This window comes from Clostridium sp. BSD9I1, assembly GCF_900185645.1.
Taxonomy (GTDB): domain Bacteria; phylum Bacillota; class Clostridia; order Clostridiales; family Clostridiaceae; genus Clostridium_AK.
Window position 1 is genome coordinate 171,586 of the sequence record NZ_FYAM01000027.1, and the last position, 57,671, is coordinate 229,256.

A 57,671-nucleotide genomic window follows, 5' to 3' on the forward strand; every position below is an offset into this window, starting at 1 on the left:
TTAGGTATTGATCTTGGAAATAGTAAACTTAAAGATACCGCAGAAAAGTTTTACTTCAACAAAGATATACCAGCAGATGGAGTTGTAATTGAAAATAGTAAATTTCCATCCTTTAAAAGTTATGAAAAAGGTAATATAGCTCAAAGTGCTATAGGACAGTCTACAGTACTTTCAACTCCTATGGAAATGGCGTTAGTAGCAAGTACCATAGCAAATGATGGAACTATGATGAAGCCTCACATAGTAAAAGGGGTTATGGATAGTAAAAACAGCTTAGTAAGTGAAGTGAAACCACAGAAGATAGATGATGTTACAACAAAGGAAAATGCACAGATAATAAAAAATTATATGAGAGAAGTTGTGGCTCAAGGTACAGGAGGAAATGCATCTGTATACGGAATAAAGGTAGCAGGTAAAACCGGTACTGCAGACCATAAAGAAGAAGGAAGTGGAGCAAAGCCTCATTCATGGTTTATAGGATTTGCTCCATATGAGAATCCTGAAATAGCCTTGGCAGTTATAGTTGAAGATGGTGGTCAAGGAGGAGTTTTAGCAGCAAGCATAGCTTCAGGAGTTATAAAAGAAGCTTTATCCGATGACTAACTGCCGTAAGCTTCCGCTTCTATCAAGCTGGGAGGCAACGGCAGCTACGTCCATGGATAACGAGTTCTTAGCTTCAGCTGGAGTAAAAACTCCGTCTGAAGCTAAGAACTCTGTTTATCAAAATAAGTATTATGGAAAGGGGAATTTTGGTGAAGATAAAGGAAATAGGAGAGCTTAAAAATGGGGAACAGGTGGATTTTAATGCCTTAGTTAGTGATAAAAGAACTGGTTATAAAAAAGATGGGACCCCCTACTTATTACTTATAATGCAAGATAACACAGGAAGTATAGCCTTCCCTGTATGGACCAACTATGATAAATTAAATACCATAGTAGAGGTAAATACGTTAATAAATGTAACAGGTATCGTAGCTAGATTTAATGGAAATGTTCAAGTAAGAAATCCAATGATAAACTCCGTTTCTATGGAAGGAGTAAATTATGAGGATTTTGTACCACAATACGATATACCAGAAGAATTAATAGATTATTTTAATTATATGGTGTTAGATATGGAAGAAAAATATCAAAAGATAGCCACTGCAGCCACTGGAGCCATGGGTTATAATGATGAGAGATGGGATGCCTTTATAAATTGTGTGGCAGCCGAAAAGTTTCATGGCAACAAAAGAGGAGGATTGTTCCTTCATACAGTGGGAGTTATGAAAGCTGTAGAGAACGTAGTGAAGGATTATATAACAAATCCCTTCTATATGAGTGCAGCTAAGGTAATTAATAAAGATAGACTCATGCTTAAGGCGATTATTCACGATATAATGAAAACTAAGGAATATGATTATAAGGGAATAATAAGAAGAAAAGACATAAAGTTAGATCACTTAGTACTTGGAGCAGGATATGTAAGAGAAATAAATGTAGAAGTAGGCAATGTTCTTTCAGAGGAAGAGTTAGATGATATATGTTACTCAATACTTTCTCATCATGGTCAATTTGGTAACTTTGAACCAAAGGGAATAGAGGATATACTTTTAAATATGGCAGATATTATAGATAGTCAAGTTGTAAATGCCATTGAGAATAAGATATAGGGGAATTGCTTTGCAATTTCCCTATATTTTTATTTTAATAAACTTAGATTTCCCAATTTGAATGGTGAAGCTATTATGTGGATTTACCATTATAAATTCATTAAACTTTTCTCCATCTATTTTCAGGGCATTCTGGGTAATAAGTCGTTTGGCTTCACTATTACTCTTAGCAAGCCCATTTATAACCATGATTTTTACAAGATCAATTTGGCCATGGCTTATAAGACAATCAGAGGATAAATTGAATTCAGCTATATCATCTGGTATTAGATTTTTTTGAAAAACAGTTTTAAAGTGATCCTCAGCAATTTCTGCTTCATTTGATCCGCAATACAAGGCTGTTATTTCTTTTGCAAGTCTCATTTTAACATCACGAGGATTAGTATTTGAATTATTAAGCTCTATCTTAATTAACTCAATTTCATCTGGATGAATATCTGTTGCAAGTTCAAAGTATTTAATAATAAGGCTATCTGGAATAGTCATAGTCTTTTGGTAAATATCAACCGCATTTTCATGTATACCAATGTAGTTGCCAAGACTTTTGCTCATTTTTTCAATTCCATCTGTACCTTCAAGCAAAGGCATAAATAATGCAATTTGACTATCCTGACCATAATCTTTTTGCAGGGTTCGACCCATAAGGATGTTAAAAGTTTGATCTGTGCCGCCCATTTCGATATCTGCTTTTATTTCTACAGAGTCATATGCTTGCATTAATGGGTAGAAAAATTCGTGAAGTCCAATAGGCTCATTATTTTTATATCTTTTTTCAAAGTCATCTCTTTCAAGTATTCTAGCAACAGTAACTTTACCTGCAAGCTTTAGTATGTCTTCGAAATTTAGCTTTGATAACCATTCGCTGTTGAACCTAAGGTCAGTTTTTTTCTTATCCAGGATTTTAAAAATCTGATTCTTATAAGTCTTTGCATTTTCTAGTACTTGCTCAGTAGTCAACGGTTTACGTGTCTTGCTTTTGCCTGATGGATCGCCAATTCTGCCTGTAAAATCTCCAATTATAATTACTGCCCGATGGCCTAAGTCCTGCATTTGCTTAATTTTACGAAGTACAACAGCATGGCCTAAATGGATATCTGGAGCAGAAGGATCTAGACCAAGCTTAACTATAAGGGGGGTATTTGATGCAATGCTTTTTTCTAACTTTTGCATCAAATTTTCTTCGCTAACAACCTGATTTACTCCTTTCATAATAATTTTAAATTGTTCCTGTGCATTTTTCATTACGTTCATCCTCTCCAATAAATTGATATAAAATAAAAAACTCCCGTTCTCTGCATTATGCAGAGGACGGGAGTATTGCTCACGTGTTACCACCTCAATTTTATTTACACATCACTGTGTAAACCTCATCAGGTACGGCACAAAAGTGCTTATACCTTAGCGATGTAACGGTCGCACCCGGCAACAGCCTACTAAGATATAAAATCTTTTCAGTGTGCCACTCAGAGATGTATTCAAAATCTGTTTTCTGCACCTCTCATCACCCGGTAGCTTTCTGTTGAAAACGTATGATTTCTACTTCTTCTCGTCGCAGTTTTGTTGTATGGTTGGTAGTTTAGCACCAATATAATAAAATGTCAATATAGCATTTCAAGATATATGAAATGCTTATTAGTTATTAACTGTTGAATAGTAACTATTCAACATAAATCTTCTATGTTCGCTATTAATTATTAATAGGTTTATGTATAATAGGGTTAAAATAAGCAAAAAAATAAATAGTTCAAAGTCGTAGAAAATTAGAGAGGATAATTATGAAAGGAAAGACACATGCAGGTGTAGGTATAGTTACTTATTTGCTACTTTATAATAAATTACCTGATAAGGTGAGTTTGACTGGATTAGCTGTGGTAACATTTGCATCATTGCTTCCAGATATAGATCACCCTAAAAGCATAATTAATCAATATATACTGCCTTTTAAAAATAAGATGACTAAGGTTGTATTATATGCTTGCAGTGGTATTATATTTTTATGGTATAGTTTTTTATATGATAAAGAACCTTATATAAAGACTATAGGAATATTTTTGATTTTAATAGCTGTTTCATCTCATAGAAAAGGTCTTACTCATAGTCTTATGGGAATGATATTATTTGCATTTCAAATAGCATATATAGGAAATGCATATGAAATAAGAAATTTAATTTATTACTTTATGCTAGGTTATGGTCTTCACCTACTTTGTGACATGGCAACAAATAGGGGAGTACCTCTTTTATATCCTTTCAAGGAAAAAAACATTAAACTTCCAATTACATTTAAGACTAATTCCTTTATAGGAAATTTTATAGAAACTCTGATAATTGTAGCGGGGCTTTTATATGTTATATATAGCTTTCCGAGCATATTTAGCTAGGTATTAGGTTAAAGGTTATAGGTACAAGGGAAAAGTTTTTAAATTTTGCCTAGGTAAAATTTTTCCAAACCTAGTTCCTAGAACCTCTTACCTAAATACTAAAAGAGAGGTGATAATATGTTTGATTTTGAATATCATTTAAAAGTATTACCAGATAAACCTGGAGTTTACATAATGAAAAATGCTTTAGGCGAAGTTATTTATGTAGGAAAAGCCAAGGTGCTTAAAAATCGAGTAAGACAGTATTTTCAAAGTTCACGTAATCATTCAGAAAAAGTAAGGGCTATGGTTAAAAATATAGCGGAGTTCGAGTATATAGTTACCGATTCAGAAATGGAAGCACTTATATTAGAGTGTAACTTAATAAAAAAGCACAGACCTCGATACAATATATTACTTAAAGATGATAAAAGCTATCCATTTATCAAGGTAACAACTACAGAAGACTTTCCAAGGGTATTTGTAACAAGACATGTCATAAAGGATGGAGCAAAATATTTTGGTCCATATACTGATGTATCGGCGGTTTATGAAACATTGGAACTTATAAAAAAGATATTTCCTATAAGGACTTGTAAAAGAGTTATAAAAGAAGAAGATAAAGAAAGTATAAGACCTTGTTTGAATTATCATATAGGTCTCTGTAAAGGACCTTGTGCAAAGCTTATAAGTAAGGAAGAGTATAAAAGTATAATAAGTGATATTACAAGTCTTCTTTCTGGCAAGTCTGCAGATATTTTAAGAGATTTAGAAGCTAAAATGGAAAAGGCAGCAGAAAGTCTCCAGTTTGAAAAGGCAGCAGCTTTTAGGGATAAGATAAATGCAATAAAAAAAGTAACAGAAAAGCAAAAAATTATAACTTCTAACTTTGAAAATGAGGATTTTATAAGTCTTTACAAAGATGAAAAAGATGTGTGCGTTCAGGTGTTTTTCTTAAGAGAAGGAAAAATAGTTGGAAGAGAACACTTCATTATAGAGAATTCAGCGGATATGGAAGATAAAGAAATAATATCGGACTTTATAAAAAGTTTTTATGGAGCAGCAGCATTTATCCCTAAGTCCATATATGTAGAGGATATTGATGAACAAGAACTCTTAGAGCAGTGGCTTACTATGAAGCGTGGTTCTAAAGTTTGGATTAAAGTTCCTCAAAGGGGAGATAAAAGAGATACTTTAGATATGGTTCGAAGGAATGCAAAGATAACCTTAGAGCAATTTAAAATTAAAATACTTCAAGATAAAGAACTTTATGAAGTAGCTTTAAGAGAACTCAGTGAAATACTAAACTTAGAAGACATTCCAAAGAGGATAGAAGCTTATGATATTTCCAATATACAAGGCATGGATTCAGTTGGAAGTATGGTGGTTTTTGAAAACGGTAAATCCAAAAATAGTGATTATAGGAGATTTAAGATAAATAGTGTAGTTGGAGCAAATGATTATGGAAGTATGAGGGAAATTATTACAAGAAGGTTTCAGCATGGGTTAGATGAAATTAGGGCCATAAGTGAAAAGAATCTCCAGGTAAGCTCGGGAAAGTTTTGTGTTTTTCCTGATTTAATACTCATGGATGGTGGAAAAGGTCAGGTGAATATAGCTTTAGAAGTATTAAGAGGATTTAACATAGATATTCCTGTGTGTGGTATGGTAAAAGATGATAAGCACAATACAAGAGGGCTTATATATAATAATGAAGAACTTCCTATTAAAAAACATTCTAACATAATGAGACTCATTACCAGAATTCAAGATGAAGTTCATAGATTTGCAATAACCTATCATAGATCATTGAGAAATAAAACAACTTTTCATTCTATATTAGATGATATACCAGGAGTTGGAGAAAGAAGAAGAAAAGAACTGTTAAAGAAATTTGGCAGCATAGAAAGCATAAAAAAGGCAAGTTTTGAGGAAATTTTAGAAACTCCATCTATAGATAAAAAATCTGCACAAAATATAGTGGAATTTTTTAAAGATAATGCATAGTATAATTAATAGTTATAATTAATGGGTGGAAGCTACTGATTATTATTCTATAAAATTGGATAAAATTCAGATAATTTAGTTTCCACATTAATGACTTATTTCCACCTTATTCATTATTAATTGACTTTATAAATATTGATTAAGTGGTACTTATCCTTTATACTTATTTATGTATTAATTTTGATGTTAAGGAGAATATACTATGAGCTGTTATAAAGAATTTGCTATAAAATTGTACGATATTTTAGGTAAAGAAAATGTAAAAATAGATGAGCCAATGAAATCACATACATCTTTTAAAGTTGGGGGTCCAGCGGACATATTAGTAACTCCAAAGGATTATTCGCATATACAATACTTAATAAAACATTGTAATGAAAATCATATACCATATTTCATTATAGGAAATGGATCAAATCTTCTTGTAAGAGATGGCGGAATAAGAGGAATTGTTATCAAACTTACAAGACTTGATAACATAAGTATAAGTGAGAATAAGGTAACAGCAGGGGCTGGTGCATCACTTTCAAAGACTTCGAAGGCAGCGGCAGATGAATGCCTTACAGGATTTGAATTTGCAATTGGAATACCTGGAAGTATAGGTGGAGCACTTACTATGAATGCAGGAGCATATAATGGAGAAATATCCCAAATAATTAAAGAGGCACTTGTCATAGATAAGGATGGGGAAATAAAGAAGTTATCTAAGGAAGAATTACAACTTGGATACAGAATGAGTGCCATTATTAAATACGGATATACGGTACTTGAAGTAACCTTTGAGCTTCAAAATGGTGAGTGTGAAAAGATACATGAAAGAATAGATGACTTGACTAGAAGAAGAACAGAAAAGCAGCCACTAGAATATCCTTCTGCGGGAAGTACTTTTAAGAGACCTGAGGGTTACTTTGCGGCAAAGCTAATAGAAGACAGTGGGCTAAAAGGCATAAACATAGGGGATGCAGAAGTTTCATCAAAGCATTCAGGATTTATTATAAATAAGGGAAATGCAAATGCTCAGGATATTTTAGACTTGATTAAAAAGGTTCAAGAAACAGTAAAAGAAAATTTCAACGTTGATCTTCATACAGAAGTTATGATAGTAGGCGAAGAGAAATAATATTACATTTAAAGGTTAAGGATAAAGTACATATGTATATATCCTTAACTTTTATTTTTAGCAGATATTAATACATATTTATACCAATTAATAATACCTATTCCAGATAAAATTTCCATGCTAAATTCAAAGCTTAAAATTCATAATTGGTAATTGAAATATGTTATAATAAATAATAAAAGATTTTAATAAATTGCGAAGTTTAATGAAGGATTTCTATAAATGATGTAAGGAGGGTTAGAAATGAGATTTGTAATTGTAACAGGAATGTCCGGTGCAGGAAAAACTCAAGCTATTAGAAATTTAGAGGACCTAGGGTACTTTTGTATAGATAACTTGCCACCTACCCTCATACCTAAGTTTGCAGAAGTCTGCTATGAGGCGAGGGGAAAGATAGATAAAATTGCATTAGTAATTGATATAAGAGGTGGAGAGTTCTTCCACGATTTGTTTCACAGTTTAAGTTATTTAAAAAGTCAAAATTATAAGTATGAAATTTTATTTTTAGATGCTTCAGATGAGGTGTTAGTAAAAAGATTTAAAGAGTGCAGAAGAAAACACCCATTGGCACCAGAAGGCAGAATCTTAAACGGAATAGTAGAGGAAAGAAAAACACTCAGAGAGGTAAAGGATAACGCAGATAATATAATAGATACCTCTAACTTTACAAATATGGTATTAAGGGAAGAAATCACAAGGGTTTATGGGGAAGAAGGACAGTTGGAAACTCAACTTATGATTACAGTGCTTTCTTTTGGATTTAAATATGGAATTCCAGTAGACTCTGACTTAGTATTTGATGTTAGATTTTTGCCTAATCCATTTTATATCCCAGAGCTTAAGGAGTTTTCAGGAAATGATACTCCTGTGGTAGAGTACGTTATGGGATATAATGAAACTAAGGATTTTATTGAGAAGCTACAGGATATGTTAAACTTTTTAATACCAAATTATCAGAGGGAAGGAAAGAGACAGCTTATTGTATCAATAGGTTGCACTGGTGGTAGACATCGATCAGTTGCCATTGCAAATGCTATATATAAAAAGCTAAAAGAAGATGGACACAAGGCTAGTTTAGACCACAGAGATATAAATGAAGATATCAATAAGGGTGGTAAAAAGGTATGAAAATACTAGATTGGCTTAGGCCGGGAATCAAGGTGAAAAGATGGATATTACTTGGGGCCATGGGAATACTTTTTATTGCATTTGCTCTTTTAGAGTTTGTAAGACATAGATTATATAGCTTTTATTATATGGCTTTTTATGTGTTTTTAATTACACTAGGTCTATTTGTACTATATATGTCTGTAACTCAAGGAATGCGCTCGATTATTGCACTTATAAATAAAGGTTATCTAAATGTGTCTTTAGATTCAAAAAAGTTAGAAACACTAATATATGAAAAAAGATTACTAGTAAAGGGCCCCAAAATAGTTGCAATAGGAGGAGGAACAGGGCTTTCCACAATGCTTAGAGGACTAAAATATTACACCTCGAATATAACTGCAATAGTTACTGTTGCAGATGATGGAGGAGGTTCTGGAGACTTAAGAGAGGATCTTGGAATACTGCCTCCAGGGGATATAAGAAACTGTATTTTAGCGCTATCTGATACAGAACCTTTAATGGAGGAACTACTTCAATATAGATTTAAAGATGGAAGACTTAAAAATCAAAGTTTTGGGAATTTGTTTTTAGCTGCTATGGACGGAATATCAACTACCTTTGAAGAGGCAGTTCAAAAAATGAGCTCAGTTCTTGCGGTAACAGGGAAGGTTATCCCTGTTACTTTAGAGAATGTGGTATTAAAGGCTGAACTTGAGAATGGAAGCATAGTAGAAGGAGAGTCTATGATTCCTGAGGAAGCATTAAGGCAGAAAAGTCCAATAAACAGGGTTTTTATAGAACCTAAAGATGCTAGAGCACTTAAGGAAGCTGTAAATGCCATCAGAGAAGCTGATGCTATCATACTAGGCCCGGGAAGCCTATACACAAGTGTTATCCCTAACTTACTTATTAAAGATATAAGTTCTGCTCTTAAAAGAACTACTGCCATTAAAATATATGTGTCCAATATAATGACTCAGCCTGGAGAAACTGATAATTATACTGTAAGCGACCATATTAAATCTATTTTTAGACATGCAGGAGATGAAGTTATTGACTATGTAATAGTAAATAATGGAGGAGTAGAAGAAGGGCTTCAAGGAAAATATAAGGAAGAAGAGTCACATATGGTTAATGTAGATATAGATGTGATAAGTTCTATGAATATTAAAAGAATTGATGGAGATTTAATAAGTATTAAAAATGGTTTTATAAGACATAACTCTGAAAAGCTAGCATCTATGATTATAGAAACTATAATGGAAAAAGCATTGCTGTACGATAAAAAGAAGATTATAGAATACTTCTATTTATCTGAAAGATTAAAAGAAAAAAAGAATAGGGAGTAAAAAATATGTCATTTTCAGCTAAAGTAAAAAACGAAGTGTGTAGATATACAAAATTGTCAGAGGAAGAAGCTTTAGCAGAGCTATCGGCAATAATGAGAGCAAGTGGGACATTAACTTTTGGAAGTAACCGAAAGATAAGTTTTAAAATTACCACAGAAAATGCTGCTATTGCAAGAGTTGTTTTTAGATTACTTAAGGAGTACTTTAATATTCATGCAAAAATAATGATGAAGAGAAGTAATTCTTTTAAAAAAAATAACTTATACATTGTAGTTATAACAGAGGATTCAGATGTTAAAGGGATTTTAACTAAAACAGAAGTTTTAATAGAGGAAGAAGGAATGCTTTCTTTAAACTATGGTATTTCTGATGAAATGATACCAGATGATTCTACTAAAAGGGCTTATATAAGAGGAGCATTTTTAGGGGGAGGAAGTATAAGTAATCCTGAAAAAACCTATCATTTAGAATTTGTTACACATAATGAAGAATATGCAAAAAAACTAAGCGATATAATAAATTTTTACGGGCTAAATTCTAAAGTTATACAAAGAAAAAACAGCTATATAATTTACATAAAAGAAGGAGAACAGATAATAGATCTTCTTAATGTAATTGGAGCTCATACATCCCTTTTAGAATTAGAAAATGTACGTATTATGAAGGAAATGAGAAATAACGTAAATAGATTAGTTAACTGCGAAACTGCAAATTTAAGTAAAACTGTAAATGCAGCTGTAAGGCAAATAGAAAGTATAAAGCTTATACAAAGGGAAGTAGGTCTTCAAAGACTTGCAAAAAACCTACGTGAAATTGCAGAGGTAAGGTTAAAATATCCAGATGAATCTCTGAAAGAATTAGGGGAAATGTTAAATCCTCCTGTTGGCAAATCTGGTGTAAATCACAGACTTAGAAGAATTGAAAAGATTGCAGAAGAATTGAGAAAGGAAGGTAAGTAATATGTCTAAGCACAACAAAGTTATAAATTATATTACTTCCCTTCAAGTGGGAGCTAAGATTTCTGTAAGAACTATGGCATCTAATTTAAATATAAGTGAGGGAACTGCCTATAAGGGAATTAAGGAATGTGAGGCATTAGGACTTGTAACAACTATCCCAAGAATAGGTACCGTTAGAATAGAAAAGCTTGAAAGAAAAAGTGAACATATGCTGACTTTTGGAGAAGTTGTAAATATAATTAATGGGAATTTAGTTGCAGGTAAAGATGGAATTCATAAAACTCTAAATCAATTTGTAATAGGGGCAATGACTCCCGAAGCAATAAGCGAGTATATATATGAAGGATGTATCGTAATTGCAGGAAATAGAGAAATAGTTCATAGATTGGCTTTAGAAAAAGGTTGTGGTGTTATAATAACTGGAGGATTTAAGTGTAGTGAGGATATAAAAGACCTTGCGAATGAATTTAAGCTTCCAGTAATACTAACTCCTTACGATACCTTCACTATAGCTACTATGATAAATAAGGCCATGTCTGAAACCATGGTTAAGAAGGATATTGTATTGGTAAAGGATGTTATGGATATACAGTATCCTTTTTTAAAGACTGAAGATAAAATAACAAGGCTTAAAGAGCTTACATTAGAGGCTTCAGAAGCTTTATTTTCTGTAGTAAATGATGATATGAAGCTGGTGGGGGTTGTAGGACTTAAAAATCTTTCATCTAAAATAGGAGATGATGAAAAGATAGAGAGAATAATGGATAAGAATTTTTTATTCTTAGAAATTGGCGATACTGCAGCATATGCAGCGCATTTAATGGAAAGTCAAGCAATGGAGTTTTGTCCAGTAAATTATAATAAAAAACTAGTTGGTGTATTAAAAAGGGAAAATATAATAAGAGCTCTCAAGCGTGTGAGTAATCAGCTACAAGTGGGAGAAAACTTAGAGTCAATAATACTTAAAAAGTTTAATTGTGAAAAGAGAGAGGACAAAGTTTGTTTCTCAGGTAAGATTGTACCTGAAATGCTTGATCCCATAGGTACTGCATCCTGGGGGGCATTAAACATGCTATTAACTACTGTGGGAATGCTTGCAATTAAGGAAAGAGACACCATTAATTTAATTGTTGATAATGTATCTACATACTTTGTAAAGCCGATGCAAATGGATGAGAAGGTAGATATATATGCTGAAATAATGGATTATGGAAGAAATTCTTGTAAAATAGTTGGAAGAAGTTTTTATAAAGTAGAAGTGGAGATGAATAATGGCAAGGGTGATTTAATAGCAAAATGTATGATGCTGGCGAAGGCGATACGTAGTTAGTAACCAGTGACCAGTAACCAGGTGCTAGCCGCTGGCGACTTGAGATTTAACATAAAAGCTAAATTTTAAATTAAACTAAATATACTAAAGAAGGGAGAGATATTATGGAACAAGCGGTAAATCGGCCTCGGTGGGTAAGCTTGCATCAACATACAGGGTATTCCCTTTTAGATTCTTCAGCAAAAATCCCTGATCTTATAAAAAGAACTAAGGAATTAGGCATGGACAGCATTGCTATAACGGATCATGGAGTGATGTATGGATGCGTAGAATTTTATCAAGAAGCTAAGGAACAAGGCATAAAGCCTATAATAGGTTGTGAGATATATGTAGTACCAAAGTCTATGCATATAAAAGTAAATGACAAAGAAAATGACATATATCATTTGGTTCTTTTAGTGAAAAATGAAAAGGGCTATGAAAACTTGATGAAGATAGTGTCTAAGGCATCTATAGAGGGATTTTATTACAAACCAAGAGTGGATCATGAAGTTTTAAGAGAACATAGCGAAGGGCTTATTGCATTAAGTGCCTGCTTAGGTGGAGAAATACAAGCCTACATATTGCAGGATAATATACAAAAGGCAGAGAAAACAGCGTTGCTATATAAGGAAATATTTAAAGATGGATTTTACTTAGAACTTCAATATCATGGCATGAAAGAACAGCTTAAGGTAAATAAAGAGATAATCGAAATGTCCAAAAGGCTTAATATACCATTAGTTGCAACTAATGACGTTCATTATATTAAAAAAGAAGACTATAGATCCCATGATATACTTCTTTGCATACAAACAGCAAAAACTGTAGATGAAGAGGAGAGAATGAGATATCCTTCAGATGAGTTTTATTTGAAATCTCCTGAGGAAATGTATGAACTGTTTTCACACGTACCTGAGGCGCTGGAAAATACGGTTAAGATTGCAGAGCAGTGTAATTTTGATTATGAGTTTCATAAATCCAAGCTGCCCAGTTTTCCGCTGCCTGAAGGAACAGATCATTATGAGTATTTAAAGGATGTATGTTTAAAAGGCTTAGAGGAAAGATATGAAACTATAACTGAAGAGCTTATTCAAAGGCTTGAATATGAGCTTGGAGTTATAAATCAAATGGGGTATGTGGATTACTTCCTTATAGTTTGGGATTTTATAAGATTTGCAGTAGAAAGCGGTATACCAACTGGTCCTGGAAGGGGTAGTGCAGCGGGATCCTTAGTTGCATACACATTGGGGATAACTAAGATTGATCCTATTAAGTATAATTTGCTTTATGAGAGATTTTTAAATCCTGAAAGAATAAGTATGCCAGATTAAATATCAACTGTTTAAGCTTCTCTTTTAATAAGGAGATGATCTTTTGAAAAGATTCGAATTGGATAACTACAAAGTAGATATTATTAATCTCTATCAAAATCAAGGATTATCATGTGATAAAATTGCAAAAGCTTATGGAGCTAGTTTATGTGGAATATACGATGCGTTAAGAAGATGGAAGGTTCCGACAAGAAACTTAAGTAAAAGTCATAAAGTATATAAAATAAATGATAGCTTCTTTAAGAAAATTGATACTGAAGATAAAGCCTATTGGTTAGGATTTATTTATGCAGATGGATTTATTACTATGCCACATAGCTTTGGATTATCATTAGCTGCAAAAGATAAATCTCATTTAGTAAAGCTATTAAAATGTTTAGAAAGTAACTATCCTTTGCATGATTATGAAACAGATGGTAAGTACGGTAAACATCCATACTCCAGACTACTAATAAATAACGAAGAAATTTTCCGTGATTTACAGGATAAAAATGTAAGGCTTAGAAAAACATTAATAATAGAGTTTCCTAATGAGGAAGTGCTACCTAAAGAGCTATATAAGCACTTCATTAGAGGGTATTTTGATGGAGATGGTAGTTTGATTTTATCTGAAGGGTCTATTAACTTTAAGATATGTGGAACTAAAGAATTTTTATTTAAGTTTATACAAATATTTAACGAAGTGTCTAAATATGACTTTAAGTACAAACTATATAAAAGAAATAAGGATAACAAAAATAACTATTACTTAAGTTATGGTGGATTAAGAAAAGTATATTCTATTTTAAGTTATCTATATAAAGATTCCACAATTTTTTTGGATAGAAAGAAAGAAAAATATAAAAAATTAGAAGAGATTTTTTACAGTTGATATTAGTCGTGTACGGTAGAAATACTGTGCTTAAAGAGCCTCGAATTGCGGGAAAGTCCTGAGAGCCCTATAAACCAAAGCAAAAGATTGAGATTATATCTAAGTGTAATGGTGGTATAACCATAAAAATTATAGGGATTTGAATTGGTCAGGTTCTGCTGGATAACCCGCAGCCAAGCCTTGATGAGAGGAAGGTTCAACGACTAGTGCGAGGGCACGTAGGGATTTTTATATCTCGAAGCGGGGCAACCTAAACCGTTAAGGTCGGTAGGTGAAGATATAGTCTATACCCACTGCTTATAAGTAGTGTTAAAGTATCTTGAAAAAGAGGGTAGTTATAGATAGACTCTGACTTTTGTTATGAAAGAAGACAGGAAGTAATAGATTACGTAGTAGATAAGTATGGTAAAGAAAATGTATCTCAAATTGTAACCTTTGGAACTATGGCAGCAAGAGCATGCATTAGGGATGTAGGTAGAGCAATGAACTATCCTTATTCTGAAGTGGACAGAATAGCTAAGATGATTCCAACTATGCTGAATATAACCATAGATAAGGCGTTAGAGTTAAATCCAGAACTTAGTACAGCTTATGAAGAAGAGCCAAGAACTAAAGATCTCATAGATGTGGCAAGAGCTTTAGAGGGGCTGCCAAGACATACTTCTACTCATGCGGCAGGAGTTGTAATAGCTTCAAACCCGTTAGTAACCTATGTACCACTTCAAAGAAATGAAGGAAACATTGTAACTCAATTTACCATGGGAACTTTAGAAGAGCTTGGGCTTTTGAAGATGGATTTCTTGGGGCTTAGAACACTAACTGTTATGACAGATGCGGTAAACATGATAAAAGAAAATAAAGGAATAGAAATAGATTTAGACAGTATAAGCTTTGATGATAAAAATGTATATAAGATGCTTGGCGAAGGAAAAACTGTAGGAGCCTTTCAGCTAGAGTCCTCGGGGATGACATCCTTTATGAAGGATTTAAAACCGGATTCTTTTGAGGATATAATAGCTGGAATAAGTCTTTACAGACCAGGTCCTATGGCGGAAATACCAAGGTATGTTGAAAATAAAAGGCATCCAGAAAATGTTGAATATGAAACTCCTCAGCTTGAGCATATACTAAATGTCACCTATGGAGTAATGGTATATCAAGAACAGGTTATGCAAATAGTTAGAGATCTAGCAGGATACTCCATGGGGCGTGCAGACTTAGTTAGACGTGCTATGTCTAAGAAAAAGCACAAAGTTATGGAGGAAGAACGCAAAAACTTCATATATGGAATTATAGATGAAAATGGTAATGTAGAAGTACCAGGATGTTTAAGAAATGGTATTAGTGAGGCAGCTGCAAATAAAATATTTGATCAAATGATGGATTTCGCGAGTTATGCATTCGTATCTTAACCTATAAGAATATAAAAGAAGTGTAAGGAAATAATAAATATGGGTGATATTATGAAGATTCCTTACAATTATCTAACAGAGGATAACAAGAAAAATATAATAGAAACATTCTATGATAGTAAGAATTTATGTTTTAAGGAAATCTCTGAATTACTAGGTTTTTCTGAAAGGGCCATTTCAAGAGTATTAAAGGAAAATAACATAAATACCAAAAGAAAAAATAGATATACATTAAATGAAAACTACTTTAATAATATAGATACTCAAGATAAAGCGTATATATTAGGACTTTTGTATGCCGATGGTTTCGTTGGAGATGAACATTACAATAATGTGGTTTTAGGCATGAAGGATAAAGACATAATTGAGAAAGTAGCACAATGTATAGACTATAGTGGGGAAATTAGAAAAGGAAATAAGGGAGGATTTGAAAACTCTACTTATTTATGTATAATAAATATTTCTTCAAAAATAATGACTGATGATCTAAGAAGATATGGACTTTATCCAAACAAGTCATTGACAATGAAGAATTTTCCCTTAATACCCGAAGAGTTAGAAAGACATTTTATAAGAGGATATTTTGATGGGGATGGTAGTGTAGTTTTAAGTAAAAATAGTTCTTATTATAAAGGGCAAGGCTTCATAAAAAAATATGAATATCCTACAATACAGATAACCTTTTTAGGTACAGAGGCCTTTATTAGAAAATTAGCAGAGAAAATGAATTTAAATCATGTTCTTATTAGAAATACCAAAACATTGCTAATAAAAGAATTAAGAATATCTTCTAAAAAAGAATCTTCAAAGATATTCGGGTTTTTATATAAGGATGCAGATATTTTTCTTGAACGTAAGTATAAAAAATGGTTAAGTTTTGAGAGTGCCTATATGAAGAAATTTATATAGCAAACAGGGTGAATTGCGGGAAAAACCTTAGAGCCTTAAATACTAACTTGTGGTAGTAATATACATAAGGGCTATGAGTAATTTCATAGAGATAGTAAAAAGTTTAAGGATTGGTAAATCCGCAGCCAAGCAACCTAGTAATAGGCTGAAGGTTCAGAGACTAGGTTATGGAGTCCTAATCTAAAGATAGATGGATGGTAAAAGCCCACGAGTGCCCTGTATCCGGTTATTAGCCGGGTAATGAGATAGTCCGATACTCCGTAGAAATATGGAGAGATAGGGATAAAGAACCCTATTGGAAATAAATGTCAATAAATCTCATGCAGCAGCATATGCCGTAGTTGCATATCAAACAGCATATTTGATGAGATATTATACAACAGAATTTATTGCAGCAATGCTAAACAGTGTAATGGGAAGCAGTGAAAAAGTCGCTTTTTATATAAGATTTGCAAATGAAAGAGGAATAGAAATACTTCCTCCAGATATAAATGAAAGTTACACAAAGTTTACTGTTCAGGGAGAACAAATTAGATTTGGAATAGCAGCTATAAAAAATGTAGGTGTTAATGTTATTGAAAATATAGCAAAGGTTAGAAGTGAAAAGGGTAAATTTAAAGATTTACTAGATTTTTGCAACAAAGTGGACCTGGGTGTAATAAATAAAAGAGCAGTGGAAAGTTTAATAAAGGCAGGAGCTTTAGACTCCTTTGGAGTATATCGTTCAAGGCTTTTGGCTGTACATGAAAAGGTAATGGACGGAATAAATGGCGATAAGAAAAAGAACATACAAGGTCAAATAAACCTATTTTCAGATTTTGGAGATGAGCAAATAGATCCAATAGATATAAAATATCCTGAGATAAGAGAATTTGATAAAAAACATTTGCTGTTTATGGAAAAGGAAATGACAGGTTTATATCTTTCTGGACATCCTTTGGAAGAGCATAAGGAAGTTTTAAAGAACAAGACTAGTATTAATATTGGAGAAATAATTTCCTCAGGAACCTTAGAAGAAAGTAGTGAGGGAGTACTAGTGCAGGACAAGAAAGTAAAGGATGGACAAAAGGTAAAAATAGGCGGCATAATCACTTCTGTAAATAAAAAGCTTACTAAAAATAATGATATGATGGCTTTTGTTGAGTTAGAAGATTTATATGGAATTATTGAACTTGTGGTATTTCCTAAAGTCTTTAATAAAGTTCGACAGCTTATAAATGAAGATGCCATAATACTGGCTAGTGGAAGGGTATCCATTAGAGAAGATGAAGCGCCTAAAATATTATGTGAGGACATAAGTGAGCTTTTAGTCAGCAGCATTGAAAAAGTATATATTAGGATAGATACAGAAGAAGAACTTCAGCCTAGTTTAAGACAGTTAAAGATAATATGTCCAAGTTATAAAGGAAATGTTCCGATATATTTATATGTAAAAAGTATCAATAAAGCCTTTGTAATGAATAAAGAACTTTGGGTAAATGGAGAAAAAGAACTTCTTACATTTTTAAAAAATCAATTTGGCATAGAAAATATTAAGGTAGTATAAAGTCTAATAAGAATAAGCAAAATATTAGGAGATAATTATCTCATAATGTTTTGCTTATTTTTAATTATATTTATAGGAAAAGATTGCATAAAAGTCATAATTTTATTAAAATTAGTTATAGGCAGTATTAGATGTTTTTATTATAAAGATGGTGGGACGGAAAGTGTCCAAGCGGCTTAAAAAATGTTATTGTGGATATACTTTTAAATAGAAACAATAACAGTGAAAGAAATTTTTATTGAAAATTTGACTTCGGAGGGATTGTTATGAAAAAGATTGCTGTTTTAACCAGTGGTGGAGATGCACCTGGCATGAATGCTGCCATAAGGGCAGTGGTAAGAACAGGTTTAGATAAAGGTTTATCTGTAATGGGAATACAAAGGGGATTTAGTGGTCTTATAAATGGAGAAATTTTTGAAATGGACAGAAGAAGTGTGGCTGATATCATACATAGAGGTGGCACCATACTTAGAACTGCCAGATCAGAAGAATTCAGAACTGAAGCGGGACAAAAAAAGGGAGTTGCAATATTAAGTGCTTTTGGAATAGATGGATTAGTAGTTATAGGAGGAGATGGCTCTTTTCATGGAGGGCAAGCGTTATCAAAGTATGGAATAAAGATGGTGGGGATTCCAGGAACAATTGATAATGACCTTTCTTATACAGACTGTACTATAGGTTTTGATACTGCAGTAAATACAGTACTTGATGCTATAAATAAATTAAGAGATACCTCTACTTCTCATGAAAGAGTAAGCATAGTAGAAGTTATGGGAAGAAACTGCGGAGATATAGCACTTTATGCAGGACTTGCAGGTGGAGCAGAAAGTATAATAGTTCCTGAAAAAGGATATGACATAAATTCATTATGCAAAACTATTTTAGAAGGTAAGCTTCGTGGAAAAATGCACAATTTAATAATAGTTGCAGAAGGTGTTGGAGGAGCAAATGAAATAGCAAGTAAAATTGAAGAGGTTACAGGCATAGGAGCAAGAGCTACTATCCTTGGACATATACAAAGAGGTGGAAGTCCTACTGCAAGCGATAGAATACTGGCTTCACGCTTAGGATACAGAGCAGTAGAATTATTGCTTGAAGGAAAATCAGCAAGAGTAGTAGGTATAAAAGATGGAAAAACAATAGATGAAGACATAGATGAGGCTCTTGCTATAAAAAGAAGTTTTGATGAAAAGTTATATAGTATAGCAGAGGCGTTATCATATTAAGAAATATTAAATAATAGATTAATATAATTTGGGAATTTAAAAGATAAGATTATAAATTAAAACTGGAGGGGATTTTTATGCAAAAGACTAAAATGGTTTTTACAATAGGGCCTGCAAGTGATAATGAGCAAGTGTTATCAGAACTTATAAAAATTGGTATGAATGCTTCAAGACATAATTTTTCACATGGTACTCATGAAGAGCACAAGATAAGAATGGAAATGGTAAGAAGTATAAGTAAGAAATATAATAAAGAAGTTGCAATAATACTTGATACTAAGGGACCGGAAATAAGAACAGGGAATTTTGAAGGCGGTAAATTAGAGCTTAAAGAAGGAAATAAGTTTACTATATATTGCGGAGAGGAAGTACTAGGAGACGAAACTAAGTGCTCAATAAGTTATGATAAGCTTTGGGAAGATGTAAAGCCAGGCAACATGATTCTTATAGATGATGGTCTTGTAGGACTTGAGGTTGAATCTACAGAGGAAAATAAAATTCACTGTATAGTGAAAAATAGTGGAATGGTAGGAAATCATAAAGGTGTAAATGTCCCAGGAGTATGCACATCACTTCCTTCTCTTACTGAAAGGGATAAGGGAGATTTAAAATTTGGATGTGAAATGAACGTGGATATGGTTGCAGCTTCATTTATAAGAAGAGGATCTGACGTTTTAGCTATAAGAAAAGTACTTGAGGAAAATGGAGGAGGAGATATTCAAATATTCTCCAAGATAGAAAATCATCAAGGGGTAGAAAATATAGATGAAATAATAAGACTTTCTGATGGAATAATGGTTGCTAGAGGAGATATGGGAGTTGAAATTCCAATAGAGCAAGTACCATTAGTTCAAAAGATGATAATAGAAAAGTGTAATAAGGCAGGTAAGGCAGTTATAACAGCAACTCAGATGCTTGATTCTATGATAAGAAATCCAAGACCTACAAGAGCTGAGGCTTCAGATATTGCAAATGCAATATTTGATGGAACTGACGCTATAATGCTTAGTGGAGAAACTGCAAGTGGTAAATACCCTGTAGAAGCAGCTACAACTATGTCAAGAATAGCTCAAGCTACAGAATCACAACTTGATTATCAAGCAATATTAAATAAAAGAAAGGAGCTACATGTACTTAATGTAGCCAATGCTATAAGTGTGGCAACTTGTACTGCAGCCTTAGAGTTAAATGCTTCAGCTATAATTACAGCAACACAAAGTGGATATACGGCAAGAATGGTATCTAAATACAGACCATCTTGTCCTATAATTGCAGTAACACCAAGTGTAAGTGTAGCAAGAAAGCTTTCATTAAACTTTGGAGTATTTCCTATACTTACAAATCAAGTAGAATCTACTGATGAACTTATAGATGCATCTGTGGATATATCCGTAAAATCAGGCTATGTTAAAAGTGGCGATTTAGTAGTAATTGCAGCAGGAATACCAGTAAGTTTATCTGGAACCACAAATATGTTAAAGGTTCATGTAATAGGAGATATATTGGTTCAAGGAAGAGGAGCTGGAAATATACCTGGATTTGGTAATGTGAAAGTTGTAAAGAATCCAAGGGAAGCAGTTGAAGTAGCAGAAAAGGGAGATATTTTAGTAGTAAGGGATTCGGATATAGAATATATTTCTGTTTTAGATAGAATATCAGGAATTATAACTGAAAAGGGAGGATTAACTTCTCACTTGGCTATTCAATGTATAACAAATGAAGTTCCTATAATAACAGGAGCCGGTGGTGCAACAGAAATATTAAAAAATGGTGCATATATAACAATGGATGTAAAACGTGGAATAGTTTATAATGGAAAAGTAAATATAGTATAATAGAAGTTAGAATAAGGGTACTAAATACTAGGGAATGTGAGAATTTTACTAAGTAAGATTTCATAAAATCATTGCTGTATAAAATCAATGATTTAAAAACTCCTAGGCTTTAGTACCTATTGCCTTAAATCAATAAATAAAATTTATAGTTTTAAGGCAAAAAAGAGATTAAACTTAAAATTATAAACTTAATTACAATTAAACGGGGGTGTAAAGTTTGAAATACAAAGTTTTAGGAAGTACCGGGCTTAAGGTATCAGCAGTTGGATTTGGAGGAATACCAATTCAGAAGGTGGATGAAAAGGAAACTGCAAAGCTTTTGGAATACGCTGAGAGTAAGGGAATAAATTTTATAGATTCTGCAAGGGGATACACAATTTCAGAAGAGTTAATAGGTAATGCCCTTAAGGGAAGAAGAGAAAAATGGATTATAGCAACTAAATCTATGGCAAGAGATAGAGAGTCCATGCTTAAGGACGTGGAGATAAGCTTAAAAAACTTACAAACAAGTTATATTGATCTTTATCAATTTCATAATGTCAGAACCCAAGAACAGTTGGATCAGGTTTTAAGTGAAGATGGAGCTTATAGTGCCTTATTAGAATTAAAGCAAAAGGGTATTATAAAACATATAGGAATAACCTCACATAGTGCAGATATGCTTAAGGTAGCTATAGAAACAGGAAAATTTGAAACAATTATGTATCCATATAATATAGTGGAAACTCAAGGGGAAGAAGTCTTCAAAAGAGCTAAAGAATTAAATATTGGTGTAATAGCAATGAAACCTATGGCAGGGGGAGCTTTAACTAAGGGAGATCTAGCAATAAAATTTATACTTTCAAATGATAATATAACTACTGCAATTCCAGGAATGGCTTCTTTAAGTGAAGTAGATATAAACTGTAATGCAGGAAGCTCAGAATATACTTTAACTGAGGATGAAAAAGAAGAAATGAAAAAGATATCAGAGGAGCTTGGAACAGAGTTTTGCAGAAGATGCAGTTATTGTGCACCATGTACTGCAGGTATAGATATTCCAAGTATATTTGTACTTCAAGCATATAAGGAAAGATATGGACTTCCAGATTGGGCAAATGATAGATATCAAAGCACAGAGCGTAGAGCAAAGGACTGCATAGAATGCGGAATTTGTGAGGAAAGATGCCCTTATGACTTACCTATAAGGAATATGCTGAAAAAGGTAAGAAAGATTTTTAACGAATAAGGGTTTAGAAAATTAAATTATAAAGTGTATGGAGCAAATTATGAACTATGAACTTAATATTATAAAACATAAGACTAATATTATAAGAGGACTATTAAAAGATGAAGTAGTGTTTACCATTTCATTAATTTTTGCTGTAGTAACATCTTTAATATCAGTACCTAAGATGAAATATATAGATTTTAAGGTGCTTGGGATTTTATTTAATCTCATGGTGGTAATAGCAGCTTTTGAAAAGCTAAAGATACTAGATAAGATAGCGGTAAGTATATTAAGTAAATTTAATAAAGAAAGGCAAATATCTCTTGTCTTAATATTTTTGACTTTTATAAGTTCTATGTTTATAACAAATGATGTAGCGCTTATAACATTTGTGCCTTTAACTTTAATAATAGGTAAAAAGACAGGATGGCATCCAATACTTACAATAATATTTCAAACTTTAGCCGCGAACTTAGGAAGCAGTCTCACCCCTATGGGAAATCCTCAAAATTTATTTCTATATTCCTTTTACAATATTTCACCCATAGAATTTTTTAAAGTAACGCTGCCGATTATTTTAATAGGAATATTGTGGCTTGTGATAATAAATTACAGACTTAAGGAAAATGAAATAAATTTCAAATTAGAGGATATACACATAAAAAATAAAACTCAAGGCATTATATATATTGGACTTTTTATATTTGTAGTACTTTCTGTGTTTAGTATTGTAAACTATAAAATAGCCTTTTTAGTAACAATTTTTATAGCAATTTTTACAGATAAGAGTTTATTAAAACAAGTGGATTACATTTTATTAGCTACCTTTATATGCTTTTTCATAATTATAGGGAATCTTTCCCATATGCCTAGCTTTACTTCTAATATAACTAAATTTTTATCTAGTAGTAAAAATGTTTATTTTTCATCTATATTATTTAGTCAAGCTATAAGCAATGTTCCAAGTGCTATATTATTATCTGGTTTTACCTCACGATGGAAGGAAATAATTTTGGGGGTAAATATAGGGGGAATGGGAACACTAATAGCATCTTTAGCTAGCCTTATTTCCTATAAATTTTATATAAAGGAATATGGGCAAAGTAAGAAATACTTAATTCATTTTCATGGATACAGCATTATAAGCTTATTTATCTTCTCATTTATTATATATTTCTTAATTTAGGGTATAAAAATAAATAAACTATTGTATAATGAGTACATATATGGTTAAAATATATTGATAATAAAAGTAAAATTAGGACAACTGATTCTTTTTTGCACCTCGTTAGTAGGTGCGCTTTTTTTATATGTAAGTAATGGTATTGTATCAAGGTAGTTGGCATTTTTAATATTATTTTGAAGCTAGGGCTTTAATTTAATATCTCAATAAATTATAATTTTTATAAGATGTTAGGAGTTAGGTGCAAGGAACTAAGCAATATAGAAACTTTGCTATGCAAAGTTTTTTCTAATTCTAGTACCTGGTACCTTTGCTCTAGCACCTAAAAAGAAAGAGGGGGGCATATTTATGGAAATGCTTATAAGAAAATTAACAAAAGAGGACAATAAGAATATTGAAAAAATCATCAAGGAATGCCTAATTGAATTTGGGGCAAATAGAGAAGGCTTTGCTTGGGCGGATCCAGAACTAGGATATCTTTCTGAGGCTTATAAAGACGCAAATTCAGAATACTGGGTTGTAGAAAAGAATGGGGAAATCATAGGGGGATGTGGAATAGCACCTATGAAGGATCTTAATGGAGTATGCGAACTTCAAAAAATGTACTTTATAAAAGAAGCGAGAGGTACAGGCGCAGCAGGGAAAATTATAAAAGTTGCGTTAGATTTTGCAAGGGAAAGATATAATAAATGTTATCTTGAAACATTAAATAGCATGGAAGCAGCTAATAAGTTTTATCAAAAGAATGGATTTTATAAACTTGATAGACCTATCATAGAAACAGAACACTTTGGTTGTGATGCATGGTACTTAATGGATTTATGATTAACTGTTTGCTAAAAGGAATGGTGACCGACAAGTCTTTTAATAGTGATTAAAGATTAAAAAAGGGGGCTATAAAATGTTTGGGGTTATAGTAAATTCTTTGGCAGTAGCTGCTGGGGGATTAGTAGGAATGCTTATAGGTAAGGGGATTCCAGAGAAAATAAAGGAGACAGTATTTACTGGGTTAGCCCTTTGCGTGATGCTTATAGGAATTTCAGGAGCAATAAAGGGACAAGATACTATACTGATTATCATGAGTATAGTTATAGGAGCTATTGTTGGAGAAATTATAGATATTGATTTAAGACTTAGGAAATTAGGAGATAACATACAAAGTAAGTTTCAAGGAAAGCATGGTAAGTTTTCCGAAGGGTTTGTAGTATCTACTCTTCTTATGTGTATAGGAGCTATGGCTATAGTAGGACCTTTAGAAAGTGGACTTACAGGAAATAATAGTACTTTATTTGCTAAGTCTGTTATAGATGGATGTTCTGCAATAATATTATCTTCTACATATGGCATAGGTGTGGTATTTACAGGAGTATCATTATTTATATACCAAGGGTTAATAGCATTATCTGCTGCTTTTATAAAAGGAATATTAGTACAATCTGTAATAACAAATATTACGGCAGTAGGAAGTTTACTTATATTAGGACTAGGATTTAATATGTTAAATCTTACAAAGATTAAGGTAGCAAATTTACTTCCCGCAGTACTTGTACCATTTGTATATCAGCTTATTTTAGGATGGCTTTAGATATATTTATTCTTATATAGTTTGCAATACAACCCCTGTAGATAATTTGCATTTAAGTGTAAATATCTACAGGGGTTAATATAATGTAAAATCATATGTGGAGTTTTCTTAATTTGGGTTATAATATAAAAGAAATATCTTATAATTATTTAGAAAGAAATTAAGTGGGCTAATTTGTTGGTTTTGGTTAAGATAAATTAATTTTTAAATAAAATATTATTTTAAGGTGGTAAATATGAAAAGAGTTATACCAGTAGAAAAAAACAAAGATTACATAGTAGAAATAAAGGGTATGGGATATGAAGGTGAAGGAGTAGGAAAAATAGATGACTTTACTATATTTATTCCTGGAGCAATTAAGGGAGAAAAGGTAAATGCCAAGATAGTAAAGGTAAATAAAAATTTTGCCTTTGGAAAGCTTTTAGATGTGGTAGAAGAGTCTAGTTTCAGAACTGAGCCTATATGCAGCATATATAAAAGATGCGGAGGGTGCCAGCTTCAACATTTATCCTATGAAGGTCAGCTGGATTTTAAAGGACAAAGAGTTAAAGATGCAATAGAAAGAATAGGTAAGATAAATCCTGAGGTACTTCCTGTTATAGGTATGGAAAACCCTTATAATTACAGAAATAAGGTTCAACTTCCTGTAGGAGAGACAAATGGAGAAATAAACATAGGATTTTATGCACTACGTTCTCATGACATAATTAACATGGAAAAGTGTTACATACAAGATGAAATAAGCGAAAAAATAATGGGACTAGTAAAGCAGTGGATGATAGAATGTAATATAAAGGCCTATGATGAAGCCACTCACACAGGAGTTTTAAGACATCTTATGATAAGAAAAGGTTTTAAAACTTCAGAGGTAATGGTAGTACTTGTTACAAGAACTAATGAACTTCCACATAAAGATGAAATCATAAATCTTTTAACTAGTAATGTAAAAGAAGTGGTAAGCGTTATTCAAAATATAAATTCAGAAAAGACAAATGTTATACTAGGACTAAAATCAAATACCCTTTGGGGGAAAGATGTTATACAAGATTACATAGGGAAGTTTAAGTTTAACATATCACCATTATCCTTCTTTCAAGTAAACCCTGTGCAAACGGAAGTGCTTTATAATAAAGCGTTGGAATATGCAAATTTAACTGGAGATGAAATAGTTTTTGATGCCTACTGTGGAACTGGAACCATATCACTTTTCTTAGCGCAAAAGGCAAAAAAGGTATATGGAGTAGAGATAATTCCTGAAGCCATAGAAAACGCTTGGGAAAATGCTAAGTTAAATAGTGTGGACAATGTGGATTTCTTAGTAGGAAAGTCTGAACAAGTTATACCGGATCTAATAAATAAAGGTATAAAAGCAGATGTAGTAGTAGTAGATCCTCCAAGAAAGGGCTGCGAGAGAGTTCTTTTAGAAGCTATAGCTAAAATTAATCCTAAAAGAATTGTATATGTATCCTGTGATGCAGGAACCTTAGCTAGAGATTTAGCTATTTTAGATGAACTAAATTATAAGACTGAAAAGATACAGCCAGTGGATATGTTCCCGCATACGGCTCATGTGGAGACGGTAGTTTTATTATCCCACAAAAATGCAGACGAATATATCAATGTTAAGATGGACTATGAGGACAGCAGAGATGGAGTGCCAGAACGACAAACATACTCTAATATTTAAGAATATATAGAAAACAAGCACGGCTATAAAGTACACACGGCACATATTGCGGAGGTCAAACGCTCATTAGGCCTGCCGATGTACGAAGCACCAAACAAGGTTGAAGAACTGAAACATCCATATAAACCAGCACCAGCTCATAAGGTGGAAGCAATTAAGGATGCACTGAAACACTTTCAGGTTATATGACGTAGAGCAAGACACTTAATGATAAGCGATTGTGTACGCAGCCGCTTATTTTCATTGTTAGTCTGTCATACATAGTGCCTGTACACAGTAAAATAGCTGTAATCCCTGAACTTACTAGGGTTACAGCTATTTATATTATAGGTTTTATTGGTAGTGAGGTCTTTATACGTTTGTCTAGGCATAGTCTTATTCATATTTCCTGTATAAAAGGACTGAGGCAGGTGGCATAGAACTAAATATCTTGTTCAAGTAAAGACTAAAGGATACTGTTGAGCAAACAGTATCCTTTGTTACTTCTTGGGTATAATAATCCTATCTTAAACATAGAAAGGAGTTGATGCTTATGCAAACTACAGCAGATAGAGTACCTAATCGCTTGATAAAAGAGCTAAGTCCGTATCTCTTACAACACGCTTACAATCCAGTCGACTGGTGGCCGTGGTGTGAAGAAGCCTTTGCGAAAGCAAAAGCATAAGATAAACCAATATTCTTGTCGATTAGGTACTCCTGACGTGGGGGCAGTAAGCTGTTTGTCATTGGTGTCAATCAAGTTACTGCACCCAAAAAAGTAAGGTCTGGATTTATGTCTTATACCTTAAACAAAAATCAAATCTACAAATGAATTAATTAAGCCAGTTGGATCATCTAATCCTTTTTCAGGCTCTAGGTGTCCAGCAGAATTAAGTTCAAAAAGGCCAACAATAAATGCAGATGCCATTGCTGTTAATTGTTTCGGTGATTTACTAATAGTGTATTTTTCTTCATGAGCTTTTTCTAAACATTTATAGATGATCCCAAATACTTCAAAGGCTGAAATATGTAGGTTAGGGTATTGATCTTTGTCCCATTGTTTGTAGAACATTAATTGATAATGTTTTTGATTCTTTATCCAAAAATCATAAAAAGTATATAAAACTTCATAAACAAGTTTTCTAGGATCCTTTATTTCTCCAGTTAATTTGCAAAGGCGACTTTTTAGTGTTTCAAAATTTTCGGTGACAATAGCTGCAAGTAAATCGTCTTTATTTTTAAAATATACATAAACTGCACTTCTAGATAAATTCGTTTCTTTTCCAAGGTCACGCATACTAACAGAATCAACACCACTTTTATCAATCATTTGTCTTGTTACATCAATAAGCTTTTGTTTTGTATCATTACTTGTTTTCATATTACCCTCTTCTTTAAATATATTTATAATTAATTTTACAACACTATATTGACACTGTCAATGTCGGATGCTATAATAAGTTTGACTTGACGGTGTCAATAACAAAATATACTAAACTTATTATACAAGGAGTGTAATTATGTTAACAGAAATGAATTTAACTAAAAAAACCATTATTATAACTGGCGGCAACTCAGGATTAGGGTATGCAACTGCTAAACACATTGCTGAAGCTGATAAAAATACTTATGTTGTACTAGCTTGCCGAAATGCAGCTAAAGCAAGGGAAGCAGTAAGTTCCTTAATTAAAGCAACAAAAAATAACAACATAACTTCTTTGGAACTTGACCTTGCATCCTTAGAATCTATAAGAAATTTTGCAAACAAATTTTCGAATTCGGATTATCCGCCATTATATGCTATTGTTTGTAATGCAGGATTAGTTATGATTGATAAAACTCATTATACCAAAGATGGCTTTGAATTTACCTTTGGGGTTAATCACCTTGGGCATTTCCTACTCTCCAATCTGTTACTAGAAAAAATCATCGATTCAGGTAGAATAGTCTTTGTAAGCAGCGGAACTCATGATCCGTTACAAAAGACACCAGCGCCCGAGCCCATATATGAGAATGGCAAATTACTTGCCTATCCTAAGGAAATAGGTCAAAAAGAAAAAATGTTTACCGTTGGTACACGTCGATACTCTACTTCAAAATTATGCAATATTTACTGCACTTACGAGTTAGCCGAAAGAATTAGAGAGCAAACTAATAAAAATATTACAGTAAATGCCTTTGATCCTGGAGAGATGCCAGCCACAAATTTTGTGACCGGTGCTCCTCCTGTTTTGAAATTTTTTAAAACATATATTCTTCCTATTACTATTTTATTTCGCCCAAATGTAAATACTGCAAACAAGTCAGGTAAAGCCTTAGCATCGCTGGTAACTAATCCTGAACTTAAAGAAACTACAGGTAAATATTTTCAAGGCACAAGGGAAATAAAATCTTCAGAGCTTTCCTATAACAAAGAAAATAGGAAAGATTTATGGAGGGCAAGTGTTGAATTGACAAAATTAAGTGAGGCTGAAACAATATTAAACTTAGACTAAGAATAATTTAAAAGATAGTGAAAAGCGCATAATTTAATGATTATTTGTATGATGAAGATGTGAAGAGATGATATGTATTAGCTTGTGTAACTTTTTTATAAAATGTGCAAATTATTAGCCCAGTTTTTTGCATGAAAATATATATTAATGGTAATCCATGTATCCTCTTTAACCAAGGGGTACATCTTACTACTGCTTGTATTGCTGTATCATCATGAATATAACAATGTTCTATATTAGAGTAAGTTTTAAATTGATGAAAACAAGTATTTCCGATATACCATCTATAGTGAATTATCTTCCATATAGTTTTAGTAGAAAGATTTTTATCAGTGGTTCCAACATATATTTCTCTAAATTTAAACCGGTCCTCTTTTTTTACAGTAGATTCAGTGACTTCAACAAGTTTATAAACACGATTAGAGCAATTACTTGACATACTTTAATCTGAAAGGAGCCAAGTAATATGCTATGTACAAAGCAAAAAGAAAGCATTGAAATTCTAAGAAGAATTGGGTGGGGCTATAAGAAAATCGCAGCTCAAATAAATTCCAACCGAGATGAAGTGCGGTACTACTGTAAGACTCATGGTCTAATGGGAAAGATAAATGTACCTGAGGAAAATGAGATGTTTAATACTACCCATTGCCGCACCTGTAAGAAGGCAATATCACAAAATACAACTGGTAGAAAGAGACTTTATTGCTCTGAAGAATGCCGCAGGAAATGGAATAATTATATTCAGCTAACATACTATGAACATACTTGTGAGTATTGTGGGAAGAATTATAAGTCACGAAGTAAGGAACAGAAGTATTGCTCAAATGAGTGTTATATTAGAAATCGTTTCTGGAGAAAGGAAGATTCAATCATAATAGTGAATAAACTACTTTCAAATAAAATGGTTAATCCTCCGCAATGGATATTGGATTTATTACAGGGGGTTAAATAACTCTTAAAGGGGATAGTACATTGTATCCCCCTTGCACAAGGGGGTATAAAATTGTGGGAAACGGCATAAAAACTGGCGTTAGTCCCCTTTGCGTTAGGGGGCTAACTTTTGCGCATAAATAAACAAATTTGATTGTAATATTTTTAAAAGAGTTAAACACAATATTAAATAAACTACTTGCTCGTGACGTCGCGTAACGTAATATAATAAATCCATAGGAGGCGGGAGTATGGAAAACAGAAAAAATAAATTACTTACAGTAGGTGAACTTGCTAGAAAGTGTGGTGTAACAGTCCGTACTTTGCAATATTATGATGAAAAGGGACTCTTGGTCCCAAGTGAGCACAGCGAGGGAGGGAGACGAATGTACAGCGGACGAGATACTTTACGCCTGCAACAGATTGTTTTTTTAAAATCCATGGGATTTTCATTAGAGGAAATACGAGACAGAATGCTTCCTGTTGAATCGGCTGCAGAATTGGAGCAGATATTTATAAAGCAGAAAGAAATACTTCTCGAGCAGATATATCATATTCAAGAAACAGTAAATTATATGGATAAAATTATTGATGAAGTTAAACAGGGTAATGAAATTGATATTGATAGACTACTGATCATTGTAAGGGCGGTTCAGAAGGGGAATCCTTATTCATTTATGTTTCGCTACATTAGCAAAAATCAGATGGAATATTTCTTTAATTGTATTGAAAGTGAAGAAGATGCAGCTAAACTCAATAAAAGCTTACAAGCACTTTCAGCAGAGTTTATTGAATTATGCAGTCAGAATGAAAAGCCAGAAGGTCTAAAGGGACAGGAGCTTGCGGGTAGGTGGTGGAATTTGATGATGTCACTGACTAAGGGAGATACTTCTTTTATTCAAGATTTGGCCAAAACAGTTAAAAATCAGATAAATTGGATGCCTGATGTCAAGGAGTTAAATGAAGCCACCATGCTATTTTTAAGAAGAGCAATTATTGCTTATTTAAAAAATAATAATATTAAACTATCTCAAGAAGATTAGAATAAAAAGGAGAGAATTGAAATGAGCATTAATAACACAGGCATATTGTCCGTGCCTGGAGCCAGCCTTTACTATGAGGTGCGTGGCTCAGGTCCGGTACTTCTTATGATCCACGGAGGAAATGGTGATGCCGATGTTTACCATGGCATAGCCGAGCAACTTTCATACAAGTACACAGTTGTAACCTATGACCGCGGAGGTTATTCACGCAGCAAACTAACTAATGAGAATGAGGATTACAGTATAAAAGTGCATAGTGAAGATGCTTATCGCCTGTTAACTGAATTGAATGCAGAACTGGCTTACGTATTTGGCAGCAGTGCAGGTGCTGTTATTGGGCTGGATCTGGCTATTCGTCATCCAGAGAAAATAAGTATACTGATTGCACACGAACCACCATTAACCCATCTTCTGTCTGGCGAAGAGCAAATTAAAGCAAGACAAATACAAGAAAATCTAGAAAATACAGCATGTAGTGAGGGAGCGATTCCTGCTATGAAGCAATTTGCATCAGTTCTGGGCATAAAGAGCTCTAACAACTCAGCATATATACCGAGTGCTGAGCATATGAAGCGTATGATAGAAAATATGAAATCTTTTGTTATGTATGAGGCTCCAGCCATTAGAAGACATATACTTAATTTAGAAGATCTCAGATTCATAATGAATACTTCGTCTTTGCGAATTGTTACGGGTTACGGCGGCCTTTCGCAAGGGACATTTCCTAACCTTTGTGCAATTGCGCTGGCTGAACAATTGAGAGTGGAAAATATGGAGTTTCCAGGAAATCATTTAGGTTATGTAAGTCATAGCAAAGAGTTCGCCGAAAGATTACATGATGCCTTGGAAAATGAAATGCTAAAAATAGAAACATAACTTTAACAAAGGATGTGATTAAATGTCTCATGAAAAACAAATGTATCAATATAATCATGATATGTCAAAAAAATTAATTCCAAAACTTATTGTAAATTGGCTAGTTCCACTGCTCACATATATGCTGCTACGTAATATTTTTTCTAACGATACAACCGCTCTTGCAACTGCGGGAGCCATTCCGGCCGTTTGGACTATTGTTTTATGGCTGTGGCACCGCCAAGTTAATTGGATTGGTATAATTGCTATCTTAGGTCTCTCTATTGCAATTGCTGTATCTGCATTATACGGAGGAAGTTCTTTACCATTAAAGATTTATCACCCGATAATAGCTGGTGCTGTAGGACTTATTTTCCTTATTTCTGTAGTCATAAGAAAACCGTTGATGATAGTATTACTAAAGAAATTTAAGGTTGGCGATTCGAAACGGTTCAGCAATCCTATAATCTACAGAAAAGTTACCATTGTCACTTCAGTTTTTGGGGCCCTATTACTTCTTGATGCAGTGATCCACATTATTTTGGCCCTCACTATATCCACAGAAACATATCTTATTATTTCGCAAATAATTATGATTACCATGGCTGCTATACTGTTCTTTACTTCAAAGTGGGTTATGAGACACAGGTTTTAAAATATAATTGTGTATAGATATTAATTTGAGTTTCAAGCTGTCCCCTTGATTTTAAGGAGCTAATAAATTAAGAAAAAGTTTAGATCAAATTAGAAGATAAAGGTTAGTGTTTTAGTCAGAAGTGTTATAAGTTCAGGAGATTAGGGAATAGCTTATTTAACATTAACTACATCACAAAAAGACACTTATCTAATGACAAATGCCTTTATATTGACATAACAAAATAAAAGTGATAAACTTAGTTCATGTCACTTTTATCGGCGATATAATATAATCCTCTAATTATATTATATACTATGGTAAAAACAATGTCAATAGGATTTTGAAAAAATATCACTTAATTATTTGTTAAAAGGGAGGGGTATATTATGAGCAAAAAGGATCTTGAATGGAAGCTTGAAAATGGATGGTTGCAGGAAGTGCTTAAAGAGGCTCAAAAGCAGCTTGATGAAAAACAGGATTTAAAAGAAAGATTAAAAAAGGATTCTATTGAAACCCAAAGAGAACTGTGGGAGGATATAGGTTCTATTTCTGTAAACAATGGTCTAGAACAGGTTGTAGATTTTATGCAATTTATCAATACAATGAAAATACAGAAAAGAAGCTATGAATTTACCAGAAAACTTGAAGAAAAATATGAGAGAATGCTTTTATCGCCCTATTTTGGAAGAATTGATTTCATTGAAAATGGTGAAGAGAAAGCTGAAAGGTGTTATATTGGAATCTCAAATCTCACTAATGATAGTTATGAGTTTCTAATATATGACTGGAGGGCACCAATCTCTAGTATGTTTTATGATTACGAAATCGGAGAAGCAAGTTATAAATGCCCTGAAGGAATTGTTGATGGAAGGCTAATGCTAAAAAGGCAGTACAAAATTAGCAATGGTAAACTTGACTATATGTTTGATAGTAATCTTAAGATAGATGATGAAGTGCTGCAGGATATGTTGAGTAAAAGTACTGATAGTAAGATGAAGGCAATAGTAACAACTATTCAAATGGAGCAAAACAAAGTAATTCGAAATGAGGAATACAAAAATTTGATTGTCCAAGGTCCTGCTGGAAGCGGAAAAACTTCTGTTGCTCTTCATAGGATTGCTTATCTTTTATATAAGCATCGGGAAAAAATAACTCCTCAAAATATAGTTATATTTTCCCCAAATGATATTTTTAATGATTATATTTCTAATGTATTGCCGCAGCTTGGAGAGGACAATATGTGTCAGACCACATTTAAGGAATACATGCATAAGGCATTAGGTAATGAGCTTATGATGGAAAGCTATTGCGAGATGATGGAATATATCCTCGTATCTAAAAAACAAGATTCCTACCAAAAGAGAATCAATAATATAAAATTTAAGTCTTCCATGGAATTTGTAGATATATTAAAACAGTATGTATCTTATCTAGAAAACATGGATAGAAATTTTACAGATATCATTTTTAGGGGTCATTTAATAATTTCATCTAAGGATATAGAAGAACTATTTTTTAAAGATTATGTACAACTTCCACTTAAAAGGAGGCTTCAAAAGATAAGAGAAAGAATTTTGTTTCTTGTAGAGCCTTATGAAAAACAACAAATGAAAGAAGTAACTGGCGAACTTGCGAGCTCAGATTCTTATATAGATAAAGTAGAGGCTATTGAGCGAAGTGAAGCCATTGTGAAGGACGAAATAAAGGGTATACACTATCAAATTAATAAAATGACGGAGTTTGATTTAGTGGATATTTATAAAAATCTTTTTGAAAAATTAGAGCTTTTCTTAAGAAAATCAAATACCAAATATAATGAGAAAAACATTGATGAAATCAAAAGCTATACCCTTGAAAGCCTAAGGAGTCGAATGCTTAATTATGAGGATCAGCCGCCCCTTTTATATCTAAAAGGTGCACTGGGAGATCTTCCTAAAACTTCAGAAATTAAATATGTTGTTATCGATGAAGCTCAGGACTATACACCACTGCAGTATGAGATTTTTTATCAGCTTTTTAAGTCTGCGAGTATGACCATACTGGGTGATTTACAGCAATCCATTAATCCATTTATGAACGTAGGAGACTATAACAATATATCTAATATATTCTCCAAAGATAGTACCTGCATAATAAATTTAACTAAAAGCTACAGATCTACAATGGAAATTACTAAGTTTTCAAGAAGGTTGCTTAATAAGGAGCTTACAGATGAATGCGTAGAAAGAAGTGGAGAGGAACCTTTAGTTCTCGGTTTTCAAAATGAAGAAGACATAAAATATAGAGTTCTTAATGATATTAAAATATACAAAGAAAAAGGATGCAAATCAATTGGTATCATAACAAGGACTGTAAGGGAAGCCCAGGAGGTATACAGTTTCCTAAAAGACAAGGTTCATGTTAAAGCTATAATGAAGGAAGATGATGAATATGTGAGTGATACCTTGGTAATTCCAGCTTACCTTGCTAAAGGATTAGAATTTGATGTGGTGCTTATTTATAATGCAGGGGGTGGAAATTACTGTTGTGAGGAAGAAAGACTGTTGCTTTATACTGCTTGCACCAGAGCGCTTCATGCTTTATGTGTATACTATTCGGGTGAAGTTACACCATTGCTAAGAGGAAGTTATTAAATTTATTACACAAAATAAAGAACTAAATTGGAAATACTACTAAAGAAGTGCAAGAAGAAGCAGAAAAGGTCTCAAAGTGGAACGACGGACAGCTTGCGAAAACAATTGATAGTCTGAATATAAATAAATTACCAAAGGAGGGGAATATATGAATTCATATGTACTTAACTTTCAGGAAATTGATAAAACAAAGCTTTCTATGGTCGGGGGTAAAGGCGCCAACTTAGGAGAACTATCCAAGACCGAGGAGATCCTAGTACCGGAAGGTTTTTGTGTTACCACAGAAGCATATAAAAAGGTAACCGAAAATAATCAGGAACTTATCTGTTTATTGGATGAATTATCCCATCTTAGAGTAGAAGATAGGGAAAAAGTTTATGAAGTTAGCAAGAAAGTTCGCGCGGTCATCGAAAGTATATCTGTTTCTAAGGATATAGCAGAAGAGATCATGGGTTATCTAACAAAGTTTGGTGAAAAAGAGGCCTATGCCGTGCGTTCCAGTGCAACTGCAGAGGATCTACCGACAGCATCCTTTGCAGGCCAGCAGGATACCTATTTGAACATTATCGGAAAGGAGGCAATACTAAAGCATATCAGCAAGTGCTGGGCATCGTTATTTACCGAGAGGGCAGTAATTTACCGACTTCAAAACGGCTTCGACCATCGTAAAGTTCATCTGTCTGTGGTTGTTCAGAGGATGGTGTTCCCGCAGGTATCAGGGATTTTGTTTACTGCCGATCCCATAACTTCTAATAGGAAAGTACTATCCATTGATGCTAGCTTCGGACTTGGTGAGGCTTTGGTCTCCGGGTTGGTGAATGCCGATACCTATAAAGTGAGTAACGGCAAAGTTATCGATAAGAAGATATCCACCAAGAAGCTGGCTATTTATGCTTTAAAAGACGGCGGTACCAAAGAACAGGAGATTGAGCTTGAGAAGCAGAATAGTCAAGCGCTCACCGATGAGCAGATTTTACAGCTTGAGTATATGGGCAGAAAGGTCGAAGAGCATTTCGGGTGTCCTCAAGACATCGAATGGTGTTTGGTAGATGATACATTTTATGTTGTCCAGAGCCGACCAATCACTACTTTATATCCCATCCCTGAAGCAAATGATAAAGAAAATCATGTTTACTTATCTGTGGGTCATCAACAAATGATGACTGATCCTTTGAAACCATTGGGAATGTCTTTGTTCCAGTTAACATCTTTTGGGCACAGGTTCAAAGCTGGTGGAAGGTTGTTTGTTGATGCTACACCTATCCTAGCTTCACCTGACAGCAGAAAAGTGTTATTAGATAGTATGGGACAACACGACCCACTTATGAAGGATGCGCTCATGACCGTAATAGAGCGAGATTTCATAAAACTTTTACCAAATGATAAAGAGGAACAGAGTAACCGTAGAAGCAATAAAAGTGTGTCCTCTGCGGATTCAAAACCACAAGTGGAAAATGACCCTACAATTGTTTCTGATTTGATTAAGAGTACTCAAAGGTCCATAGAAGAGTTGAAACAAAACATCCAAAGGAAATCAGGATCAGATTTATTTGATTTTATTCTAGAAGATATAAAGGAGTTAAAAAAGATTTTATTTGATCCAAAAGGTACAGCTGTATTTATGACTGCTATAAATGCTTCATCATGGATCAATGAAAAAATGAACGAATGGTTAGGTGAAAAAAACGCAGCGGATACCTTTTCTCAATCTGTACCAAACAATATTACTTCGGAGATGGGCCTGGCACTACTTAATGTGGCAGATGTGATTCGTCCTTATCCAGAAGTAATTAATTATCTGAAGCATGTAAGAGATGATAATTTTGTGGATAAATTACCTAAATTCCATGGTGGAAAGGAAATCCAAGACGCAATATTGTCTTATCTTGACAAGTACGGAATGCGATGTCCAGGAGAAATCGATATTACTAGACCTCGTTGGAGCGAAAAACCAACTACTCTTATCCTCGTGATTTTAAATAACATCAAAAACTTTGAGCCTAATGCGGGTAAGCGGAAATTTGAGCAAGGGCGACAGGAGGCTTTGGAAAAAGAACAAGAGTTATTAGAGCGATTGAAGGAGTTTCCGGATGGTGAACAAAAGGCCAAAGAAACAAAAGAAAGAATCGACCTAATCCGGAATTTCATCGGTTATCGTGAATATCCAAAATACGGTATGGTTAGCCGCTACTTTGTTTATAAGCAGGCTTTACTAAAAGAAGCAGAGCAACTGGTGGAAAAGAGCGTTATTCATGAAAAAGAAGATATATATTACCTCACTTTTCAAGAATTTCACGATGTGGTACGCACAAATAAACTTGATTATCAGATTATAAGCATTCGAAAAAATGAGTACAAATTATATGAAAAACTAACACCACCACGTGTTATCACCTCTGATGGTGAAGCACTCTCCGGTAAGTACAAACGAGAAAATCTCCCAGATGGCGCTATTGCAGGGCTGTCTGTTTCTTCTGGAGTTACAGAGGGGCGGGCGCGTGTCATCTTAAACATGGAAGATGCTGATCTAGAAGATGGAGATATATTAGTCACATCCTTTACTGACCCTAGCTGGACACCATTGTTTGTATCGATAAAAGGCCTAGTCACCGAAGTTGGTGGACTGATGACCCATGGAGCAGTTATTGCACGTGAATATGGTTTGCCAGCAGTTGTGGGAGTAGAAAATGCTACTAAACTGATAAAAGATGGACAGCGAATTCGCGTGCATGGAACAGAAGGGTTTGTAGAAATCTTATAATGGGGAAGGTGTTGTTTTCCTCCTTGAGAGTTAAATAAAATATGAAAGCTCCGAAGGCGGCCCAATAAGGGTCGCTTTTTCAGATGGAAAAAGTAATTACATGAGACAAATTCATAATATTATCGGCAGTGATCTTGGACAAGTTGAAACAGCTATATTAACATTACTTTTTAATATAGCATAAAGTTATGCAAGCAATTTATGTGCAATAAGTTGTATAATGTAGTTAGTACTTATCAGTATTAAAGTGCGAATATTAGAATTAAGAATAATGAATAAAGGAGTAAAATCTCTTATGAGATTTTATAATTTAAGGTGCTGTGCATCTAATAATTTAAGTGTTATTAAGGAGAATAAATACATGGCTGTAGATAATAATAAAGAACGAAAAAAGAAAATATACAGGATAGTGACAAGATTTTGCATAGCCATTATGATTTTGGCTGTTTGTTATTTCGGTTATTACAAATACCAGCAAAGTAAGATTAAGTTTCAATCACCAGAAGGTTTCTCCGTTAAAGTTAATACAAAAGATCTTACTGTAGTTGGGACAAAGTGGCTTGAAGCATACACTGAGCAATACCGAGGAAAATACGTGCCTAGAAATCAAAAGATAACTGAGTATTCTATTGATGGTATTGAAGTTAAAGAACCCAATGTAATTCAAGTTGATTTTTCCATTGTTATAAAGAAATTAGATAAAGGAAGTGCCTATAATTGGAATGGGGTTGTAGAGGAAAATAAAATTAAAAGTCAATGGGTTTTATGGTTTAAAGAAGAAACAAACTCTAAAGGGACTTTTACTTATACAGTAACCAAATTACAAAGACCTGCTGGATATGATTTGGAGAAATATCAAACCAGTGGTGAGAAGGGAAAAGACGAGTACAAACATGAGTATGAAGCTGAAATTCCTTATGAAAATCAGCAGTATACATATAAGATAGAAAAAAGAATCCTCTATGTAAGCTACGACAAGGGAAATGAATGGAAGGAAGTCCCTGTTCCACTAGAGACCTTAGTAGAAGTTGGAGATGGAAGGCCTTATTATAATAAATTGCAGGAAAAAAGCTATGTAATAACACCAGAAAAAACTGCATTTGTCTATGGAGGCACTAGGGAAAATTCTCTTATGATGGTCCATTCAGAGGATAGGGGAATCACTTGGGAAACATCTGAAATAAGTAAAAGCTTAGATAGTACAAGAGTAAAGTTTTGTAGTTTTCCAACAGCTACAGTAGGTTATGTCATTGCAACAGGTGGGAGGACTATGTCTCAAGAAGGGCAGATAATCTATAAAACAACAAATGGTGGTGACGCATGGAAAGAAGTAGGGAGTGGGCCTAGCACCTGGCTTTTACAGTCGGCTGGTTTTATAGACGAAAATGTGGGATTTATGAGTTATCCAAAGGTGGAAGGAGCGATAACCAATTTTTATAGAACACAAGATGGAGGCAAAACCTTTGAGCCAGTAATGCTGCCTGTTCATAAGGAAGAATGGATGGGCGTAACCCTTGAGCCTTTTATACAGCCAGAAACTCCTTATGTTGAAAATAACCAGTTGTTTCTTTTAGTAGGACAGGGGCAACAAGGTGATTTCAAGGGAGGTACTGTTATGGCAAAATACAAATCAGATGACAGGGGCAAAACCTGGAGGTTTGTGGAATTGGTGGAGCCGCCTTCTAAAGAAATAGGATAATATTCATTCTATTATCTTAAAATCATTGACAACTGGTGGGTTATATGATAATCTACGAAATAACAAAGTTTGAATTATAAATATTTGGTTTTGGAGTTGAAGAGGATGATATTCAAAGGAAGTTCTATGACAAAAGGACAAGTTGAATCGAAATTAAGCGAAGCAATAAGTAAATTTGAAATTGAACAAATGGGTAGAGGTCCTGAGAAAATTCGTACAATTATTCTTCAAGACTTGATTCTTATAAGGCTCAAAGGCTTTTTAAGCATGTCTGAGAAAAAGCTAGCTCACAACAAAGAAGGCGTTGAGCTAATAAAAAAGGTAAGAACTTCATTGTTTGAAAATGCTCGGGAAGAACTTGAAGCAGCAGTAAAATCAGTTATTGATGTGAATATTGTAAGTACCTATTCTGATGTGAGCACAAAAACAGGTGAAAAAATTATAGCAATAATTTTAGATAAGGATATAGAAGATTTTTTCAAAAAGTAATTTGGAAGACTTATTGAAAGGTTAAAAACCAGTCATAGAGTAAGCCGATAACAATTTTCCTAGTAGGGAGTTTTGTTATTGGCTTTTTTTATTTGATAAAAGAAGGAGGAACACGGATGGAAAACAAGTTGATTTTGGGAAAAAGTATGGAATCTGGTTTGAGATGGGCATATGTATTTTTAGGGATAATAATAATGATATGCTTTGGCACAGTTTATTCTTGGGGTATTTTCAGGATGCCTGTGGAAAAAGCTTTCAATATAGGTTCCACTCAAAGTGGTTTTCCCTATATGGCATCCTTGGCATTTTATGCGTTGTTTATGATGTTATCAGGAAGATATTTCAACAAATTCAGTCCAAGAGTAATTATTTTAACTGGATCATTGCTGTTATCATTTGGATGGATATTATCATCCTTTTCATCCAATATATATACTTTGACAATAACATATGGGGTTATTGGTGGTGCAGGAGTCGGCATAGCTTATGGCGTTCCTATAGCAATAGTAACAAAATGGTTTCCAGAAAAAAAAGGATTTGTTATTGGACTTGTTTTGTTAGGCTTTGGAGTATCACCATTGATCACAGCTCCACTTGCAAGACTTTTGATTGAAATATTCGGAGTTATGAGAACTTTTCTTGTATTAGGGATATCCTTTGGTATTATAATTCCTATTCTTTCCTGCCCATTTAAATACCCTTCCGAATTGGAAGCCGATGTACTAAAAGAAGTTATAGATAAAGATGATGAATCAAATGATATTGATACCAAGGAAATGATTAAGGTTGATAGTTTTAAAGGATTATATGTAAATTTTATTATTGGAACTACGATCGGATTAATGTTAATCGGACTGACAAACAATGTGGGTATAGAATTAATTGGGTTATCACAAAAGAAGGTTGCGCTGATGATTTCTTTATTCGCAATTTTTAATGGAATTGGAAGACCTGTATTTGGATGGATAACTGATAAGCTATCATCAAAAAAGGCAATGATAATTTCATATAGTCTTATTATTATAGCAGCATTGCTGATGTCTTTTGCAGACAGTGGCAGTATTGTTTTGTTTGGTATAGCGTTTTCGATATTCTGGTTTAATGTGGGAGGGTGGCTTGCAATAGTTCCAACTGCCACAGGAATGTTGTATGGAGCAAAGCACTATAGCCAAAACTATGGAGTGGTATTTACAGCCTATGGTATAGGAGCTATTTTAGGTGTATTAGGATCTGGATTGATTTTGGATATCTTTAAGAATTATTATTATATTTTTTATTTGGTAATAGGGCTTTGCTTTGCGGGTTGTCTCGTGACGTTTAAGTTAATTAAAGACTAAAGAAATTGCTATAAATATTCATGAAGTATTTATAGCAATTAGAGGATTTGGTGATGAAGAAAGTTAGGGATCTTGAAAAAGATGGGTACGGCAAATAATCGAATCTGAAGCATTGACAATTTAGTATGTGTTTTATGTTCCCTCAGACTGATTAGTTTGAGAGAATTTTGCTTTAGTATGTCTAACTTTTATGCACAATTAAACAAATGAATAAAAAGAAAAATAAATAATTGACAGAATATTTGCATCAGGTGTACAATATTAATAAACCGACGACGGTATATTAATTACAGTTATTCTAAAACACATTGAGATATAAAGGAAGGGTTATAGTGAAAGGAAAAAAATATTTAAAATGGGATATACATCACCATATTGTACCAGATTTCTACGTAGAAGAAATGAAGAAAATGGGGATGATGGAGTTTAATACTCTAAAATGGCCAAAATGGACCCCGGAATCATCCTTAAAGATGATGAATACTCTTCAAATTGAAAAAGCTTTTGTGTCAATATCTGCTCCAGGTATCTTTCTTAAGGACGCAGCATATAGCGAAAAACTTAGCAGAAGGTGCAATGAGTATATTGCTAAAATGGTGAAGGATTATCCAGGAAGATTTGGCGGATTTGCATCGGTAGCTTTACCAGATGTTACAAGTGCACTTAGGGAGGTAGAGTATGCATTAGATATTTTGAAACTTGACGGTATTGGTTTAATGTCTAATGTAAATGGCAAATATCTTGGAGATAAGGATTATCGTGAATTTTATTCTGAACTTAACAAACGCAATGCCATTATATATGTACATCCTAATGGAATAACTCATAGAGATGATCATCGATTTTTAAATCCTTTATATTTATGGCAAAACGATACAACAAGAACAGTCATTGACTTTATTAAAAGTGGTTATCACAGGGATTATCCCAACATACGATGGATTCTATCTCATGGGGGAGGTATATTATCACCCCTCTATGAAAGCATCGTACAGTCCCTTAAAGATGAAAATCCAAACATTGAGGCTGAGCTTAAGCAGTGGAAGTCCCAGGTTTTTTTAGATACCGCTTCAAAGGCTTATGATGAACAAATTCCACAGCTTCTTAATTTTTCTGATGGGCAGCATGTGTTATTTGGCAGTGATATTGGATGGGCCAATAAAATGGCAGCTACAGTATTAATCAAGAATTACAGCCAATTAGATGAAAAGCTTGGATTGAAGGAAAATGAAATCGAAGATATATTTATGGGAAATGCCAAGAGATTATTTGCTCAAAGTAAAGTACCAGTAAGTAAAGAAAATCAGACGCCTATAATTATTAAAGATTATAAGTCAGAAAAACAATCTAAAAAAATAAAGTACCACTATCACTGTGTTCCGAAAAGGGTAGTGGAAACAATAAAATCTATAGAACCATCTTTTGAGTTAAGTGACTTAAAGCTTTGGAATGAAGAAGAAACATTGGAATGGATGAGAGAAGAAGGATATAATAAAGTGATGTTATCTTTTGACTTGCCAGAATTATGGCAGATGTCAGGAAAAGATATTATGTGCATTTTAAGGGTTTACAATGAGGAGGTTTCAAAAATTCGCAATGGGAACCCCCAACACTTTGGGGCCTTCGGAGCAGTGGATATAAATCAACCGCTTCATACCATTAGTGAAATAGATTACTGCCTCGAAGAGCTAAAACTTGATGGCATTACCCTGTCAACCAATATAAATGAAACAAAATTTGATAAATTTTTAGATGACGCTATATTAAAAAGGTTATCTAACATTAAAGTACCAGTGATGATTCATCCTCAGGATAGTACAGGAATTCCTTTAATGAATGAAAATTACCTTGATGCTATATATTTTATGGCAAAGTCATTTTATTTGGGGGCATACGCAAGATATTTAAGTAATACACAGTTTATATTAACCCATACGGATAGCGTATTGCCTTATGTCTCACAGCCCCTCAATATATTATTTTATATGACAGTTAAAAAGCCAAGGGTATGGCTTTATCTAATTGACAATATGGTAAGAAATAACCCTAAGGGATACAAAGCTTTAATGAATATGATTGTTGATTAGGAGGAAATATTATGGCAAGATCTGCAGATAATCATGAAAACAAGAAAAAAGAACTACTGAAAGTTGCAGAAAAGCTTTTTTTAGATAAAGGGTACGAACAAACCAGTATAGATGATATTTTGAAAGAGAGCGGAATCTCAAAGGGAGGTTTTTATCATTATTTTAAATCAAAAGATGAAGTGCTTTCTGAAAGCATCAACAATATCATTGAAGAATCAATAGAATATCTAATGCCCACTGTAGAGGATAATAGACTCGATGCACTAGAAAAGTTTAAGCTGTTCATGAGAAAGAAATCCGAGTTTCAAAGTACGAAAATAGAATATGCAACACTCTTGGCTAGTATCTTACAATCTGATGTTGCACAGTACAAATATAGTTTAGCAATGTCACAGAAAATGGTAGAGCCTTTCGCTAAGATCATTGATCAGGGAGCTAAAGAGGGAGTGTTTCATGTGGATTATCCTCATGAGACTGCAGATATTTTGATACGGACAGTTACTAGTGTGGTACAGAGTACATCCTATGAGGAGTATTTGCATGATGAAAGAAAGCACCGTCAGTATTTACTTTCTTTGAGAAATTTAATAGCTAGAACTTTGGGTATCTCTCCAGAAGAATTTAGCCTGTATGATGAAGAGGCGAAGAAATAATAAGTAAAAAAGTGATACACACGTTGCAAGTTGAATAGTTCATATTGAAGTGTATTTTATGTCCCCTCAAACTGATTAGTTTGAGGGGGTTTTTATTTTTAGGGTCTAACTTGTATATAAAAATTAAAATATGCAAAGTAGAAAATAAACTTTGTTTATTAAGTAAAGGTTTATTGTAGAAATTTTAAGAAATTTTCTTGACCATTCTGGTCACTAGATGTAAAATATAAAATATGACCACAGTGGTCATTAGGTTGTTGATACTAAGGAAATGAGGTGATTAATATATATCAGAAATTTTATAGCTTGGAAACGGAGAAGCGAGAACGCATAATTAACGCAGCTCTTAAAGAGTTTGCACAAAATGGTTATGAAAGGGCTTCTACAAATGAGATTATAAAAGAAGCGAATATATCTAAAGGATCATTATTCAACTATTTTAAGAGTAAGAAGGATTTATATTTATACTTGTTTGAACGCATAACTGAGATTATAGATAAAATCTATGATGAAATTAACTATAATGAAACAGATTTTTTTAAAAGAACAAAGGAAATAGGACTAATAAAATTTAAAATCATGAAGAAATTTCCGCAGGCCTTTGAATTTATTCAGGCTGCTGGTAATGAACACTCCGAAGAAGTAAAATCTGAAATCGAGGAAATATGTAAACATGTCATTGAAAACGGGTTTGAAAGAGGATTTAAAAACATAGATATGACAAAATTTCGTGATGATATGGATTTTGAAAAAGTGATGAATATTATTAGTTGGACAATGCTGAGTTTTTCAGAGCAGCAAAGAAATAGGCTAAATTCTTATAAAGATATTAGCACGGAAATGCTTGAGGAATGGGACGAGTATTTTGACATATTAGAACGTTGTTTTTATAAAAAGGGGGAATAATAATATGTTCATTGATGTTTCAAACTTAAAAAAAGTCTACACATCAGGGGAGGTTAGAACTGAAGTCTTAAAGGGAATTGGACTGAAGCTTGGCAAGGGAGAGATTGGTGTAATCCTCGGGCCTTCAGGCTCAGGAAAGTCCACGCTGATGAATATAATTGGTGGAATTGACCGGGGAGACAGCGGCTGTGTCTTCATTGACGGAGTCGAGTTAAACAATTTGAAGGACGACCAGTTGACGGATTATAGACGAAAGGACATTGGCTTCATCTTTCAGTTCTATAACCTTGTTCCTAACCTTACAGTGGGAGAAAATATTGAAGTAGTTTCTAATATAAGCAAATCACCTTTAAATATTGACGAAGTTTTAGAGGCGGTGGGAATGCAGGATAAAAAGCACCGCTTTCCAAGGGAGCTTAGCGGCGGTGAGCAACAGAGGGTCTCCATCGCCAGGGCAATTGTCAAAAATCCCAAACTGCTGCTATGCGATGAGCCAACCGGTGCTCTTGATTATCAAACATCTCGCAGTATACTTCAGCTTCTACAAAAGGTAAATAAAAAATATGGTACAACCATTTTGATGATAACCCACAATTCTGCCATTGCGGCTATGGCAAACAAGGTCTTTAAGCTGAGAAGTGGGGAAATTGTTGATGAAGCAATTAATCAAAGCATTATTTCAGCAGAAAGGATTGAGTGGTAATGGTACTGAATAAAAGGGTTTTAAGGATATTGAAAGAAAACAAATTACGATACCTTGGTGTTCTTATACTAATCCTGCTGGGAAGCTATACCTTTATAGTTTCTATGGAGATTTCTCAGAATCTCGGAACTTTGGTAACTACATTTACAGAGGGGCATAACCAAGAAGATCTATCCTTTAGGACTGATAAGCCTATTGGGAATGTTGCTGAATTAGAGAAAGAGGCTAAGGCAATAATTGAAGAGTCCAAAAGCCTCGACGCTGAACTTTCCGACACGTTGACATTGCGATTGCTCAGTAAAACAGAAAAACTAAACATCCCAGCTGTAATAGAGGGGCGAGAGCTTTTGGGGCAGGAAGAAATATTGCTCGACCCTGCCTTTGCAAAAGCAAATCACTATGCTGTGGGAAGCAAAATAGAAGCTGCAGGCAAAACCTTCACTGTAGTGGGCTTTGTGTCACTACCCCACTATATCTATCCCTTAAAGAATGTGAATGATATCATGGTTTCACCTAACAATTTCGGTGTTGGTGTTACGCATCGAGATGTGCTTGAGGGTATTGATAACTTTACCACAATTTATTCTGTTAGATTTAATGACAGAGAGCAAAGTCTCAATAAGCAGGCGGTGGAGTTTAGAGAAATGCTGCATGCAGAAGGCATAACAGAATCCGATTGGGTTGATACTGTGAATAACAAGCGCGCAAGAACGGCTTGGGCTTCCATAACCGGCCTAAAGACGATGAGCGTCCCTCTGCCCACGGCAATGTTTTTTCTTTGCTGCCTAATTATCGGCATTATGATATGGCGTATGATACGTCATGACTCGGTGATTATCGGGACACTCTACGCACAAGGCTACAGGCGGCGTGAATTGATATACCACTATATGGCCATTCCTCTTCTGCTCGCTTTAGCAGGAGGATTGATGGGAAGTTTGCTGGCGCTGCCATCCGTTGCACCGTCGGTTATGGCTATGATTTCATACTACAATGTTCCTGTTATTGACATAAAACTCAGTGTTTTTAATGTCTTGATAGGAATAATAACTCCTATATTATTTCTGGGGATTAGCAGCTATTTAGTTATTCGTTCCCAACTGAAACATTCTCCCGCTGAACTTATGAAAGGCAGCGAACAAAAAAACAAGGTTAATGCCCTGGAACGTGTGCTTAAACTTGAAAGATTTAGTTTTAGAACAAAGTTTAAGCTCCGGGAGCAGCTTAGAAGTATTTCACGGCTTTTGTTCCTGCTTTTAGGCGTTACCAGCGCATCTGTAATGATGCTTTTAGGCTTTACAATTATGAGCTCTATGGATTACACATTCAAAAACAGCACCACAGGTACTTATAAATTTGAATACGAATACGCCTTCAAGAAACTACAATATGGTAAAGTGCCTGAAGGTGCAGAGGTTTTCGCTGCCGGAAGGTTTTATCCTGAAAATAACGAGGGAGTTGAGTTTTACGCAACTGGTGTAGAGTCAGATTCGACCACTTTGACACTAAAGGATAAAAAAGGCAATCCACTCTCTAATAACCAGACAAATATTACAAAGCCTTTAGCTGATCGATTAGGTATTAAAGAAGGCGACAACGTAAGTTTCATAAACAAGCAGGATGGAAAGTCTTACGTCTTTCATATTGACGCTGTTGCAGACTCCTATGCAGGACAGTTCATCTTCATACCGATAAATGAATTTAACTCAAAGCTCAGGCTTCCTGAAAACAGTTATATGGGACTTTGGAGCACAAAAAAGCTTGATATTCCTGACGAACAGCTTTCAGGAACAAAGTCGCTGAAGGAGGCTGCTAATGCCATGGATGAATTGCTGGGACCAATGGTTTCCATGGTACTGGCAATGACCATTATCGCTTGTGTTGTGGGCTTCATTATCATCTATCTTGTAATTTCGCTTATTATAGAGGAAAACAAAAACACCATCTCTCTCTTTAAGATATTTGGATACAAGCAACGTGAGATTCGGTCCATGGTATTAAACAGTTCTACCTTTGTCATATTGACCGGATTTATTATCAGTATTCCGGTTATGACGGCATCAATGAATGCAATATACAGTTATCTTGGCTCTATGATAAACTTAGTCTTGCCAACTATTATTAGTCCGCTTTATGTAGTTATATGCTTTACAGCTATTATACTAATCTATCAGCTAAGCAAGCTGATGTGTGCAAAAAAAGTGAACGCAGTTTCTATGAGCGAGGCACTAAAAGTAGGAACGGAATAGAAAAAGGAAGTATGCTTGCAACAACTACTAATGTTGGATGGACACATTTCTGATATAATTTTAATTAGAGAAAAATTAAGCGGGGGAATGATTTATGAAATCCTTGATTATATATTGTTCTAACTATAAGAAAAACACTGAAAAGATTGCAAAGATATTTGCTGAAAAATCTAATTCAGAGCTAATAAATATAAAAGATATTGATAACGTTGATATTGAAAGTTATGATTTAATTGGATTTGGTTCAGGGGTGTACAAAGAAAGTATGTCACCAAAGATATTTAAATTTGCTGACAAATTAAATGTAAGAGGTAAAAACATCTTTGTATTTTCAACCAGTGGAATTGGAATGAAGTTCTATAATAATAAGCTAATTAAGCTATTGGTATCAAAGGGAGCAATAAATAAGGGCAGTTTTGCATGTAAAGGCAGCTTTGTGGCAAAGGAATTTACTAATATTAAACTTTTTGATATCATAGGCAGATTATCACAAGGACATCCAAATGATAAAGACCTTAGAAAAGCAGAAGAATTTATTGAGACGGTAGTACTTTATTTATAGGTACACCTAACTAGCTTAAAACATTAGCTTGTTAAAGAGATTACTTCCATAATGGGAAAAATTCCAAGAATATTACATTCTTAAGAGACAAGGGATAGTTACCTTGTCTCTTAAGAATCTGTTACTTTATTAAATATTATTTTTTAAAATATTTCTTATTACGCGTTTTGCGAATAATCGTAAGTGCTAATCCATTCACTATGACCAAACCGAAAACTGTATTACCTAACGGTGCCCAGCCATTCTCTCCAGAAAATATTAATGTAAAGACAACCTTTCCAAGTAGTGTTGTATTCAGAATGATTAAACCCATTTTCAATGAATGCTTCCACAAAGAAATCCCAACCAGTGTCATAAAACCAACCATTGCACCTAGCGCTAATAGCGCTGAAACAGGACTGCTTAAAAGTCGTTTTTCCATTTCCAAAACCTCATACATCTGAGGATTGATAACTTTAGGCTCAGGGAACCATACCATGCTGGATGTCATCAGAAGAATGGTGATGAGGATTCCTTTCCAGCTTCGTCTGTATGCAAATAAGGCAAATATAACTAAAAATATAGGACGAATATACCAACTTAATGGGTTAAGATGACGTGCAAATGCCCAGTCGAGGAAATCTTTAAATTCCATGATTATCACCTCTTTTAATGAAACAACTTTACATAAATGTTTCATATGTTATAAAAAGTATAACATATCGATGTTTAAGATACAATAGCCTGACAGAGAATTTAGATATGGTATAATAAATAGAAATAAACCTATGTATTTCGACAATGTCATAGAATAGAGGTGAATATTTATGGGTGACACCCAACAGAAAACAGACAAAAAAAAGGTTGTAATCCTAGCAGCGGCAAATGATTTATTTAGGCATTATCCTCCAAGTAAGGTAGGCATCCGAGATATTGCAATGAAAGCCAATGTATCGGTAGTAACCATATATAATCACTTTCAAAGTAAAGAAAGACTGGTTCTTGAATTGATTAAGCAAGTAGTTAATGGGCAAATTGAAGTTCTAAAGGACATTACTGATAGCGATAGTGCATTTGAAACAAAGATTGAAACTATTGTTTTTAAGCAGTCACAATTAGTATCAAGTTTTCATCCTGAATTTGTGAATTTAATGGTCTCTGATCCAGAAATATCAAAATATCTTACAGACATATATCAGGAAACTTTAATGAAATTATTCACAGATGTTATTGCTCATGGAAAAGCAGAAGGCTATATTGATCCTATATTACCCGATTCTTTGGTTATTAGTATTATGCAATTATTCAATAAAGATATACAATCTAAGGACAGTGTTCTTCTCTCAAACCATCATATATCGGATATTCATACGAAAATTCTCGAAATTATGATTTATGGGTTTTCCGGGAAAACAAGGATTAAGAGAGATGATGTTTAAACAGTCAACATTAAACCTTGACATATTAATATAAACAAAAATAAGCCCTTGGTTATAGTTATTAAACTCAAGGGCTTTTATTTATGATCAACCTGCAAAGTTAACTGTTCTTCTTTTCCTAATAAGCCATAAAAAAATAACTTTAGTATGCCCATCTTGTATTCGGGACTAGTTTTAAGATAACCAGACTGCTCAATAATAGAAACTGAGGATAGAAGGAATGCTAGAATCGCATCGTCTGGAATACTTCTGTCAATGGCACCTTCTTTTTTTCCTAACTCAATAAACTTATTGTATACTGCGATTGCTTTTGAGTTTGCAGCCTCTTTATATACCTGTTGTAAAATTTTATCTTCCCATGCGTACTTGCTAAAAGCTGAGCGGCTTAATTCAGCTGTGGCATCATGCTTTTTATCCATAATAATCTTGAGCTTTTCAGAAAAAGGGATTTCTCTTTCTAGTATTTCATCATATCCTTTGATTGCTTTATCCAAATAAGAAACAAGTACTTCCTTGGCAAGAGTATTCTTATCACCAAAATAATTATAGATAGAAACCTGTGAAACTTTAGCATTTGCAGCTATTTCACTTATACCAACATCAGTTATTCCTCGCTTAGAAAAAAGTTCCCATGCAGCGCTAATGATAGAGTCCTTTTTTAGCTTTGTTCTTTTTTCGTATCCATTCATGTTCATCACCTAGATTCAATTATAACATAGTTTTGAAATATAATAAACAATATTTCAAAATACATTGACAATAGTATTTTCTAGATATATTATGAAATAAAAGTGTAAGTATTTCAAAACTTTAGTTCATACCCTTTTTAACAGGAATGGAGCACAGGAGAACTGGGATATTAAAATATTATAAGAATTATGGAGGATGCTATGAAACCATATATTTTAACTTTTAATGAAATAGATAAAACAAAACTCATAATTGTCGGAGGAAAAGGCCTAAACCTTGGACAACTGTCAAAAATTGATGGAATATCAGTGCCAGATGGCTTTTGCATAACAACCGAAGCATACAAAAAATTCATTGACAATAATGCGGATCTGAAAGTGCTAATTGATAAATTAAGTGAATTAAAATCTGATGACAGGGACAAAATTTCAGAAATTAGTAAGAAAATACGTTTAGTTATTGAAAACCTAAGAATGGGAGTTGATATTGCAAATGAAATAACTAGGGTATTATTAATATACGGCAGTAATGAGGCCTATGCCATACGTTCAAGTGCTACAGCAGAGGACCTTCCCCATGCATCATTTGCCGGACAGCAGGACACGTACTTAAATATTAGGGGGAAGGATGAGGTTATACAACACATAATAAAATGCTGGGCATCACTTTTTACTGATCGTGCAGTGACGTATCGTATACAAAATGGTTTTGATCATAGAAAAGTATTATTATCTGTAGTTGTACAGAAGATGATTATGTCAGAAGCCTCAGGGATTATGTTTACAGCGGACCCAATGACCTCTGATAGAAAGACACTTACCATTGATGCTGGATTTGGACTTGGTGAGGCATTAGTATCTGGATTGGTGAACCCAGATATTTATAAGGTTGTAAATGGTAAGATTACTAAGAAAAACATAGGAACAAAGGAGATGGAAATTAGGACTGAGCAAAGTGGAGGCACTAAAGAAATAAGGATTGAAAATGGCAGACAGCAAAAACAAGTGCTGGAAGATGATAAGATACAAAAGCTTGCTGCTATGGGAAAGAAAATCGAAGCCTATTTCGGATCTCCTCAAGATATAGAATGGTGCCTTGTAGATAACGAGTTTTACATTGTTCAAAGTCGTTCTATTACTACATTATTTCCGCTTCCAAAGGTAATAGGCTCCAAGAAACCTCGTGTATATATGTCAATTGGCCATACGCAAATGATGACGGACGCTATTAAGCCATTAGGTATCTCCTTCTTTGAAATGATTTCTGAAGTCTCAATGGAGAAGATAGGAGGCAGGGTTTACACAGATATTACCCATGACCTGGCCTCTACCATAGGGCGCAGTCGTTTAGTAATGGCAAGCGGTAAGCAGGATCCACTAATACAGAGTGCTATAAAAAATCTTATAGAAGATAAGAAGTTTATGGCATCTCTTCCAAGGGGTAAAAGAAATGTACAAGGTGGTATTTTTACCTTAGCTTCTATTATTGAGACAATAAAAATAAGTAGAAAAAATGACCCTTCAATTATTAAGGGATTAACTAATGAATTTGAGAAAGAAGTTAGGGACATGGAGCAACAACTCTCCAAGCTTTCGGGAGATCAGGTCTTTGAATTCATAGTTAAGGATCGTGAGAAACTATTGAAGGTGGCATATAATCCAAAAATGCTGGGTGCTATAATTGCAGCAATATTGGTTAACGACTCTCTCAATAAGAAAGTTGAGAAATTGTTGGGGGATAAGAATGCAGCTGATACACTTACCAAATCCCTGGATCATAATGTTACTACTGAGATGGGGTTAGCTTTATGTGATGTAGCGGATATTATCCGTAAACACCCAAAAGTCCTACAATATATTTCCCAGAATCCTGGTGATGAGAAGTTTTTTGAGGAGATGGAAAGGCTGACCGGAGGAAAAGAAACAAGTGAAGCATTTAGACTGTTTTTAAATAAATATGGAATGCGATGTCCCGGAGAGATAGATATTACTAGAGAGCGTTTCGAAGAAAAACCTACACAGCTTATTCCTATGCTTCTTAATAATATCAGTGTTCTAAAGTCAGGTGAGCATAGAATCAAATTCCTGGTGGGAAGACAGGAAGCAAAGGATAAGGAAGAGGAGATCGTCCGCGGCTTGAATAATCTGCCAGGAGGTAGTAAGAAGGCAAAAAAGATTGGAAAGAGCATTAGTTTACTTCGTAACTTCATAGGATGTCGTGAAGATCCTAAATATTATATTGTTCGACGCTATCAGGTTTATAAGAAGGCACTTATGGAAGAAGCACGCAAGCTTGCAGAAAAGGGAATTATGAAAAATGTTGAGGATATATTCTATTTGTATTTGGATGAACTTCGTGATGTAGTAAGGACAAATAAGTTGGACTATTCGATTATAGTAGAAAGAAAAGAGAATTATGCTCGTTATGAAAAGCTTACTCCTCCACGTATATTTACTTCCGAGGGATTTGTTCCGCCATATAGCTTCTCAACAGGAAATATACCTAAAGGGGCAATTCCAGGTATCCCTGTTTCTACTGGCATAGTGGAAGGTCGTGCTAGGGTAGTTCTATCAGTGGGTGAAGCTAAGCTGGAAGATGGCGATATTCTTGTGACTCAGTTTACAGATCCAAGTTGGACTCCATTGTTCGTCACCATGAAAGGATTAGTTACTGAAGTAGGAGGATTTACTACTCACGGTGCAGTTATTACACGAGAATACGGACTTCCAGGAGTAGTAGGAGTTGAAAATGCTACAAAGCTTATAAAAGACGGCCAGAGAATTAGGGTAAATGGGACTGAAGGATATGTGGAGATACTTTAAAGGTATAGTTTGTCGTCATTGTAATGGTACTGATGTAGTTAGAATATTATAATACAAGCCAGATAAATATGAATGTGAGGTGAAATGCTATGGATAATAGCAAAAGCAAGGAATTAAAGATTTTGAAAGCTATTCTTTGGATATATATCAGTCTATGTATTATAATTGCAGGATTAAATTATGGATATGCCAGCCATGCACCAAAATCAACAGCAAAGTTTATTGCATGGTTTTGGCATTTCTATGAAAATTGGATAAAAACTCTTTTTATAATAATATGCAGCTTTCTTACATTAAGAATAGTGGGCGGTTCTGAGATAAACACAATGAGAAAGAGAAATTTGATTGGCTTTATTATATCTGCCATGGTTGTTCATATAGTAGGACCTTTGTTTTTAAAAAACTCTGAGTTATATTTTTTTACAATGCCATTACCCTGGACTACTACACCCTTACAATTATTAGATACGACATCTAACTTTTATGCTAGCCGATTCCCTGTATGGGGCTTAACAGGGATAACAACTGCATTAGCATTTTATATTATTATGTGCATTTTAGTACTTTTAGGAACGCTTTTATTTGGGAGGCGGTGGCAATGTTCTACCCTATGCCTTTTTAATGGTTTTGCATCAGAAGTGTTTGCTCCAGCATTTCCGTTAGTTGGAAAAGCAAGTGAAGTGAAGCCAAGGACACTTAAGATTTTTTCTATTTTAAGATGGATATTTCTTTTTGTTTCCATTTTATTTAGTTTATATTGGGTAATGATTTCATTAGGTATATCAGTTCCTGGAGATAGCAATGTAATTAGTAAGATGGAGAATTATAAGTATCTAGTTGGAGAACTGTTAATGGCTATGTTTTTTTGGGTAGCTTTTACGGGTAGGGGATATTGCTACTATTGCCCATTAGGTACTGTTTTAGGACTTATAGGGAAAGTTGCAGGTCAAAAGATTACTACAGACAATACAAAATGCGCTCAATGTAGTAAATGTAATTCAGCCTGTCCTATGGCTATTGATATTAGAAAAAAAGCTGAGAATAGTGAAGAGGTTAAGGAGCTTAGATGTGTGGGATGCGGACACTGTGTAGATGCCTGCCCTACAAAAACTTTATCTTATTCAACCAAGTATTTGGATAGGAAGCAGAGAAAACAAGGAACATCTAAGGATGTTTCAATTTAAATGAATATTATATATGAAAATATGCCGGTTAAAGTGAATTTCACTTTGGCCGGTTTTCTTTATAATGGTGGCATAGGAGGAAGTTAATCAGTATACAACATAAGGAACTAAAGAAGTGCTTGGAAAGAGTCATGTAAGAATATTTTTCAAATAGTTACAATATTATGTCGATTATTGATACATATTATCAAGAATGATATAATAAAAGGAAAGTTTAGTAAATTATATCTAAAGCTAGGATAAAACTAGCCGAATTATTACTTGAAGATTAAATTATTCTTGGGGATTGTTTGTGATCTAATTATTGGATTTTTAAACTTAGCATAATTTATATATAACGAAAGAATTAAGGAGGCATAAAATGGATATTTTTTTACTTTTAGGGATTGCCATAGGTTTTTTCTCAGTAATTGTCGGAATGATTGTAAAAGGTGCAGATGTTGCGGTACTATTAAATCCTGCTGCTGCTATTATAATTATTGTTGGTACAATTGCGGCGGTAATGAACTCGTTTCCAAAGAATGAATTTCTCAGAATCCCTAAGATTATAGGCGTTCTTTTCAAAGATAAAAAAGGGGAAAGTCCAGCTGATATTGTGAAACAAATCGTTGATATGTCTCAATCAACTCGAAAAAATGGATTATTATCACTTGAAGCTACCATACAAGGACTGGACAATAAGTTTATGAAAAAAGGCTTTGAGATGGTAGTAGATGGTTCAGATCCGGAATTTATTAGTGATGTTTTAAATATCGAAATTGAAGAAATGGAAGAAAGGCATCGTGCAGGTGCTTCAATTTTTACAACAGCAGGGGGGTCTGCACCAACGCTTGGAGTTCTAGGAGCTGTTATAGGTTTAATTGGTGCCCTTGGAAACTTAAATGATACTGAAAAACTTGGACATATGATAGCTGCTGCATTCGTTGCAACACTTTATGGAATTTTCTTTGGCTATGTAATTCTTCATCCTTTTGCAACTAGATTAAAGAGAAAATCCCACGAGGAAGTAACTAATATGCGTATTATACTTGAAGGTGTATTATGTATTCAGGAAGGAAAAAATCCAAAAAGTATAGAAATGAAATTACTTGGTATGTTGAAACCAAAAGATAGAATAAGCGTTGAGAAGAGCAATGGAAATGCTTAAAGGAGATCAATGATGAGGAAGAAAAAAGAACATCATGAAGAACATGTGGATGAATCATGGCTTATTCCTTATGGAGATATGCTAACCCTTTTATTGGCGCTTTTTATCGTTATGTTTGCTATGAGTGAACTTGATAAAGCAAAGTTTAAAAGTGTTAGTGAAGATTTTAATGTTATTTTTTCAGGTGGCAGTGGGGTGATGACGGAAAATGGTAGTACAGGATTTGTGGCCGATGAATCAAAGCCAGCGTCTACTGCTGATAATGTAGTTGAAGACAAGAAGATGAAAGAAGTTATGGGAACGCTGCAGCAAGAAATTAAAAAGAGGGGATATTCTGATAATGTTAAACTTAACCTTAATGATGAAGGATTAGGAATTTCAATACAGGACGTTGTGCTTTTTAATTCAGGTGATGCAAGAGTGCTAAAAGAAGTAGAGCCATTACTTCTGCAAATTTCAAGCATGATTCACAAATTAGATAACAATGTTAAAGTTGTAGGACACACAGATAACATTCCTATTAGCAATGAAAAATTTCATTCAAATTGGGAGCTAAGTGCAATGAGAGCTATAAATGTAATGAATTTTATGGCTGACGCAGGAGGAATAGATTCAGGAAAATTATCAATTGAGGCTTATGCTGAATATATGCCTAAGTACGATAATTCTACAGAGGAAGGTAGAGCAAGAAATAGAAGAGTGGAAATTTTTGTTGTTCGTAAGTATTCAGCACCTGCTAAGGATGATAAGGCAAAATAGAAAAATTAGTTTTTATTATAAAGAACAGGCATCTATTGCTAATAGGTGCCTGTTAGCGTTTATTTATATCAGTGTTAAAACTAATAAAAAAGAGTACACCTTCTAAGGGGCGTACTCTATCTATATGATAGCTCATTGGAAAGAAAAAGTCTATAAATTTATTTTATTTTATCTTATAATATTCATTGTTGCAACAAAAATATAATTGGATGGGAGAATAAATATGATAAAACAAAAGATATCAAACATTCCTTTTGGACCATATATTGCCGTTCTAGCAGGAGCTACTGTTAATGGAAAACCAAACTATGCTACCATTGGTGCATATGGAGTTGTAAGTCAAAAGCCCGTGCTTTACATTTCACTAAAGAATACTCACTGTACTACAAAAGGAGTACTGGAAAATGGTTTTTTCAGTGTAAACATTCCTTCATCTGAGTCTGTTGAGAAAACTGATTACTGCGGAACTGTTTCTGGCAATAAGGTAGATAAATCAAAGGTCTTCGAATCATTTTATGATGAGGCAGGGAATGCACCATTGATAAGGGAGTGTCCTGTAAATTATCTTTGTAAGGTAATACAAACTATTCCTATGTTTGATTTTACAATGTTTATTGGTGAGATTGTTGCTGCATATGCAAATGATGATTGCTTAGAAAATGGAAGACCAAATGCTTTAAAAGTTAAACCAACTATATTAATGAATTCGGGATACTTTGATTTAAATGATAGAGTTGGGTCAATATTTAAAGCATGTGATGGCAGCAAGTAAAAGGATTCTTGCAATGAACATTCAAACACTTTAATATGTATCTTATTATAGGCATTAATTGGAAACTACTTTAATGTAGTTTTTAATGTGCTATATTTTATAAGAGTATATAAGGGTTGCAGATGAAGTATGTTCATTTGCAACCCATTTTGTTAATTAAGAATGATCATTTTCAAGAATTCACATCAAATTATTAA

46 protein-coding genes, 3 pseudogenes and 1 other annotated feature (1 of these 50 running past the window's edge) are annotated in these 57,671 nt (G+C 33.8%); of the genes and pseudogenes, 45 read left to right on the forward strand and 4 right to left on the reverse strand.

Translation table 11 applies throughout. The annotated features are described in order from the left end of the window. The 3 genes in view from BSD9I1_RS17730 to BSD9I1_RS17740 are tightly spaced (each overlapping or abutting the next) and all read left to right on the forward strand, a layout consistent with a single transcriptional unit that may run on beyond the window. Positions 1-603 carry the 3' portion of a penicillin-binding protein 2 gene (locus BSD9I1_RS17730; RefSeq protein ID WP_186431426.1) on the forward strand. It extends 828 nt beyond the left edge of the window, so 603 of the gene's 1,431 nt are visible here — the last part of the coding sequence; its start codon lies beyond the left edge, outside the window; its stop codon occupies positions 601-603. Continuing rightward, positions 596-781 carry a hypothetical protein gene (locus tag BSD9I1_RS17735; RefSeq protein ID WP_186431427.1) on the forward strand — a complete coding sequence of 62 codons (186 nt, stop codon included), beginning with the start codon at positions 596-598 and terminating at the stop codon, positions 779-781. The genes BSD9I1_RS17730 and BSD9I1_RS17735 overlap by 8 nt, the downstream gene beginning before the upstream one ends. Further along, the gene (locus BSD9I1_RS17740; protein WP_186431428.1) at positions 753-1,652 is read left to right on the forward strand and encodes an HD domain-containing protein; all 900 of its coding nucleotides are present in this window, start codon (positions 753-755) and stop codon (positions 1,650-1,652) included. The genes BSD9I1_RS17735 and BSD9I1_RS17740 overlap by 29 nt, the downstream gene beginning before the upstream one ends. Before the next feature lie 21 nt (positions 1,653-1,673). Here BSD9I1_RS17740 and tyrS read toward each other — a convergent pair whose 3' ends face one another. Then, on the reverse strand, positions 1,674-2,894 hold the full coding sequence (tyrS, locus tag BSD9I1_RS17745) for a tyrosine--tRNA ligase (RefSeq protein ID WP_186431429.1): 1,221 nt from the start codon (positions 2,892-2,894) through the stop codon (positions 1,674-1,676). Positions 2,895-2,953: 59 nt separating this feature from the next. After that, positions 2,954-3,214: a binding site (T-box leader), on the reverse strand. 213 nt (positions 3,215-3,427) lie between these two features. Between tyrS and BSD9I1_RS17750 the strand changes: the two genes are divergently transcribed. The 20 genes and pseudogenes from BSD9I1_RS17750 to BSD9I1_RS17845 form a co-directional block, all read left to right on the forward strand. Then, on the forward strand, positions 3,428-4,033 hold the full coding sequence (locus tag BSD9I1_RS17750; protein WP_186431430.1) for a metal-dependent hydrolase: 606 nt from the start codon (positions 3,428-3,430) through the stop codon (positions 4,031-4,033). 117 nt (positions 4,034-4,150) lie between these two features. Beyond that, positions 4,151-6,019: an excinuclease ABC subunit UvrC gene (uvrC, locus tag BSD9I1_RS17755; protein ID WP_186431431.1), complete on the forward strand. Its 1,869-nt coding sequence runs from the start codon at positions 4,151-4,153 to the stop codon at positions 6,017-6,019. 202 nt (positions 6,020-6,221) lie between these two features. Then, entirely contained in the window at positions 6,222-7,139 is a 918-nt protein-coding gene (gene murB, locus BSD9I1_RS17760) for a UDP-N-acetylmuramate dehydrogenase (protein ID WP_186431432.1), read from the forward strand. A gap of 243 nt (positions 7,140-7,382) precedes the next feature. Continuing rightward, a complete protein-coding gene (gene rapZ, locus BSD9I1_RS17765; protein WP_186431433.1) occupies positions 7,383-8,267 on the forward strand; it encodes an RNase adapter RapZ in 885 nt (294 codons plus the stop codon). Further along, complete coding sequence (yvcK, locus tag BSD9I1_RS17770; RefSeq protein ID WP_186431434.1) at positions 8,264-9,598, forward strand: gluconeogenesis factor YvcK family protein; 1,335 nt, start codon at positions 8,264-8,266, stop codon at positions 9,596-9,598. The genes rapZ and yvcK overlap by 4 nt, the downstream gene beginning before the upstream one ends. A 5-nt stretch (positions 9,599-9,603) precedes the next feature. Beyond that, complete coding sequence (whiA, locus tag BSD9I1_RS17775; RefSeq protein WP_035309492.1) at positions 9,604-10,557, forward strand: DNA-binding protein WhiA; 954 nt, start codon at positions 9,604-9,606, stop codon at positions 10,555-10,557. Position 10,558: 1 nt separating this feature from the next. After that, entirely contained in the window at positions 10,559-11,887 is a 1,329-nt protein-coding gene (locus BSD9I1_RS17780; protein ID WP_186431435.1) for a DRTGG domain-containing protein, read from the forward strand. A 104-nt stretch (positions 11,888-11,991) separates the two neighbouring features. Continuing rightward, positions 11,992-13,197: pseudogene (gene dnaE, locus BSD9I1_RS17785) on the forward strand (DNA polymerase III subunit alpha); the annotation flags it as partial. A 46-nt stretch (positions 13,198-13,243) separates the two neighbouring features. Then, the gene (locus tag BSD9I1_RS17790; RefSeq protein ID WP_186431436.1) at positions 13,244-14,071 is read left to right on the forward strand and encodes an LAGLIDADG family homing endonuclease; all 828 of its coding nucleotides are present in this window, start codon (positions 13,244-13,246) and stop codon (positions 14,069-14,071) included. A gap of 341 nt (positions 14,072-14,412) precedes the next feature. After that, positions 14,413-15,474: pseudogene (gene dnaE / locus BSD9I1_RS17795) on the forward strand (DNA polymerase III subunit alpha); the annotation flags it as partial. Positions 15,475-15,522: 48 nt separating this feature from the next. Next, the gene (locus tag BSD9I1_RS17800; protein WP_186431437.1) at positions 15,523-16,392 is read left to right on the forward strand and encodes an LAGLIDADG family homing endonuclease; all 870 of its coding nucleotides are present in this window, start codon (positions 15,523-15,525) and stop codon (positions 16,390-16,392) included. A gap of 295 nt (positions 16,393-16,687) precedes the next feature. Next, positions 16,688-17,938: an OB-fold nucleic acid binding domain-containing protein gene (locus tag BSD9I1_RS17805; protein WP_242966544.1), complete on the forward strand. Its 1,251-nt coding sequence runs from the start codon at positions 16,688-16,690 to the stop codon at positions 17,936-17,938. 266 nt (positions 17,939-18,204) lie between these two features. Next, positions 18,205-19,164 carry a 6-phosphofructokinase gene (gene pfkA / locus BSD9I1_RS17810; protein ID WP_186431438.1) on the forward strand — a complete coding sequence of 320 codons (960 nt, stop codon included), beginning with the start codon at positions 18,205-18,207 and terminating at the stop codon, positions 19,162-19,164. 77 nt (positions 19,165-19,241) lie between these two features. Next, the gene (gene pyk / locus BSD9I1_RS17815; RefSeq protein WP_186431439.1) at positions 19,242-20,999 is read left to right on the forward strand and encodes a pyruvate kinase; all 1,758 of its coding nucleotides are present in this window, start codon (positions 19,242-19,244) and stop codon (positions 20,997-20,999) included. Between the two features lie 217 nt (positions 21,000-21,216). Next, positions 21,217-22,227: an aldo/keto reductase gene (locus BSD9I1_RS17820; RefSeq protein WP_186431440.1), complete on the forward strand. Its 1,011-nt coding sequence runs from the start codon at positions 21,217-21,219 to the stop codon at positions 22,225-22,227. 40 nt (positions 22,228-22,267) lie between these two features. After that, on the forward strand, positions 22,268-23,395 hold the full coding sequence (locus BSD9I1_RS17825) for an SLC13 family permease (protein WP_186431441.1): 1,128 nt from the start codon (positions 22,268-22,270) through the stop codon (positions 23,393-23,395). Between the two features lie 345 nt (positions 23,396-23,740). After that, entirely contained in the window at positions 23,741-24,217 is a 477-nt protein-coding gene (locus BSD9I1_RS17830) for a GNAT family N-acetyltransferase (RefSeq protein WP_306345890.1), read from the forward strand. Positions 24,218-24,293: 76 nt separating this feature from the next. Further along, positions 24,294-24,977 carry a DUF554 domain-containing protein gene (locus BSD9I1_RS17835; protein WP_186431442.1) on the forward strand — a complete coding sequence of 228 codons (684 nt, stop codon included), beginning with the start codon at positions 24,294-24,296 and terminating at the stop codon, positions 24,975-24,977. Between the two features lie 235 nt (positions 24,978-25,212). Beyond that, a complete protein-coding gene (gene rlmD, locus BSD9I1_RS17840) occupies positions 25,213-26,664 on the forward strand; it encodes a 23S rRNA (uracil(1939)-C(5))-methyltransferase RlmD (RefSeq protein WP_186431443.1) in 1,452 nt (483 codons plus the stop codon). Positions 26,665-27,196: 532 nt separating this feature from the next. Further along, positions 27,197-27,325: pseudogene (locus BSD9I1_RS17845) on the forward strand (DUF255 domain-containing protein); the annotation flags it as partial. 123 nt (positions 27,326-27,448) lie between these two features. Here the strand turns inward: BSD9I1_RS17845 and BSD9I1_RS17850 are convergent. Further along, on the reverse strand, positions 27,449-28,024 hold the full coding sequence (locus tag BSD9I1_RS17850; RefSeq protein ID WP_186431445.1) for a TetR/AcrR family transcriptional regulator: 576 nt from the start codon (positions 28,022-28,024) through the stop codon (positions 27,449-27,451). 139 nt (positions 28,025-28,163) lie between these two features. Between BSD9I1_RS17850 and BSD9I1_RS17855 the strand changes: the two genes are divergently transcribed. The 16 genes from BSD9I1_RS17855 to BSD9I1_RS17930 all read left to right on the forward strand — a co-directional run bounded on the left by BSD9I1_RS17855 (position 28,164) and on the right by BSD9I1_RS17930 (position 48,682). Next, positions 28,164-29,138 (forward strand): SDR family NAD(P)-dependent oxidoreductase, encoded by a 975-nt coding sequence (locus BSD9I1_RS17855; RefSeq protein ID WP_186431446.1) that lies wholly within the window; start codon positions 28,164-28,166, stop codon positions 29,136-29,138. A 466-nt stretch (positions 29,139-29,604) separates the two neighbouring features. Continuing rightward, on the forward strand, positions 29,605-30,090 hold the full coding sequence (locus BSD9I1_RS17860) for an RNA polymerase subunit sigma-24 (protein ID WP_186431447.1): 486 nt from the start codon (positions 29,605-29,607) through the stop codon (positions 30,088-30,090). A gap of 229 nt (positions 30,091-30,319) precedes the next feature. Then, positions 30,320-31,111, forward strand: a complete 792-nt coding sequence (locus BSD9I1_RS17865) for a MerR family transcriptional regulator (RefSeq protein ID WP_186431448.1) — start codon at positions 30,320-30,322, stop codon at positions 31,109-31,111. Between the two features lie 21 nt (positions 31,112-31,132). Further along, positions 31,133-31,987 carry an alpha/beta fold hydrolase gene (locus BSD9I1_RS17870; protein WP_186431449.1) on the forward strand — a complete coding sequence of 285 codons (855 nt, stop codon included), beginning with the start codon at positions 31,133-31,135 and terminating at the stop codon, positions 31,985-31,987. 22 nt (positions 31,988-32,009) lie between these two features. Further along, the gene (locus BSD9I1_RS17875; RefSeq protein ID WP_186431450.1) at positions 32,010-32,621 is read left to right on the forward strand and encodes a VC0807 family protein; all 612 of its coding nucleotides are present in this window, start codon (positions 32,010-32,012) and stop codon (positions 32,619-32,621) included. Between the two features lie 368 nt (positions 32,622-32,989). Beyond that, positions 32,990-35,236, forward strand: a complete 2,247-nt coding sequence (gene helD, locus BSD9I1_RS17880; protein ID WP_186431451.1) for an RNA polymerase recycling motor HelD — start codon at positions 32,990-32,992, stop codon at positions 35,234-35,236. 148 nt (positions 35,237-35,384) lie between these two features. Further along, the gene (gene ppsA, locus BSD9I1_RS17885; protein WP_186431452.1) at positions 35,385-37,997 is read left to right on the forward strand and encodes a phosphoenolpyruvate synthase; all 2,613 of its coding nucleotides are present in this window, start codon (positions 35,385-35,387) and stop codon (positions 37,995-37,997) included. A gap of 295 nt (positions 37,998-38,292) precedes the next feature. Further along, entirely contained in the window at positions 38,293-39,696 is a 1,404-nt protein-coding gene (locus BSD9I1_RS17890) for a hypothetical protein (protein ID WP_242966545.1), read from the forward strand. Positions 39,697-39,801: 105 nt separating this feature from the next. Then, on the forward strand, positions 39,802-40,185 hold the full coding sequence (locus BSD9I1_RS17895) for a DUF2294 domain-containing protein (RefSeq protein ID WP_242966546.1): 384 nt from the start codon (positions 39,802-39,804) through the stop codon (positions 40,183-40,185). A gap of 116 nt (positions 40,186-40,301) precedes the next feature. Next, positions 40,302-41,522: an OFA family MFS transporter gene (locus tag BSD9I1_RS17900; protein ID WP_242966547.1), complete on the forward strand. Its 1,221-nt coding sequence runs from the start codon at positions 40,302-40,304 to the stop codon at positions 41,520-41,522. A gap of 332 nt (positions 41,523-41,854) precedes the next feature. Further along, positions 41,855-43,609: an amidohydrolase family protein gene (locus tag BSD9I1_RS17905; protein WP_186431453.1), complete on the forward strand. Its 1,755-nt coding sequence runs from the start codon at positions 41,855-41,857 to the stop codon at positions 43,607-43,609. 11 nt (positions 43,610-43,620) lie between these two features. Further along, the gene (locus BSD9I1_RS17910) at positions 43,621-44,262 is read left to right on the forward strand and encodes a TetR/AcrR family transcriptional regulator (protein WP_186431454.1); all 642 of its coding nucleotides are present in this window, start codon (positions 43,621-43,623) and stop codon (positions 44,260-44,262) included. 306 nt (positions 44,263-44,568) lie between these two features. Beyond that, positions 44,569-45,168 (forward strand): TetR/AcrR family transcriptional regulator, encoded by a 600-nt coding sequence (locus BSD9I1_RS17915; protein WP_242966549.1) that lies wholly within the window; start codon positions 44,569-44,571, stop codon positions 45,166-45,168. Positions 45,169-45,172: 4 nt separating this feature from the next. After that, positions 45,173-45,871: an ABC transporter ATP-binding protein gene (locus tag BSD9I1_RS17920; RefSeq protein WP_186431455.1), complete on the forward strand. Its 699-nt coding sequence runs from the start codon at positions 45,173-45,175 to the stop codon at positions 45,869-45,871. Positions 45,872-45,900: 29 nt separating this feature from the next. Then, positions 45,901-48,120, forward strand: a complete 2,220-nt coding sequence (locus BSD9I1_RS17925) for an ABC transporter permease (protein ID WP_242966551.1) — start codon at positions 45,901-45,903, stop codon at positions 48,118-48,120. Positions 48,121-48,214: 94 nt separating this feature from the next. Further along, complete coding sequence (locus tag BSD9I1_RS17930; protein ID WP_186431457.1) at positions 48,215-48,682, forward strand: flavodoxin domain-containing protein; 468 nt, start codon at positions 48,215-48,217, stop codon at positions 48,680-48,682. A gap of 136 nt (positions 48,683-48,818) precedes the next feature. Here BSD9I1_RS17930 and BSD9I1_RS17935 read toward each other — a convergent pair whose 3' ends face one another. Continuing rightward, the gene (locus BSD9I1_RS17935; RefSeq protein WP_186431458.1) at positions 48,819-49,316 is read right to left on the reverse strand and encodes a hypothetical protein; all 498 of its coding nucleotides are present in this window, start codon (positions 49,314-49,316) and stop codon (positions 48,819-48,821) included. Positions 49,317-49,488: 172 nt separating this feature from the next. On the opposite strand from BSD9I1_RS17935, the gene BSD9I1_RS17940 reads away from it, so the two are divergent. Continuing rightward, complete coding sequence (locus tag BSD9I1_RS17940) at positions 49,489-50,100, forward strand: TetR/AcrR family transcriptional regulator (RefSeq protein WP_186431459.1); 612 nt, start codon at positions 49,489-49,491, stop codon at positions 50,098-50,100. Positions 50,101-50,177: 77 nt separating this feature from the next. Here BSD9I1_RS17940 and BSD9I1_RS17945 read toward each other — a convergent pair whose 3' ends face one another. Beyond that, the gene (locus BSD9I1_RS17945; RefSeq protein ID WP_186431460.1) at positions 50,178-50,789 is read right to left on the reverse strand and encodes a TetR/AcrR family transcriptional regulator; all 612 of its coding nucleotides are present in this window, start codon (positions 50,787-50,789) and stop codon (positions 50,178-50,180) included. 201 nt (positions 50,790-50,990) lie between these two features. Here BSD9I1_RS17945 and ppsA (BSD9I1_RS17950) point away from each other — a divergent pair, with 201 nt between their 5' ends. From ppsA (BSD9I1_RS17950) to BSD9I1_RS17970, 5 genes are all read left to right on the forward strand, one after another. Beyond that, a complete protein-coding gene (gene ppsA / locus BSD9I1_RS17950) occupies positions 50,991-53,612 on the forward strand; it encodes a phosphoenolpyruvate synthase (RefSeq protein WP_186431461.1) in 2,622 nt (873 codons plus the stop codon). An 89-nt stretch (positions 53,613-53,701) separates the two neighbouring features. Next, positions 53,702-54,796 carry a 4Fe-4S dicluster domain-containing protein gene (locus tag BSD9I1_RS17955; protein WP_186431462.1) on the forward strand — a complete coding sequence of 365 codons (1,095 nt, stop codon included), beginning with the start codon at positions 53,702-53,704 and terminating at the stop codon, positions 54,794-54,796. Between the two features lie 361 nt (positions 54,797-55,157). Next, a complete protein-coding gene (gene motA / locus BSD9I1_RS17960) occupies positions 55,158-55,943 on the forward strand; it encodes a flagellar motor stator protein MotA (RefSeq protein WP_035311722.1) in 786 nt (261 codons plus the stop codon). 12 nt (positions 55,944-55,955) lie between these two features. Beyond that, the gene (locus tag BSD9I1_RS17965; protein WP_186431463.1) at positions 55,956-56,702 is read left to right on the forward strand and encodes a flagellar motor protein MotB; all 747 of its coding nucleotides are present in this window, start codon (positions 55,956-55,958) and stop codon (positions 56,700-56,702) included. A 223-nt stretch (positions 56,703-56,925) separates the two neighbouring features. Further along, positions 56,926-57,474: a flavin reductase family protein gene (locus tag BSD9I1_RS17970; RefSeq protein ID WP_186431464.1), complete on the forward strand. Its 549-nt coding sequence runs from the start codon at positions 56,926-56,928 to the stop codon at positions 57,472-57,474. Positions 57,475-57,671 lie beyond the last annotated feature (197 nt).

Bases quoted from the DNA above. Each gene is read 5' to 3' on its own strand.
- BSD9I1_RS17835 (WP_186431442.1), top strand. From the start codon at position 24,294: ATGTTTGGGGTTATAGTAAATTCTTTGGCAGTAGCTGCTGGGGGATTA.
- uvrC (WP_186431431.1), top strand. From the start codon at position 4,151: ATGTTTGATTTTGAATATCATTTAAAAGTATTACCAGATAAACCTGGA.
- BSD9I1_RS17875 (WP_186431450.1), top strand. From the start codon at position 32,010: ATGTCTCATGAAAAACAAATGTATCAATATAATCATGATATGTCAAAA.
- BSD9I1_RS17910 (WP_186431454.1), top strand. From the start codon at position 43,621: ATGGCAAGATCTGCAGATAATCATGAAAACAAGAAAAAAGAACTACTG.
- BSD9I1_RS17920 (WP_186431455.1), top strand. From the start codon at position 45,173: ATGTTCATTGATGTTTCAAACTTAAAAAAAGTCTACACATCAGGGGAG.
- BSD9I1_RS17940 (WP_186431459.1), top strand. From the start codon at position 49,489: ATGGGTGACACCCAACAGAAAACAGACAAAAAAAAGGTTGTAATCCTA.
- BSD9I1_RS17850 (WP_186431445.1), bottom strand. From the start codon at position 28,024: ATGAAAACAAGTAATGATACAAAACAAAAGCTTATTGATGTAACAAGA.
- BSD9I1_RS17955 (WP_186431462.1), top strand. From the start codon at position 53,702: ATGGATAATAGCAAAAGCAAGGAATTAAAGATTTTGAAAGCTATTCTT.
- helD (WP_186431451.1), top strand. From the start codon at position 32,990: ATGAGCAAAAAGGATCTTGAATGGAAGCTTGAAAATGGATGGTTGCAG.
- BSD9I1_RS17945 (WP_186431460.1), bottom strand. From the start codon at position 50,789: ATGAATGGATACGAAAAAAGAACAAAGCTAAAAAAGGACTCTATCATT.
- BSD9I1_RS17895 (WP_242966546.1), top strand. From the start codon at position 39,802: ATGATATTCAAAGGAAGTTCTATGACAAAAGGACAAGTTGAATCGAAA.
- yvcK (WP_186431434.1), top strand. From the start codon at position 8,264: ATGAAAATACTAGATTGGCTTAGGCCGGGAATCAAGGTGAAAAGATGG.
- motA (WP_035311722.1), top strand. From the start codon at position 55,158: ATGGATATTTTTTTACTTTTAGGGATTGCCATAGGTTTTTTCTCAGTA.
- murB (WP_186431432.1), top strand. From the start codon at position 6,222: ATGAGCTGTTATAAAGAATTTGCTATAAAATTGTACGATATTTTAGGT.
- BSD9I1_RS17935 (WP_186431458.1), bottom strand. From the start codon at position 49,316: ATGGAATTTAAAGATTTCCTCGACTGGGCATTTGCACGTCATCTTAAC.
- BSD9I1_RS17900 (WP_242966547.1), top strand. From the start codon at position 40,302: ATGGAAAACAAGTTGATTTTGGGAAAAAGTATGGAATCTGGTTTGAGA.
- BSD9I1_RS17780 (WP_186431435.1), top strand. From the start codon at position 10,559: ATGTCTAAGCACAACAAAGTTATAAATTATATTACTTCCCTTCAAGTG.
- tyrS (WP_186431429.1), bottom strand. From the start codon at position 2,894: ATGAAAAATGCACAGGAACAATTTAAAATTATTATGAAAGGAGTAAAT.
- pfkA (WP_186431438.1), top strand. From the start codon at position 18,205: ATGAAAAAGATTGCTGTTTTAACCAGTGGTGGAGATGCACCTGGCATG.
- BSD9I1_RS17735 (WP_186431427.1), top strand. From the start codon at position 596: ATGACTAACTGCCGTAAGCTTCCGCTTCTATCAAGCTGGGAGGCAACG.
- BSD9I1_RS17825 (WP_186431441.1), top strand. From the start codon at position 22,268: ATGAACTATGAACTTAATATTATAAAACATAAGACTAATATTATAAGA.
- BSD9I1_RS17830 (WP_306345890.1), top strand. From the start codon at position 23,741: ATGGAAATGCTTATAAGAAAATTAACAAAAGAGGACAATAAGAATATT.
- BSD9I1_RS17865 (WP_186431448.1), top strand. From the start codon at position 30,320: ATGGAAAACAGAAAAAATAAATTACTTACAGTAGGTGAACTTGCTAGA.
- whiA (WP_035309492.1), top strand. From the start codon at position 9,604: ATGTCATTTTCAGCTAAAGTAAAAAACGAAGTGTGTAGATATACAAAA.
- BSD9I1_RS17855 (WP_186431446.1), top strand. From the start codon at position 28,164: ATGTTAACAGAAATGAATTTAACTAAAAAAACCATTATTATAACTGGC.
- BSD9I1_RS17970 (WP_186431464.1), top strand. From the start codon at position 56,926: ATGATAAAACAAAAGATATCAAACATTCCTTTTGGACCATATATTGCC.
- BSD9I1_RS17750 (WP_186431430.1), top strand. From the start codon at position 3,428: ATGAAAGGAAAGACACATGCAGGTGTAGGTATAGTTACTTATTTGCTA.
- BSD9I1_RS17890 (WP_242966545.1), top strand. From the start codon at position 38,293: ATGAGATTTTATAATTTAAGGTGCTGTGCATCTAATAATTTAAGTGTT.
- BSD9I1_RS17870 (WP_186431449.1), top strand. From the start codon at position 31,133: ATGAGCATTAATAACACAGGCATATTGTCCGTGCCTGGAGCCAGCCTT.
- BSD9I1_RS17800 (WP_186431437.1), top strand. From the start codon at position 15,523: ATGGGTGATATTATGAAGATTCCTTACAATTATCTAACAGAGGATAAC.
- ppsA (WP_186431452.1), top strand. From the start codon at position 35,385: ATGAATTCATATGTACTTAACTTTCAGGAAATTGATAAAACAAAGCTT.
- rapZ (WP_186431433.1), top strand. From the start codon at position 7,383: ATGAGATTTGTAATTGTAACAGGAATGTCCGGTGCAGGAAAAACTCAA.
- rlmD (WP_186431443.1), top strand. From the start codon at position 25,213: ATGAAAAGAGTTATACCAGTAGAAAAAAACAAAGATTACATAGTAGAA.
- ppsA (WP_186431461.1), top strand. From the start codon at position 50,991: ATGAAACCATATATTTTAACTTTTAATGAAATAGATAAAACAAAACTC.
- BSD9I1_RS17860 (WP_186431447.1), top strand. From the start codon at position 29,605: ATGCTATGTACAAAGCAAAAAGAAAGCATTGAAATTCTAAGAAGAATT.
- pyk (WP_186431439.1), top strand. From the start codon at position 19,242: ATGCAAAAGACTAAAATGGTTTTTACAATAGGGCCTGCAAGTGATAAT.
- BSD9I1_RS17965 (WP_186431463.1), top strand. From the start codon at position 55,956: ATGAGGAAGAAAAAAGAACATCATGAAGAACATGTGGATGAATCATGG.
- BSD9I1_RS17930 (WP_186431457.1), top strand. From the start codon at position 48,215: ATGAAATCCTTGATTATATATTGTTCTAACTATAAGAAAAACACTGAA.